Annotated in this window: 51 protein-coding genes, 2 tRNA genes, 1 rRNA gene and 2 pseudogenes; 47 read left to right on the forward strand and 9 right to left on the reverse strand. The window is 39.0% G+C overall.

Translation table 11 applies throughout. The annotated features are described in order from the left end of the window. The first annotated feature begins 81 nt into the window (after positions 1-81). The 7 genes from rrf to tsaD all read left to right on the forward strand — a co-directional run bounded on the left by rrf (position 82) and on the right by tsaD (position 3,626). Positions 82-197 (forward strand): 5S ribosomal RNA (gene rrf, locus J7E81_RS25210). 180 nt (positions 198-377) lie between these two features. After that, positions 378-451, forward strand: a tRNA-Met gene (locus tag J7E81_RS25215). Positions 452-454: 3 nt separating this feature from the next. Further along, positions 455-531 (forward strand) — tRNA-Asp (locus tag J7E81_RS25220). 450 nt (positions 532-981) lie between these two features. Beyond that, on the forward strand, positions 982-1,434 hold the full coding sequence (tsaE, locus tag J7E81_RS25225) for a tRNA (adenosine(37)-N6)-threonylcarbamoyltransferase complex ATPase subunit type 1 TsaE (protein ID WP_215046666.1): 453 nt from the start codon (positions 982-984) through the stop codon (positions 1,432-1,434). Beyond that, positions 1,435-2,142: a tRNA (adenosine(37)-N6)-threonylcarbamoyltransferase complex dimerization subunit type 1 TsaB gene (gene tsaB, locus J7E81_RS25230; protein WP_215046668.1), complete on the forward strand. Its 708-nt coding sequence runs from the start codon at positions 1,435-1,437 to the stop codon at positions 2,140-2,142. A 12-nt stretch (positions 2,143-2,154) separates the two neighbouring features. Next, positions 2,155-2,604 carry a ribosomal protein S18-alanine N-acetyltransferase gene (rimI, locus tag J7E81_RS25235; RefSeq protein WP_215046670.1) on the forward strand — a complete coding sequence of 150 codons (450 nt, stop codon included), beginning with the start codon at positions 2,155-2,157 and terminating at the stop codon, positions 2,602-2,604. Then, positions 2,601-3,626, forward strand: coding sequence for a tRNA (adenosine(37)-N6)-threonylcarbamoyltransferase complex transferase subunit TsaD (gene tsaD / locus J7E81_RS25240; protein WP_215046671.1), 1,026 nt, complete (start codon positions 2,601-2,603; stop codon positions 3,624-3,626). Before rimI ends, tsaD begins: the two co-directional genes overlap by 4 nt. A 343-nt stretch (positions 3,627-3,969) precedes the next feature. Here tsaD and J7E81_RS25245 read toward each other — a convergent pair whose 3' ends face one another. Then, complete coding sequence (locus J7E81_RS25245; RefSeq protein ID WP_215046673.1) at positions 3,970-5,889, reverse strand: ABC-F family ATP-binding cassette domain-containing protein; 1,920 nt, start codon at positions 5,887-5,889, stop codon at positions 3,970-3,972. A gap of 270 nt (positions 5,890-6,159) precedes the next feature. On the opposite strand from J7E81_RS25245, the gene moaC reads away from it, so the two are divergent. The 6 genes from moaC (at position 6,160) to J7E81_RS25275 (ending at position 11,062) form a co-directional block, all read left to right on the forward strand. Continuing rightward, the gene (gene moaC / locus J7E81_RS25250; protein ID WP_215046675.1) at positions 6,160-6,657 is read left to right on the forward strand and encodes a cyclic pyranopterin monophosphate synthase MoaC; all 498 of its coding nucleotides are present in this window, start codon (positions 6,160-6,162) and stop codon (positions 6,655-6,657) included. A 35-nt stretch (positions 6,658-6,692) separates the two neighbouring features. Next, complete coding sequence (locus tag J7E81_RS25255) at positions 6,693-7,346, forward strand: redox-sensing transcriptional repressor Rex (RefSeq protein WP_215046677.1); 654 nt, start codon at positions 6,693-6,695, stop codon at positions 7,344-7,346. 107 nt (positions 7,347-7,453) lie between these two features. Continuing rightward, positions 7,454-8,077: a YhbD family protein gene (locus tag J7E81_RS25260; RefSeq protein ID WP_215046679.1), complete on the forward strand. Its 624-nt coding sequence runs from the start codon at positions 7,454-7,456 to the stop codon at positions 8,075-8,077. Between the two features lie 12 nt (positions 8,078-8,089). After that, positions 8,090-8,812: a polymer-forming cytoskeletal protein gene (locus tag J7E81_RS25265; protein WP_215046681.1), complete on the forward strand. Its 723-nt coding sequence runs from the start codon at positions 8,090-8,092 to the stop codon at positions 8,810-8,812. 16 nt (positions 8,813-8,828) lie between these two features. Then, complete coding sequence (locus tag J7E81_RS25270) at positions 8,829-9,380, forward strand: cytoplasmic protein (RefSeq protein ID WP_215046683.1); 552 nt, start codon at positions 8,829-8,831, stop codon at positions 9,378-9,380. A gap of 170 nt (positions 9,381-9,550) precedes the next feature. Then, positions 9,551-11,062: an MDR family MFS transporter gene (locus tag J7E81_RS25275; protein ID WP_215046685.1), complete on the forward strand. Its 1,512-nt coding sequence runs from the start codon at positions 9,551-9,553 to the stop codon at positions 11,060-11,062. Positions 11,063-11,103: 41 nt separating this feature from the next. Here J7E81_RS25275 and J7E81_RS25280 read toward each other — a convergent pair whose 3' ends face one another. Further along, the gene (locus J7E81_RS25280) at positions 11,104-11,304 is read right to left on the reverse strand and encodes a YdiK family protein (RefSeq protein WP_215046687.1); all 201 of its coding nucleotides are present in this window, start codon (positions 11,302-11,304) and stop codon (positions 11,104-11,106) included. After that, the gene (locus J7E81_RS25285; protein ID WP_215046689.1) at positions 11,301-12,023 is read right to left on the reverse strand and encodes a CPBP family intramembrane glutamic endopeptidase; all 723 of its coding nucleotides are present in this window, start codon (positions 12,021-12,023) and stop codon (positions 11,301-11,303) included. Before J7E81_RS25285 ends, J7E81_RS25280 begins: the two co-directional genes overlap by 4 nt. Positions 12,024-12,398: 375 nt before the next feature. Here J7E81_RS25285 and groES point away from each other — a divergent pair, with 375 nt between their 5' ends. Beyond that, positions 12,399-12,686: a co-chaperone GroES gene (gene groES, locus J7E81_RS25290; protein WP_215046691.1), complete on the forward strand. Its 288-nt coding sequence runs from the start codon at positions 12,399-12,401 to the stop codon at positions 12,684-12,686. A 91-nt stretch (positions 12,687-12,777) separates the two neighbouring features. Then, positions 12,778-14,409: a chaperonin GroEL gene (groL, locus tag J7E81_RS25295; protein ID WP_215046693.1), complete on the forward strand. Its 1,632-nt coding sequence runs from the start codon at positions 12,778-12,780 to the stop codon at positions 14,407-14,409. 196 nt (positions 14,410-14,605) lie between these two features. Here the strand turns inward: groL and J7E81_RS25300 are convergent, their stop codons facing one another. Both J7E81_RS25300 and J7E81_RS25305 read right to left on the reverse strand, forming a co-directional pair. Continuing rightward, complete coding sequence (locus tag J7E81_RS25300; protein WP_215046695.1) at positions 14,606-15,319, reverse strand: GntR family transcriptional regulator; 714 nt, start codon at positions 15,317-15,319, stop codon at positions 14,606-14,608. Between the two features lie 65 nt (positions 15,320-15,384). Further along, positions 15,385-16,584: an enolase C-terminal domain-like protein gene (locus J7E81_RS25305; RefSeq protein WP_215046697.1), complete on the reverse strand. Its 1,200-nt coding sequence runs from the start codon at positions 16,582-16,584 to the stop codon at positions 15,385-15,387. A 305-nt stretch (positions 16,585-16,889) separates the two neighbouring features. On the opposite strand from J7E81_RS25305, the gene J7E81_RS25310 reads away from it, so the two are divergent. The 11 genes and pseudogenes from J7E81_RS25310 (at position 16,890) to J7E81_RS25360 (ending at position 27,145) form a co-directional block, all read left to right on the forward strand. Beyond that, entirely contained in the window at positions 16,890-18,278 is a 1,389-nt protein-coding gene (locus J7E81_RS25310; protein ID WP_215046699.1) for a PTS transporter subunit EIIC, read from the forward strand. 85 nt (positions 18,279-18,363) lie between these two features. Continuing rightward, positions 18,364-19,008: a bifunctional 4-hydroxy-2-oxoglutarate aldolase/2-dehydro-3-deoxy-phosphogluconate aldolase gene (locus J7E81_RS25315; RefSeq protein ID WP_215046701.1), complete on the forward strand. Its 645-nt coding sequence runs from the start codon at positions 18,364-18,366 to the stop codon at positions 19,006-19,008. A 13-nt stretch (positions 19,009-19,021) separates the two neighbouring features. Further along, positions 19,022-19,876: a Cof-type HAD-IIB family hydrolase gene (locus J7E81_RS25320; protein WP_215046703.1), complete on the forward strand. Its 855-nt coding sequence runs from the start codon at positions 19,022-19,024 to the stop codon at positions 19,874-19,876. Between the two features lie 12 nt (positions 19,877-19,888). Continuing rightward, the gene (locus J7E81_RS25325) at positions 19,889-20,161 is read left to right on the forward strand and encodes a PfkB family carbohydrate kinase (protein WP_215046705.1); all 273 of its coding nucleotides are present in this window, start codon (positions 19,889-19,891) and stop codon (positions 20,159-20,161) included. Positions 20,162-20,176: 15 nt separating this feature from the next. After that, a complete protein-coding gene (locus J7E81_RS25330; RefSeq protein ID WP_215046706.1) occupies positions 20,177-20,671 on the forward strand; it encodes a PTS sugar transporter subunit IIA in 495 nt (164 codons plus the stop codon). A 390-nt stretch (positions 20,672-21,061) separates the two neighbouring features. Next, positions 21,062-21,918: pseudogene (locus J7E81_RS25335) on the forward strand (S66 peptidase family protein). Positions 21,919-22,380: 462 nt separating this feature from the next. After that, the gene (locus J7E81_RS25340) at positions 22,381-22,545 is read left to right on the forward strand and encodes a hypothetical protein (protein ID WP_215046708.1); all 165 of its coding nucleotides are present in this window, start codon (positions 22,381-22,383) and stop codon (positions 22,543-22,545) included. Positions 22,546-22,627: 82 nt separating this feature from the next. Next, positions 22,628-23,449, forward strand: coding sequence for a glycosyltransferase family 2 protein (locus tag J7E81_RS25345; RefSeq protein ID WP_215046710.1), 822 nt, complete (start codon positions 22,628-22,630; stop codon positions 23,447-23,449). 150 nt (positions 23,450-23,599) lie between these two features. Continuing rightward, a complete protein-coding gene (locus J7E81_RS25350; protein WP_215046712.1) occupies positions 23,600-24,484 on the forward strand; it encodes a glycosyltransferase family 2 protein in 885 nt (294 codons plus the stop codon). A 27-nt stretch (positions 24,485-24,511) separates the two neighbouring features. Continuing rightward, positions 24,512-25,945: an oligosaccharide flippase family protein gene (locus tag J7E81_RS25355; RefSeq protein WP_215046714.1), complete on the forward strand. Its 1,434-nt coding sequence runs from the start codon at positions 24,512-24,514 to the stop codon at positions 25,943-25,945. A 33-nt stretch (positions 25,946-25,978) separates the two neighbouring features. Continuing rightward, positions 25,979-27,145 carry a nucleotide sugar dehydrogenase gene (locus tag J7E81_RS25360; protein WP_215046716.1) on the forward strand — a complete coding sequence of 389 codons (1,167 nt, stop codon included), beginning with the start codon at positions 25,979-25,981 and terminating at the stop codon, positions 27,143-27,145. A 135-nt stretch (positions 27,146-27,280) separates the two neighbouring features. Here J7E81_RS25360 and J7E81_RS25365 read toward each other — a convergent pair whose 3' ends face one another. Next, positions 27,281-27,877: a hypothetical protein gene (locus J7E81_RS25365; RefSeq protein ID WP_215046718.1), complete on the reverse strand. Its 597-nt coding sequence runs from the start codon at positions 27,875-27,877 to the stop codon at positions 27,281-27,283. 384 nt (positions 27,878-28,261) lie between these two features. On the opposite strand from J7E81_RS25365, the gene J7E81_RS25370 reads away from it, so the two are divergent. The 12 genes and pseudogenes from J7E81_RS25370 to J7E81_RS25425 all read left to right on the forward strand — a co-directional run bounded on the left by J7E81_RS25370 (position 28,262) and on the right by J7E81_RS25425 (position 42,518). Then, positions 28,262-29,209 (forward strand): secC motif containing protein, encoded by a 948-nt coding sequence (locus J7E81_RS25370; protein ID WP_251028878.1) that lies wholly within the window; start codon positions 28,262-28,264, stop codon positions 29,207-29,209. Positions 29,210-29,347: 138 nt separating this feature from the next. Then, on the forward strand, positions 29,348-29,656 hold the full coding sequence (locus tag J7E81_RS25375) for a hypothetical protein (RefSeq protein ID WP_215046720.1): 309 nt from the start codon (positions 29,348-29,350) through the stop codon (positions 29,654-29,656). A gap of 29 nt (positions 29,657-29,685) precedes the next feature. Then, complete coding sequence (locus J7E81_RS25380; RefSeq protein WP_215046722.1) at positions 29,686-30,315, forward strand: fumarylacetoacetate hydrolase family protein; 630 nt, start codon at positions 29,686-29,688, stop codon at positions 30,313-30,315. A gap of 354 nt (positions 30,316-30,669) precedes the next feature. Further along, positions 30,670-32,598, forward strand: a complete 1,929-nt coding sequence (locus tag J7E81_RS25385; protein ID WP_215046724.1) for a BglG family transcription antiterminator — start codon at positions 30,670-30,672, stop codon at positions 32,596-32,598. Between the two features lie 376 nt (positions 32,599-32,974). After that, positions 32,975-33,283: a PTS sugar transporter subunit IIB gene (locus J7E81_RS25390; RefSeq protein WP_215046725.1), complete on the forward strand. Its 309-nt coding sequence runs from the start codon at positions 32,975-32,977 to the stop codon at positions 33,281-33,283. A gap of 19 nt (positions 33,284-33,302) precedes the next feature. After that, a pseudogene (celB, locus tag J7E81_RS25395) lies at positions 33,303-34,638 on the forward strand (PTS cellobiose transporter subunit IIC). A gap of 192 nt (positions 34,639-34,830) precedes the next feature. Further along, positions 34,831-35,166, forward strand: a complete 336-nt coding sequence (locus J7E81_RS25400) for a PTS sugar transporter subunit IIA (protein ID WP_285292052.1) — start codon at positions 34,831-34,833, stop codon at positions 35,164-35,166. Positions 35,167-35,351: 185 nt separating this feature from the next. After that, complete coding sequence (locus tag J7E81_RS25405; RefSeq protein ID WP_215046727.1) at positions 35,352-36,845, forward strand: family 1 glycosylhydrolase; 1,494 nt, start codon at positions 35,352-35,354, stop codon at positions 36,843-36,845. 361 nt (positions 36,846-37,206) lie between these two features. Next, entirely contained in the window at positions 37,207-38,811 is a 1,605-nt protein-coding gene (dcuS, locus tag J7E81_RS25410; RefSeq protein WP_215046729.1) for a DcuS/MalK family sensor histidine kinase, read from the forward strand. Beyond that, positions 38,804-39,511, forward strand: coding sequence for a response regulator (locus J7E81_RS25415; protein ID WP_215046731.1), 708 nt, complete (start codon positions 38,804-38,806; stop codon positions 39,509-39,511). The genes dcuS and J7E81_RS25415 overlap by 8 nt, the downstream gene beginning before the upstream one ends. A gap of 122 nt (positions 39,512-39,633) precedes the next feature. Further along, complete coding sequence (locus J7E81_RS25420) at positions 39,634-40,602, forward strand: 2-keto-3-deoxygluconate permease (RefSeq protein WP_251028879.1); 969 nt, start codon at positions 39,634-39,636, stop codon at positions 40,600-40,602. Positions 40,603-40,805: 203 nt separating this feature from the next. Next, a complete protein-coding gene (locus J7E81_RS25425) occupies positions 40,806-42,518 on the forward strand; it encodes an NAD-dependent malic enzyme (RefSeq protein ID WP_215046733.1) in 1,713 nt (570 codons plus the stop codon). Between the two features lie 122 nt (positions 42,519-42,640). Here J7E81_RS25425 and J7E81_RS25430 read toward each other — a convergent pair whose 3' ends face one another. Further along, positions 42,641-43,519 (reverse strand): YsnF/AvaK domain-containing protein, encoded by an 879-nt coding sequence (locus J7E81_RS25430; RefSeq protein WP_215046735.1) that lies wholly within the window; start codon positions 43,517-43,519, stop codon positions 42,641-42,643. A gap of 243 nt (positions 43,520-43,762) precedes the next feature. Here J7E81_RS25430 and J7E81_RS25435 point away from each other — a divergent pair, with 243 nt between their 5' ends. The 8 genes from J7E81_RS25435 to J7E81_RS25470 all read left to right on the forward strand — a co-directional run bounded on the left by J7E81_RS25435 (position 43,763) and on the right by J7E81_RS25470 (position 52,422). Continuing rightward, positions 43,763-44,470: a hypothetical protein gene (locus tag J7E81_RS25435; protein WP_215046737.1), complete on the forward strand. Its 708-nt coding sequence runs from the start codon at positions 43,763-43,765 to the stop codon at positions 44,468-44,470. Between the two features lie 659 nt (positions 44,471-45,129). Next, positions 45,130-45,966, forward strand: a complete 837-nt coding sequence (locus J7E81_RS25440) for an ABC transporter permease (RefSeq protein ID WP_215046739.1) — start codon at positions 45,130-45,132, stop codon at positions 45,964-45,966. After that, complete coding sequence (locus J7E81_RS25445) at positions 45,959-46,738, forward strand: ABC transporter permease (RefSeq protein WP_215046741.1); 780 nt, start codon at positions 45,959-45,961, stop codon at positions 46,736-46,738. The genes J7E81_RS25440 and J7E81_RS25445 overlap by 8 nt, the downstream gene beginning before the upstream one ends. Positions 46,739-46,780: 42 nt before the next feature. Next, a complete protein-coding gene (locus tag J7E81_RS25450; RefSeq protein ID WP_215046742.1) occupies positions 46,781-47,821 on the forward strand; it encodes an ABC transporter ATP-binding protein in 1,041 nt (346 codons plus the stop codon). A gap of 52 nt (positions 47,822-47,873) precedes the next feature. Further along, complete coding sequence (locus tag J7E81_RS25455) at positions 47,874-48,935, forward strand: ABC transporter substrate-binding protein (RefSeq protein ID WP_215046751.1); 1,062 nt, start codon at positions 47,874-47,876, stop codon at positions 48,933-48,935. A 79-nt stretch (positions 48,936-49,014) separates the two neighbouring features. Next, complete coding sequence (locus J7E81_RS25460) at positions 49,015-50,739, forward strand: adenine deaminase C-terminal domain-containing protein (RefSeq protein ID WP_215046753.1); 1,725 nt, start codon at positions 49,015-49,017, stop codon at positions 50,737-50,739. Then, entirely contained in the window at positions 50,723-52,051 is a 1,329-nt protein-coding gene (locus J7E81_RS25465) for an amidohydrolase (protein WP_215046755.1), read from the forward strand. Before J7E81_RS25460 ends, J7E81_RS25465 begins: the two co-directional genes overlap by 17 nt. 68 nt (positions 52,052-52,119) lie before the next feature. Beyond that, entirely contained in the window at positions 52,120-52,422 is a 303-nt protein-coding gene (locus J7E81_RS25470; protein ID WP_215046757.1) for a DMT family transporter, read from the forward strand. A 130-nt stretch (positions 52,423-52,552) separates the two neighbouring features. Here J7E81_RS25470 and J7E81_RS25475 read toward each other — a convergent pair whose 3' ends face one another. Beyond that, on the reverse strand, positions 52,553-53,464 hold the full coding sequence (locus J7E81_RS25475; RefSeq protein ID WP_215046759.1) for an AraC family transcriptional regulator: 912 nt from the start codon (positions 53,462-53,464) through the stop codon (positions 52,553-52,555). Positions 53,465-53,721: 257 nt separating this feature from the next. Between J7E81_RS25475 and J7E81_RS25480 the strand changes: the two genes are divergently transcribed. Continuing rightward, entirely contained in the window at positions 53,722-55,845 is a 2,124-nt protein-coding gene (locus J7E81_RS25480) for a glycoside hydrolase family 3 protein (RefSeq protein WP_215046761.1), read from the forward strand. 127 nt (positions 55,846-55,972) lie between these two features. Here J7E81_RS25480 and J7E81_RS25485 read toward each other — a convergent pair whose 3' ends face one another. Further along, positions 55,973-57,322, reverse strand: coding sequence for a sigma-54 interaction domain-containing protein (locus tag J7E81_RS25485; protein ID WP_215046795.1), 1,350 nt, complete (start codon positions 57,320-57,322; stop codon positions 55,973-55,975). Between the last annotated feature and the right edge of the window lie 349 nt (positions 57,323-57,671).

A 57,671-nucleotide genomic window follows, 5' to 3' on the forward strand; every position in this document is an offset into this window, starting at 1 on the left:
CCATAGTTATAAGCGAACTCGTTTTTACTTCTTCTATATATTATCTAGTTTTGAGAGAATGAACTTCTTTCAACTAAATAGTCTGGCAATTAAGGCGAGAAGGTCACACCCGTTCCCATACCGAACACGGAAGTTAAGCTTCTCAGCGCCGATGGTAGTTGGGACTTTGTCCCTGTGAGAGTAGGACGTTGCCAGGCTGTTTATCTAATTAAACAAATGTAACATTTTTTATTATCGCGGGGTGGAGCAACGAGCGTTGCTTCAATGAATAATCTGCGAGTTGTAACCATTGAGCTGCTGCTTGAATAAGCTTTCTGAGATGGGGACAGTCAGTAACAAAACATGGAGCATGCTCCAAACTTTATACTTTTTATTATCGCGGGGTGGAGCAGTCTGGTAGCTCGTCGGGCTCATAACCCGAAGGTCGTAGGTTCAAATCCTGCCCCCGCAATTTGGTCTGGTAGTTCAGTTGGTTAGAATGCCTGCCTGTCACGCAGGAGGTCGCGGGTTCGAGTCCCGTCCAGACCGCCATATTTTTTCAAAACTAGTCGAAACATGGTTTTCGTCTTTTTTTTTTGCCTTAAAATACAGGGTAAAAGGTGAAATACCTTTTTGAATATTTTTTAATGAAGACTTTTGAATTTCTAACTCTTTCATCTTACTTAGACCGATCCGTTTATCTTTAACGGACAGTTTTTTAAAAGGTCCGATGAAATTGTCCAATAGACCAGTGCTAATGGACATTTTATTAGGAAATCGGAGGGATTTGTCCAATAGAGCAGTTGTTCTATTTATAACAAAGAACAAAATCCAAGTGAAACCTTGTAACGCTGCTTCATCCCCTGATGAGTACAAATTAAAGCCAAAATTCTTATAAACTACATAGGTATTCACCCTTAGGAAGTATCCTAAGGTTTTTTTTATACCTAAATAAGGGTAAAATGAAACTAAAGTATTGTTAGAGTAAAGTTAGGTGATTGGATGAAGGAATTTGAATTAACGACATCAAGTGACAGTGATACTTCGCAATTTGCGGAAAGACTCGCAACGTATCTGCAGCCAGGCGACGTTATTGCTCTTGAGGGCGACCTTGGTGCTGGAAAAACTACGTTTACTAAAGGCTTAGCCAAGGGATTAGAAGTAAAAAAGACAGTGAATAGTCCTACCTTTACAATCATCAAAGAATATCGAGGACGGCTTCCATTGTATCATATGGATGTATACCGAGTAGCTGATGCATACGAAGACCTAGGCTTTGATGAATACTTTGAAGGGGAAGGAGTTACCGTTGTGGAATGGGCTCATCTTATTGAAGAGCAGCTGCCAGAAGAACGGCTAACCATCTTTTTATACCATCAAGGTCAGGATCAGCGGAAAATTGTCTTACAGCCTAAAGGACAAAGATATGAGCAATTATGTAAGGAGATAGTTTAGATGACCATTTTAGCGATAGATACTTCTAATTATGTTTTAGGAGTAGCGCTGTTAGAGGATAATCAAGTGCTTGGTGAATATATTACCAACTTAAAGAAAAACCACTCTGTTCGAATAATGCCTGCAATCGAAACCTTAATGAAGGATTGCGACAGAGTACCTGCTGATTTAACGAAGATCGTGGTTGCAAAAGGGCCTGGATCTTATACAGGAGTTAGAATAGGCGTAACCGTTGCAAAAACGTTAGCCTGGACCTTAAATATACCCCTAGTTGGGATTTCAAGCCTTGAAATTTTAGCAGCTGGAACAGGGCGATACTTTGATGGGTACGTATCACCAATATTTGATGCCAGAAGGGGGCAGGTATATACAGCTCTCTATCAATATCAAAACAGTAAGTTAACAGCTGTAAGACAGGATCAGCTCGTTATGTTGACTGACTGGGCCGTTGATCTACAAGAAATGGACAAACCTATTTTATTTGTCGGAAATGATTTACCATTGCATCAGGCTAAAATTGAAGAGATTTTAGGCAATAAAGCAATCTTTGCGGGTGTAACAGAGCACAATCCTCGTCCAGCAGAACTGGCGGGATTAGGGCAGGATAAACCAGGTGAAGATTTACATACCTTTGTTCCCAATTATATTCGCTTGGCAGAAGCGGAAGCAAAATGGCTGGAGGCAAAGGGAAAAATTCTAAATGGATAGGGTTAGAGATAAATGGTAGATTCTTATGTTTTTCGTTTTATGAGGGAAGAGGATATTGACCAGGTATTAGAAGTTGAGCATGCCTCCTTTACCACACCATGGAGTCGCGAGGCATTTTTTAATGAAATACACAATAATAAATTTGCCGTTTATATTGTCCTTGAGGAAAATGAAAAAATTGTTGGATATTGCGGAACATGGGTAGTCATTGATGAAGCCCATGTAACCAATATAGCGATTCGTCCGGAATATAGAGGCAAGAAACTGGGCGAAGCTTTATTATCAAAACTAATCTCGACAACCCGAGAAATGGGAGCAAGGAGTATGACACTTGAAGTCCGTGTGACCAATCATGTCGCTCAATCCCTTTACCGAAAATTCGGTTTTCAAAACGGCGGGATTCGAAAAAATTATTATTCCGATAATCAGGAAGATGCATTAATTATGTGGGTGAACTTATGACAAAAGATTTATGGGTATTAGGAATTGAAACTAGCTGTGATGAAACCGCCGTTGCGATTATAAAAAATGGCCGTGAAATCGCAGCGAATGTGGTGGCATCACAAATTGAGAGTCATAAAAGATTTGGCGGGGTTGTACCTGAAATCGCCTCTCGTCACCATGTTGAACAAATAACAATCGTAATAGAAGAAGCATTACGCCAGGCTAAGCTAACGTTTTCGGAAATAGATGCTATCGCGGTTACAGAAGGCCCTGGTTTAGTGGGCGCGTTATTAATTGGCGTAAATGCTGCTAAGGCGCTTGCCTTCGCTCATAACAAGCCACTGGTGCCAGTTCATCATATCGCTGGTCATATTTATGCAAATAGGTTGGTAACTGAACTAAAATTCCCATTGCTGGCTCTTGTCGTTTCAGGCGGGCATACAGAGCTTGTTTATATGAAGGAGCATGGTCACTTTAAAGTGATTGGGGAAACAAGGGACGATGCTGCTGGTGAAGCGTATGATAAGGTGGCAAGAACTTTAAATATGCCTTATCCAGGCGGCCCTCATATTGATCGGCTGGCCCATGAAGGGAAACCGACCATTGATTTGCCAAGAGCATGGCTTGAGGAAGGATCGTACGACTTTAGTTTCAGTGGGTTAAAGTCAGCCGTTATCAACACGGTTCACAATGCAGAGCAGCGCGGCGAGGTAATTGCCCCTGAGGACTTAGCAGCAAGCTTTCAAGAAAGTGTCATTGAAGTGCTTGTGAAAAAGACAGAGAGAGCTGTTGCAGAGTACAAAGTTAACCAGCTAGTAGTTGCAGGTGGTGTTGCTGCGAATAAGGGACTAAGAACCGCCTTGGAACAAACCTTTTCAAAACACCCTGAGGTTGAATTGGTGATTCCCCCTCTTTCATTATGTACGGATAATGCAGCAATGATTGCTGCAGCCGGCAGTGTGATGTTTGAAAAAGGAATCAGGGCTGGCTTGAACCTTAATGCCAATCCTGGACTCGATATTGAATTATATAATGAATAGTCCTTCCGAATCGGAAGGGCTTTTTCAATTTAGAACTTCTCAGTTGAAGCACTCCACCAGGAGGCCATACGCCGCTGACTAGGGCGCTTGCGCTTTTCTTACGAGTTTCTGTCGATATTAAGCACCTGTGGATAAAATATTCTGAAAAATAAAAAACATATTCACAATTTGTGGATAGATATCAACAATCTGTTGATAGTGTGGATAAAATTGGGGATAACTGTGGATAATGTGGAAAACTGCGACGAATGTTTATATTTATGCTATCTAAAATGTGCGTAACCTTGTGGACAACTAAATTTCTTGCTAAAAAAAAACCGGGAAAATACTCCCGGTTTCGTCATTATTCGGCAAGAGCCGCCCATTCATCCATCAACTGCTCAAGTTCTGTTTTTGCTTTTTCAGTAAGTAGATTAATTTCTAATACCCTTTCATGGTCTTGAAAAACCTCTGGGTCACATAACTGTTGTTCAAACGCTTGAATTTGCTCCTCAAGTTCCTCAATTCGCTGTTCCACTTCATCTAAGCGTCTTTTTCGCTGACGTTCAAGTTTTTTACTCTCTTTATCCTGTTGATAACTATTTTTTTCGGGTGAATCCTTTTCAGCCGTTTTCTTAGCAGCGTCCGCTAGTGCCAGTGCGGCTAATTCTTCCTGCTCGAGCTTCTTATCAACATAATAATCATAATCTCCCAAATACTCTAGGCTGCCCTTAGGACTCAACTCCAGCACCTTAGTAGCAATCCGGTTAATGAAATATCGATCATGTGAGACGAAAAGGATCGTACCAGGATAATCAATCAAGGCATTTTCAAGTACTTCTTTGCTGTCGAGGTCGAGGTGGTTCGTTGGCTCATCTAGAATCAGCAAATTGGCTTTTTCTAGCATAAGCTTGGCAAGGGCGAGCCGTGCTTTTTCACCGCCGCTTAAGGTGGAGACAATTTTCAACACATCGTCGCCGGAAAAGAGGAAATTGCCTAAAACTGTCCGGATTTCCTTTTCGCTTTTTAATGGATAATCATCCCATAATTCATTTAACACTCGTTTATTTGAGGTTAATTCTGCTTGCTCCTGATCATAGTAGCCAATGGCAAGATTGGTCCCATAGCGGATGGTCCCCGCTAATTGCGGCAGCTTCTTGACAATGGTCTTTAAGAGAGTGGATTTCCCAATTCCATTCGGTCCGACTAATGCAATACTTTCTCCTTTATAGGCGCGGAACGAAATATCCTCCGAGACCTTTTTACCTTCATAGCCTACAGCCAAGGAATCTACCGCTAACACATCGTTGCCGCTTTGTTTTTCAATTTCAAAAGAGAAAGTGGCTGATTTCTCATCGCCAAGCGGCCGGTCCATTAACTCCATTTTATCTAGCTTTTTACGACGGCTTTGCGCGCGTTTCGTGGTGGAGGCCCTAGCGAGATTGCGTTGAATAAAGTCTTGCAGATTCGCAACCTCTTGTTGCTGTTTTTCATAGAGTTTCATATCGCGCTCATAATTGGCAGCCTTTTGATCAAGATAGGCACTATAGTTCCCGGTAAACCGTTGGATTTGTTTCCGTGATACTTCATAAACTTGGGTGACCACTTTATCTAAAAAATAACGGTCATGGGAAACAATCAAAATGGCACCATCATATCCCTGTAAATATTGCTCCAGCCAGGAAAGGGTTTCGATGTCGAGATGGTTTGTTGGCTCGTCCAATATTAAAATATCAGGTTTTGTTAATAACAGCTTTCCTAAAGCGAGCCGGGTCTTTTGCCCTCCGCTTAAGCTTGTGATCATCAGAGAATTATCATGAAAGTTTAATCCATAAAGGACAGAGCGAATATCCGCCTCATATTGATAGCCGCCTTGTTCTTTAAATTTCACCTGAAGCTGATCATATTCTTTTAAAATACGCTCGTATTTTGCACTGTCTTCAAAAATACTAGGATCGGCCATTTGTTCTTCGAGCTGGCGAAGCGACTTTTCCATCAATCGAAGCGGTTCGAAGACGGTTAACATCTCATCCCAAATCGACAAATTTGATTCTAGTCCGGTATTTTGTGCTAAATATCCGATGGTTACATCCTTAGGTTTAATAATCTCGCCGCCATCATGGGACAGGTGTCCGGCGATAATCTTTAATAACGTTGATTTCCCAGCGCCATTTCGGCCGACAAGAGCAACGCGGTCGCGGGTTTGTAATTCAAGCTTTATATTCGATAAAATAAGGTCAGCACCATAATATTTTTGCAGTTGGTTTACTTGTAGTAAAATCATTTCTATTCACCTCTATTTAAAAAACAAAACGTAGGATTATGCCATTATAGGATACAAGCTATAGTCCATTTCATCTTATAAGTGAAATCTTTCACTTATATAAGAAACAAATCGGTCTCTGCTATATAAATAGTGTACCGTATTAGCGTAAGGTCGGCAATAAAGTGAGGTTTTATGGCACCTTTTTCAAGAAAAAGTGCATATTCGTTCAAACTTTCACACACATTGTGGTAAAAATAGTGTATTATTTTTTCGTAGGGGGATTTTTTTATGTCAGAATTTACGCATTTCAATGACGAAGGCAGAGCGAAAATGGTGGATGTTAGTGACAAACCCGAAACGACACGAACGGCTCTTGCTCATTCGAGTATTACTGTAAGTGAGGAAATCTATCAAAAAATAACGAACCATGAGATGAAAAAAGGCGATGTGTTAGCGGTCGCACAGGTAGCGGCGGTAATGGCTGCCAAAAAAACATGGGACATTATTCCAATGTGTCACCCGATTCCATTAACAGGGGTCAATATATCCTTTTCATGGGAAAAAGGCCGAAATGAGAGCCATCAATTGCATATTGCTGCAGCCGTGAAAACAAAAGGAAATACAGGTGTTGAAATGGAAGCGCTCACAGCTGCCTCAGCTTGCGCTTTAACCGTTTATGATATGTGCAAGGCAGTAGATAAAGGTATGATCATTGGACCGACATACTTAGTTGAGAAAACAGGCGGAAAAAATGGAGACTTTAAAAGAACAGAGCAAGTTAAATAATATTTATTCATTTTGGGAATGGGGTGTGGGAGATTATGAGTAATGAAACGATGAAGATACCACAGGCGACAGCCAAACGGCTGCCCCTCTATTATCGGTTTTTAAAAAATCTGCATACTTCCGGGAAACAAAGAGTTTCGTCTGCGGAACTAAGTGAAGCCGTAAAGGTAGACAGTGCAACGATTCGCCGAGATTTTTCTTACTTTGGAGCCTTAGGGAAGAAAGGATACGGCTACAATGTCAATTATCTGTTAACCTTTTTCCGTAAGACACTTGATCAAGATGAGCTAACAAAGGTTGCGTTAATCGGAGTTGGTAATTTAGGAACCGCCTTTTTGAACTATAATTTCTTAAAAAACAATAATACCAAAATAGAGGTTGCTTTTGATGTTGATCCGGAAAAAATGGGAGGAAAAGTTCGGGAAGTTCCTGTTTATCCCATGGAGGATCTCGAAAAGGTGCTCTTAGAGGAAAAGATATCCGTTGTTATTCTTACGGTGCCAGCCCCTGTTGCCCAAGTGATTACCGACAGGCTGGCAAAGGCAGAAGTCAGAGGGATTTTGAACTTTACACCGGCACGACTAAATGTTCCTGCATCGATTAGGGTACATCACATTGACTTGGCAGTTGAACTGCAGTCGTTAGTCTACTTCTTAAAACATTATCCAACAGAAGAAATAGAAGAATAATAAGGAAAAGGTGTTTCACTTACAAAAATTAGTGAAACACTTTTTTTACATCTTTACTAGCGTAACAGTGTTATGTTACACTGTTTTTAGAAAGGGGTTAACTAAAAATGAGTGACGAGTTAATTTCAAAAAAAGAACTGCTGGAAATGGCTGATATTTCTTATGGGCAGCTTTACCGGTGGAAACGGAAGGATCTGATCCCCGAAGAGTGGTTTATTCGAAAATCCACCTTTACTGGACAGGAAACGTTCTTTCCAAAGGAAAAGGTGTTAGAGCGGATTCATAAAATCCAGACCATGAAGGATAATTTATCTTTGGATGAATTGGCTGATATGTTTTCTCCAAATATTAGTGATTTAAAGTTGGAAAAGGATGATCTTGTAAAACGTAACATTGTTTCACCTCCTGTTATGGATATCTATTTGGAAATGGATAAGGGCGGTCATCAGTTTACTTTTTCAAGAATAATTGAAGTTTATGTATTGGAGAAACTTTTGCAGTCAGGTGAAATCAATTTAGAAGAAGGCAAAATGGTGCTTCAAGTCTTAAAGGATCATACGCAGCTGATCAAACAGAAGAAATGTGAAGTAGTGATGACGAGAAAGCTTGGTGTATCATCCTGCCTGCTGCTTATCAATTCAGAGGGCGTTCATTTTGAACAGGGAACGAAAGTGGTCACTGTTTTATCAATTATGACATGTATGGAAGAAATCAAAGCGAAATTATTATAAGGGAGAATGGCTATGGAAACGAATCGAAGAGGCGACCTGGTCATCAATGGACTTGGTTCATCCAATGGGGGACATTTTTCGCTGGTGACGCTGAATGGAAGTGGGACCATTAATAGTGAGATCGAGTGTGAGGAATTAGAATGTAACGGCTCCGGAACGTTGAAGGGGAATGTAGCAGCCACAAATGTAAAAGTTAACGGCAATGCCCGGTTTCATGGAACGATTGAGGGCGAGAAGCTGAAAGTGGATGGGACAGCTAAAGTTGCCCAAGATCTTTTAGTGAAAAACGTAAAGGTCTCCGGAAAAGTCAATGTTGAAGGCAAAGTAAAAGCAGAACAGATCGCCATTCATGGTATTTTAACCGTGGGTGAAGACTGTGAAGCTGAGAGTTTTAAAGGGAAATATCGCTTTACCATTGGCGGTCTTCTCAATGCAGAGGAAATCGATGTGGAGGTTTATGGGGAATGTAAGGCAAAGGAAATTGGCGGGCAGACCATTACCGTTAAACAACATAAAGGGTCGTTTATCGGTGCTATTTTTAAACCTTTTTTCAAAAACCAGTTAGAAACTGATTTGATTGAGGGCGACAAAATTGAGCTGGAAAATACCGTGGCAAAGGTGGTCCGAGGCCATCAAGTGAAAATAGGTCCGAATTGTCAGATCGGTGTGGTGGAGTATACGGATGAATTTTCTCAAGATAAAAATTCGGTTGTAGGGGATATTCAGAAGGTTTAGGAGGAGGGAGAAGAAAATGGGCAAGGGTCAAAATCTAATTATTAATGGTTCAGGAAGCTACCCAGGCGGCATATATGATAAAGTCAGCATCCGTGGTGAGGGGATGATTGTAACCGACGTCGAATGTTCTGCCTTTCATGTGTATGGTACGAGTGAGGCGAAAGATAATGTGAAAACAGGCTTGGTAAAAATTATGGGTGAGGCCGAAGTGAAAGGAGATGTGGCGGCTAACGATACGCTTGTGATGGGGACGCTGGTGGTCGGCCGGAATGCCAGTCTGAAGAAGATGAAGGTATTTGGTCTGCTGGAAGTGGGCCAAAAGTTAAGCGGAGATGTGGCGACCATAAAAGGAAGTATCTCTGTTAAAGGAGATGTCGAATTTGAAACGTTTGATTCGAGCGGCGGCTTCGACATCAAAGGATTACTAACAGCAGATAAAGTCAAGATTGCGCTGCGATTCGGGCAAAGCACGACAGAGGAAATCGGCGGCGGGAAATTGTCGTCAAAAGAAAGAAAAACTCGATCCTCCCGTTCGGAAGAGAGGAAGGGACTCTTTCGGCCAAAGTAATCGAGGGTGATGATATTTACTTAGAAAATACAACTGCTGAAGTGGTCCGCGGCAATACCGTTAAGATTGGCCCCGGCTGTCAAATCGGCCTTGTGGAATATACAACGGAATTGAAAAGCGATTCATCGTCAGCAATCAACTCTAAGACAAAAGTGTAAAGGGGTAATCGAATGACTGAAAAGGAAAGTAAGTTAGGTCTGGTCGTTGCAGGATTGTTACTAGGGATCCTGATGGCTTCCATGGATAATACGATTGTGGTAACAGCAATGGGAACCATTGTTGGCGACCTCGGCGGGCTGGAAAGCTTTGTCTGGGTGGTTTCAGCTTATATGGTGGCAGAGATGGCCGGGATGCCAATATTCGGGAAATTATCCGATATGTATGGGCGTAAACGATTCTTCATCTTCGGGTTGATCTTATTTATGATTGGTTCTGCATTATGCGGAACAGCGGAAACCATTACACAGCTAAGCATCTACCGGGCGATTCAGGGCATTGGCGGCGGAGCCTTAGTTCCGATTGCCTTTACGATCATGTTTGATTTATTTCCTCCTGAAAGACGCGGGAAAATGGGCGGATTGTTTGGAGCTGTTTTCGGATTATCCAGTATCTTTGGTCCGTTATTGGGAGCCTATATTACGGACCATATCAGCTGGCATTGGATTTTCTATATCAATTTACCACTTGGAATCTTATCCTTGTTGTTTGTTTCGATTGCCTACAAAGAATCACCGATCCACCAGAAACAGAGAATCGATTGGTGGGGGGCTATTACTTTAATTGGGTCCGTTGTTTGTTTAATGTTTGCCCTAGAGCTTGGCGGGCAAAAATTTGATTGGGATTCTAGTATTATTTTGAGCTTATTTGCAGGCTTCACCGTTCTTTTCTTACTCTTTTTATATATTGAAACAAAAGCAAAGGACCCGATCATTTCATTTACGATGTTTAAGAACCGTTTATTTGCCGGAAGTACACTTGTCAGCTTATTTTATGGAGCTGCGTTTATGGCGGCCACTGTGTATATTCCGATCTTTGTACAAGGGGTATACGGCGGAACAGCGACCAATTCAGGCCTCATTTTATTGCCAATGATGCTTGGCTCAGTGGTGACGGCCCAAACAGGTGGATTTTTGACGACCAAGATGAGTTACCGTAACATTATGTTTTTATCTGGCCTCATTTTGATAATCGGATTTTTGCTGTTAAGCAGCATCTCGCCGGATACAACCAGGGCTCTGCTGACGGTTTATATGATTGTCATCGGTTTAGGTGTTGGTTTCTCGTTCTCTGTTTTAAGCATGGCGGCGATTCATCCATTTGGTATGGAGCAGCGGGGTTCAGCTACGTCAACCAGTAACTTTATTCGATCGCTCGGGATGACCATCGGTATTACCATATTTGGAACGATCCAAAGAAGCAATCTAAACGCGGGGCTGAAAGATGCCTTTTCGGGAATGGGGCAGATGAAGGGGCAGCCGTTTGGCGATTCGCGTTCACTCTTATCGGAAGAAGCAAGAAGTCACATTCCTCCACAAATCTTAGACAAAATCACAGATGCCCTATCGAGCTCCATCGTCCACACCTTTACATGGGCACTAGTCCCGGCAGGAATCGCATTCCTCTTTATCTTTATACTCGGCAAAGACCGTCTCAGATTAAACACACAAGCACCATCGAAATAAAAGAAAAGGTGACAGGCACCATGGGTGCCTGTCACCTTTTCTTACTTCTTCACATTATTTTTATACTTTATATGAAAAAGGATCATTTTGACGCCGGAGCCAAAGTCGAACGTGGCTAGTATCACGAGCAGGTAGCCGAAGAATCCCCAGCCGTTTGTTTGGACATGGTCGATGGCAAAGTAAGTAAACAGCGTGCCGAGAAAGAGGTAGATAAAACCGGAAAACAAGGGTGAACGTCTCATAGAAAGCCTCCGATAAAGTTTTGAATCGCTTCCGCCTCTCGTCTTAGCCGTTCAATATCATCTTTATAAACAGATTGAACCAAAACAACCATTGTGTTCATCGATACATGAGCAAAGATCGGAACAATAATACGTTTTGTTCTGACATAGAGAAATGCAAACGTAAAGCCCATTGCCGAGTAAAGTAAAATATGCACAGGCTCCATGTGGGCTAATGCGAAGATAACGGAACTAATTAATGCCGAGATGAAAAAATTATATCGTTTAAATAGTGCACCAAAAATAATTTTGCGAAAAACGATTTCTTCCAGAATAGGACCAATGATGCTGGTTACAAGGATTGCCAGCGGCAGGGTTTCAATGATTTTCAGAATATCCTGTGTATTCTCCGAACCCATTTTAATCCCTAAAAGGCTTTCGATTATAGCTGCAACATACTGGGCAAATAAAGCTAAAAATACCCCAAATACAGCCCACATTGCCGAATATCCAAACGAAGTCCCTTTCTCATCCAAACTACGTGTATTCATTTCCTTCCGTAAAATAAGGAGGATAATGATCAAGGCGATTGAAAAACTGGCAATCAGATAAACAGGAACAGCAAGCTTTTGACTGATATCGAAATGTTTAAAGCCAAAGATTAAGATGGGAAGCCCCACTAGACTTGAAAACTGCATAGCTATATAAACAATAATGACCCACCAATATTCCTTTTTCAAATGACAATCTCCTTTATGTATAGTTATAGGATGCAACGAGTAACTAACGATTATGAATAGGTCCGATATAAGCACTAATATTTATTTTACTCTTAAAACAGTGTTTGTTTCAATTTAGATGTACTGTTTAATAATATTTAAAGGACTCTGGCTGTGGAAACCCTAAATAGTTCATTTCTTTTAAAAAGGAGGTATAGATTGCCTGCTTTTTCACATACTTTATAAGGTTGTAGAAATGAAAATTTCTTTGTAAAAATTTATGCATCCTACTTGCAAAAGATTTTAAGATTCATTATTATAATAATTGTGTTAGCACTCATCAGAGGAGAGTGCTAATAAAGAAAAAACTACATATATTTGAGGAGGTTGTTTGAATTGTTAAGACCTTTAGGTGATCGTATTATTATTGAGCTTGTGGAGTCAGAAGAAAAAACTGCAAGCGGAATCGTATTACCGGATTCAGCGAAAGAAAAGCCTCAGGAAGGAAAAGTTGTTGCCGTTGGTACTGGCCGTGTTCTTGAAAGCGGTGAGCGTGTAGCACTTGATGTGGCTGTAGGTGATCGTATTATCTTCTCAAAATACGCTGGTACTGAAGTGAAATACCAGGGTGTTGAATACTTAATTTTACGTGAAAGCGATATTCTTGCTGTAGTAGGCGAGTAAATAAAAGCATTTAAGCCTGACACATAGATGTCAGTTATGGAACCTTTAAAGAAATAGATTCAGAGTAAAAATACGAGGAGGTTTTTTTACAATGGCTAAAGAAATTATGTTTAGTGAAGATGCACGCCGCGCAATGCTTCGTGGTGTTGATGCTCTAGCAAATGCAGTAAAAGTTACGCTTGGACCTAAAGGACGCAACGTGGTTCTTGAGAAAAAATTCGGTTCTCCACTAATTACTAATGATGGTGTAACAATCGCAAAAGAAATCGAATTAGAAGATGCATTCGAAAACATGGGTGCTAAATTAGTAGCTGAAGTAGCTAGCAAAACAAACGATGTTGCCGGTGACGGAACAACAACTGCAACAGTTCTTGCTCAAGCGATGATTCGTGAAGGGTTAAAGAACGTTACAGCTGGTGCGAACCCAATGGGTATCCGCAAAGGAATTGAAAAAGCAGTTGCTACTGCAGTTGAAGAATTAAAAGCGATCTCTAAACCTATCGAAAACAAAGCATCAATCGCACAAGTTGCGGCGATCTCTGCTGCTGACGAAGAAGTAGGTCAATTGATTGCAGAAGCAATGGAACGCGTTGGTAACGACGGCGTTATCACAATCGAAGAATCTAAAGGCTTCACAACTGAGTTAGATGTTGTTGAAGGTATGCAGTTTGACCGTGGTTATGTTTCTGCCTACATGGTAACAAACACTGACAAAATGGAAGCTGTTTTAGATAACCCATATATCTTAATCACAGACAAAAAGATTTCTAGCATTCAAGAAATCCTTCCAGTTCTTGAGCAAGTAGTACAACAAGGCAAGCCATTATTACTTGTTGCGGAAGATATCGAAGGTGAAGCATTATCTACATTAGTAGTAAACAAACTTCGCGGAACATTCAATGCTGTTGCTGTTAAAGCTCCTGGCTTTGGTGATCGTCGCAAAGCGATGCTTGAAGATATCGCTGCATTAACAGGCGGTGAAGTCATCACTGAAGAGCTTGGCCGTGATCTTAAATCTGCAACAATTTCTTCTTTAGGCCGTGCTGCTAAAGTTGTTGTAACAAAAGAAAATACAACAATTGTTGAAGGTGCTGGTGCCACAGAAGAGATTCAAGCTCGTGTAAACCAAATCCGTACTCAATTAGAAGAAACTACTTCTGAATTTGACCGTGAAAAATTACAAGAGCGTTTAGCTAAATTAGCTGGCGGTGTAGCAGTTATCAAAGTTGGTGCCGCTACTGAAACTGAATTAAAAGAGCGCAAACTTCGTATTGAAGATGCATTGAACTCAACTCGTGCAGCTGTTGAAGAAGGTATCGTATCCGGTGGTGGTGTAGCCCTTCTTAACGTGTACAGCCGTGTTGCTGAGCTTCAAGAAGAAGGCGATATCGCAACAGGTATCAACATTGTTCTACGTGCAATGGAAGAGCCAGTTCGTACAATTGCACACAATGCTGGTCTTGAAGGATCTGTTATCGTTGACCGCTTAAAGCGTGAAGAAGTTGGAACAGGCTTCAACGCAGCTAACGGCGAGTGGGTAAACATGATCGAAGCTGGTATCGTTGATCCAACTAAGGTTACTCGTTCAGCTCTTCAAAATGCTGCATCTGTAGCTGCTATGTTCTTAACTACTGAAGCTGTTGTGGCTGATAAGCCAGAACCTGCTGGTGCTGCTGGAATGCCTGACATGGGCGGCATGGGTGGAATGGGCGGCATGATGTAAGGCTTTTGAGCCTTTCATCTTATAAATAGTTAAAACTATTTTTTGATCCTTTCCGAGAAGTAGTCATGTAAATAATTTATATAAATAGCAAAAACCACTTCCTATTAAAATTAGGGAGTGGTTTTTTGTGTGGTTTTTTCATCCTCCATTTGAATTCCTAAACAAAATTCATTAGGGTAGCCGCTTGCAAAGAGTATTAATTCTTTCTGTACTTATGACTGTAAGGGTTAAACGGTGTAAAATAGGAAACGGAATAATCTAAATTAATAATTTCACTGTATTCAAACACTTTACTGTTTTGCAGAATCCCTCTATTGACAATCTTCATTGCCGCAATACCCTTCTTGCAATTGAGGAGCTCAGCATCTTCTTTACTGACATTTACGGCACTATATGTGGTGATGAAGTGAGATATTTGGTAATCGTTTTGTTGTACATAATCATGTACGGAGCTTGTTACTACCGCTTCATTTAAATCTGGAAAATAGGAATAGGGTAATTTGGTCGTTTCAATTTGTACTTTTTGATAATCGACTATCCTAACCCGTTTGTACTCCCATAACTTTGCATTTTGCCCGTTGATATCAAAGATTTTTTCTAATTCCGCATCAGGTGTAATCTTTTTTAAAAAGATCATCTTTGATTCAATATCTTTAAATTTTTTTTCAGTTAATGAATTATAAATTAATGGACTTTTATATTTAGTATCACTTACAAAAATTCCTGAACCCTGGATGATTTTGATACATCCAATATTGACGAGTTTTTTCAATGCCTCCCGAATGGTATATCGTGAAACATCATATTGCTTCGCAAGGTCCCTTTCAGTAGGAATCTTTTCTCCAGCTTTGTATTTATTTTGATAAATCTTACTTAGGATATCATCTGCAATGAAATCTCTTTTTTTCATCATGCTTACCTCAGGGAAGTTTTTAAAAACCCTCTAAAGCAATATGCTAAAGAGGGTTTGTTTAATTATGGTGTATGAATTGAACCATTTGGAATACGTGCTTGAGTCCATTCATGCATTCTATATCTCACTGGATATTCTTTAGCCATATCTTCATTAAAATCAACGCCAATACCAACTCTCTCAATTGGATATATATAACCATCCACTACTTCAACTGAATGAGGGAACATTTCCTTCGTTGTTTCATCGGGTTCCTGAATCTCTTGAATCGCTGCATTATGAAGATGAATATTTAAATGAGTATTGACAGCAACCCCAATTGGAGTCATGTCAGATGGGCCATGCCACGCAATTCGGACACCAAAATTTTCGCAAAGTGCTGCGAGCTTCAGGGCAGGTGTGATACCGCCAATCTGGGAAACATGGCAGCGAATAAAATCAATCTGCCGATTGACAATCAGATTTTTCCACTCCATTGGGTTATTAAACAGCTCACCAATGGCGATAGGTGTTGTGCATTGTGTTCTCAACTGAGACAGCCATTCGGTTTGATTCGGAGGCAGGATATCCTCGAGGAAGAAAAGTTTATATGGTTCCAGATCTTTGGCCAATTGAAGTGCCTGATTCGGAAACAGTCTTTCATGGACATCGTGCAAGAAATGAATGGAATAGCCATACTTTTCTCTTAAAGCTTTAAACATATACACAACATCTTTCATATAGATGTCCGGATCAAAATATTCACCTTCACTTAGTTGAGTGGTTAAGTGCATATCATGATTTTTGCCGCCATATTTACCTAATTGACAGCGGATATGGCGGAATCCTCGTTCAATTAGCGTATCAACATTATGAAAAAGTTCCTCGAGCGTAAGCCCGTCCGCATGGCCATATGCCGCAATCGCATTTTTGGACTGTCCCCCAAGCAATTGGTAAAGAGGCATGTTAGCTAGCTTTGCCTTGATATCCCATAAAGCCATATCAATACCAGCAATGGCATTATTAATAACCGGGCCATTTCTCCAATAGGAATTAACCATCATTAATTGCCATAAATCCTCTATATGGTTTGCATCACGTTCAATCAAGAGAGGCCTTAAGTATTCATCAATAATGGTTTGAACAGCTAATGGGCGCTGCTGAAAAGTGGCACATCCATATCCGAAAATGCCTTTATTTGTTTCTATTTTGACAACAATAAGATTATGTCGATGTGGATTGGTCACAAATGATTTAATATCTTTAATAATGGTGGGTTCCAACTTTGATTCTCCTTCTCTCTGCATTCAATTGTGTCAAATCAAAGTGATTTATAATTAGATTTAAACACAGTAAAAATGCAACGTCAATTTGGTCAGAAAGGTTAGTGAAATAAAGCAATTTTCCATACCAATTTAGAATAGAATTCCGCAAAAACCATTGATATGAGGAGGGTTCCGTGATTTTTTTGGTTGTTTTAAACCGTTTTCAAAAATTTTTTCACTATGCTATTATGAGCTTGTCAAATCAAAGTGCAATTTAGAAAGTTTAATTGGAACTAGATTCAATTTAAGGGAGATGAAACGAAGTGAAAGAAAAGGAAACGGTCAAAAAAATCATAGAATACGTGGGAGGGAAAGGAAATATAAAGAAAGCTTGGCATTGCATGACAAGGCTTCGCTTCGATTTATATGATCAGTCTTTAATCTCACATGATCAAATAAAGCAATTGAATGGCGTTATCGGAGAGCAATTACAAAGCGATCAATATCAAATCATTATCGGGACAAACGTACAAACATATTACTCTGTTTTGTCAGAGGAATTGGGGATCGATGGAGAAGAAATCGACGAAAAGGCAGATACTAAGAAAAAAGGACCTTTCGGACGATTATTGGATGTTGTATCCGGCGTTTTCGGACCAATCGTTCCAGCCATCGCCGGAGCAGGTATGATTAAAGGTCTAATCGCCGGTTTAATTGCATTAAAAGTTTTATCAGCTGAAACCGATACGGTAAAAATACTAGACTTGATTTCAAGCGGCGTATTTTACTTCCTGCCATTTTTCCTGGCAGCATCTGCAGCAAAAATCTTTAAAGTCAATCAATACCTTGCCATCGCGATTGCAGGCGGCTTTATGTACCCAACCTTAATCAACGCCGCTAAACTGGGCAAGATTCATTCCTTTGACTTTTTTGGTTTGCCAATTCCTGTTTATAATTATGCTAGTGCGGTTATACCGGTTATCTTGTCAGTATGGGCATTAAGCTATATTTATAAGTGGGTTGACCGATTTATGCCAAACCTGTTGAGAACGGTATTTACCCCTACTTTAACATTATTTATTGCAATACCTTTTTCATTATTGGTAACAGGTCCATTGGGCGAATATGTAGGTAAAGGTATAGGTTTTATTATTCAATCCTTATTTGATATTTCTCCAATCTTGGCAGGAGTTGTCATGGGCGGATTCAGACCGATTGAAATTGTATTTGGGGTGCACCATGCTATCACACCGATAGCGCTTCAGAACTTCGCCGATAAAGGGTATGACATGTTAATGCCAATGATGTTTATGACCAATATGTCAATTGCCGGCGCCACTTTTGCAATGGTTTTCAAAACCAACAGCAAAGCGGAAAAATCAGTCATTTTTTCTGCGGCTCTTTCAGCCATCCTAGGTATCACAGAACCAGCATTATTCGGGGTATTGATTAAGAATAAAAAAGCCTTTATTGCATGTTCAATCGGCAGCGCAGTGGCTTCCACTTTCTTTGCTACAATGGGAGTTAGAATTTACGGATATATTCTTTCAAGTATTGTAAGTTTGGTTGCATATGTCGGACCTTATTTCCCATATGCTTTAATCGGAATTGCAATCGCTATCGGCGGTTCATTTGCCCTCACTTATTTGATTGTTAAAAAGAATCGCAATAGCGAAATAGACAACGTTCAAACTCTCAGAAAAATCGGATAAGCTAACAAAGAAAGTGCTTGATTGCCTAACGGTAGTCGAGCCTTTCTTTTTTGATTGAGAAAAAATAAAAAAACAGGTGATCAATTTGAAAAAAGTATCGATTTTAAACAAATTAATAAACAGCGGAGTAATTGCGGTTATTCGGGCAGATTCTAAAACGAAGGCTTTGAGCATAACTGATGCCCTTGTTAAAGGGGGCATTACCGGACTGGAATTGACCTTTACCGTGCCGCAGGCAGAAATGGCAGTTCAAGAGATAAAGAATAAGTATGTAGACCATCAGGATATTGTTATAGGTGCAGGGACCGTATTGGATGCAGTTACGGCAAGAATTGCGATCATGGCAGGCGCTGACTATATTGTAAGTCCATACTTTGACGACGAAACAGCTAAATTGTGTAATTTATACCAGATTCCCTATTTACCGGGATGCATGACACTGACCGAAATCTCAACGGCTTTAAAAGCTGGTGTTGATATCATCAAACTATTCCCAGGAAGTGCTTTGGGACCAGAATTTGTGAGTGCTGTTAAAGCGCCGATGCCACAGGTGAATATCATGCCTACTGGCGGAGTAAATTTAGAAAACATGGAAAAATGGTTTGCTAAGGGATGTTCTGCTGTCGGCATTGGCGGCAATCTAATCGCACCGGACAAAAGCGGCGATTTTGACAAAATTACCACTTTAGCAAAGCAATATATAGAGAAACTTAACGCAATCAGAAAGTAATGGGGTGTATGCTATGAAGCTTATTGCAATCGATTTAGATGGTACATTATTGTCTTTGGAAAATTACATTACAAATGAGAATCTTCAGGCGCTAGAAAAGGCACAAAACGAGGGGCACATTATTATGATCTGCTCGGGCCGAGCCCCTGAGGATATCGAACAAATTTTAAAAAAATGTGACTTTTCCTGTCCCATTGCCGGAAGCAATGGAACCCTTGTACAAGCCGAAGGAAAGCTTTTAGCCAATGTTTCCATGAATATGGAAAATGTCTCACAAATAGCAGACAAATTAGATGAGGATAGGATTCCTTATCGCATCTACACAAACAAGGGAATCTTTGTACCTTCCGATTGGTCAGAACGAGTGGCTCTGACTCTCGAAGGAAAAAGAATGGAAGGGATGTCAGAAAACCTTTATAAACGGATCACTGAACAGCCGCAGAAATCGGATCTCCTCAATTATATTGATAATTATCAAGAATTAATGGACATGAAGGACTTATCGGTTCAAAAATTCTTTGTGCCCATCTTTGATGGAGAGAAAAAAACTGAGTTAACCATCCATCTCAATGGAATTTCAGGGATAATTACCACTTCTTCAGGTCCCTGGAACATTGAAATCATGGATCAAAACGGTAATAAAGGTAATGGACTCAAAAAGGTTGCGGAATACTATGGTATTCCAACGGAAGATACCGTTGCCATTGGTGACAACTTTAATGATGTTCCTATGCTTGAAGCAGCCGGATTATCGATCGCCATGGGGAATGCTGATCCTACAGTAAAAGAGCTCTGCGATGCTGTTACACTGTCGAATGCTGAAAATGGAGTGGCTTATGCATTTGAACATTTTATACTTAACCAGTAAGGAGACAAACAGATGAGTAAAGTTTTGCTTTGGGAGAGATTATGCTTCGTTTACAGTTCAAAAAAACATACCATCGCGCCAATCATTGACCGTGTCGGTGGTGGTGATGCATTTTCAGCAGGAATTTTACATGGAATTCTTTCAAAACGCGATTTTGATTATACCGTTTCTTTTGCAACAGCTGCGGCAGCCTTAAAGCATACCATTTATGGAGACTGCAACCAATTCTCCATCGAAGAAGTAGAAGAATTTATGAATCGTCAAGATCAAAGAATCATTAGGTGATAAAGGGGAATTATCATGTTTAAAAATCTATTTAAGAATAATAAGAGTTTAGTAGAAGAAGTATTTTCACCTATGGACGGCGAAATTGTTTCATTATCAGAGGTGCCGGATCCTGCCTTTGCACAGAAACTAATTGGGGATGGGGTTGCCATTGTACCAAAGAGCGGAAAACTGGTTTCACCTGTAAACGGTCAAGTGATTCAGGTTTTTCCTACTAAACACGCAATTGGAATTAAGACAAAAAACGGGATAGAAATACTTATCCATATTGGATTGGAAACCGTTGAATTAAACGGGGAAGGTTTTGAAGTACTGGTTGGCAACGGTTCAACTATTAAAATTGGCGAACCACTGGTGAATGTAGATTTAGAGTATTTAAAAAGCAAAAACAAAGAAATTATTACTCCTATCATTATTACAAATATGGACAAAGTTTTGGAAATTACCCCAATTCATAACGGGCGGGAAACGACCTGGGGGGATGGATTGTTTACTTGTAAAATTAAATAAATAATATGCAACCAAATGGCTCAGGACTTAACTGAGCTATTTTTTTAAAGTTCAAATGTTTTCGGAAAAGAAGGGATAGAGTGGTCTTAGGCCCACGGAAAGCTATGCGAGAAGTCAAACGACGAGATTCTACATGTTACACGTGAAACATGTCGTTTTTTGGAAATTCCCGAATTTCAATTTTCTAGCACCTTTTCTCTAACGAGGTTGCAATAAATACAAACCTGCGATTCTCATTCTAGGGTCTAATTTAACTTATATGTCTCTTCTAAAGGTAACACAATCGCCATTACTACATTTTTTATCCTCCTGACATAGTTCTGGAGTTGTAACCAATGATGCCCAAAATACATATGTAATAGAAGGAACTAACTCTTAGGAGGAACGGATATGGTAACACGTCCACCTGTATTACAACGTGGGGATACCGTTGGGATTGTAACTCTAGCTAGTCCTTATCCAGCTGAATATATAAACCAAGCTGTAACTAATCTTAAGAACAGTGGCCTTAATGTGGTACTTGGGAAACATGTTTATGCCCAAACTGGAATAGTGGCTGGAACGGATGAACAAAGGGCATCTGATTTAATGGATATGTTCGTTGATAAAAGGGTGAAGATGATTTTGTCTACTCGTGGTGGAACAGGTTCTTTAGGAGTTTTACCATATTTGGACTATAACATCATAGCAAGCAACCCAAAGATTGTTTCAGGATATAGTGACATTTCAATTGTTTTAAATGTGTTATATCAGTTCACTGGTTTAATCACATTCATTGGTCTATTGCTGGAGGATTTTGTCCCAACTACACCCGAATATAACTTTACTTCCTTCTATACTGCTGTTTCTACCTTTCAATCACCCAGACAAATACTTAATCCCCCTAATATTCCGATAAAAAGTTTAGTCCCTGGTAATGTTACAGGCAGGATTGCGGGTGGGAATTTGACTTCCATTGTAGATAGTCTAGGAACTCCATATGAGATTGATACAAAAGGAAAAATTCTTCTATTAGAAGAACAAAGTGAACCTTCGACTAAGATTTATAGGTATCTGAATCATCTTAAAATTGCTGGGACGATGTAATCAATGATTTATAAATCCCTTTAGGAAAGCCATTAATAACAAATTTAACTACATCACATGGAATATATAAAGCAACAATTCCTATCGGTGCAAGTGTAAATCTTGATTCTAAAAATGGTAAAATAACGGTGCTTGAACCTGCTGTAAGCTGGGTGGGATAATGAATAAGGGGTTTAAAAGCTTGTTATATCAACATCTAAAATGGTAATATGCTTTCCTTTTCCTTAATATTATCCTCGTTTTCAAAAAAACACTGAATCCATAAAAAAAGAAAAGGTCTTTCATCAGTTTGCCTTTTCTTCCATATTGGAGGTCATATAATACATAGATATTTATTGTCCACTAATATATGTAAGTCCAAGCCGCTCGTGTATTTCCTTAATACGGATTCCAACCTTATCAAGCTTGCTTTATAAGAAAGGACAAACCTAGGGGTAACATCTCTAGGTTTTTTGTGTTTTGCCGGTAATGCCAACCAACCAGTTTTATTATTTCCACTTTATCTGGACAGAGGTTACTTTACAAAAATTATAGATAAATTTTCAGAAAATTTACAATCCCGCAAAGGAAGGTCAACATTTTTATCTTATATTGTTAATTGGATGAAAGAGGAGGGTACAAAGGTGATTCGTCAAAAGATTTATTTCATGGTAGATGGCTTGGTTTTTGAAGTCGATGAAGCAGAAATTTCCTTGGAGCAATTGAGAGGATCAGATACAGACGAACCGATGGAATTTAGAAAATTAAAAAGGAATGACCATGATTCTTTTAAAGTTGAGCGTGATTAATATTCTCTCTGAAACTTGATAGTGTCCGCGTAAAGAAGGGTTTCTTTATTGAAAAGCCTTAAAATGAGAGGGATGTGATCAGTTGAGTATTACTGTTGTTATACCTACTTATAACCGAGCAGACAAGATAAAAAAATCCATTGAAAGTGTCTTGGAACAAACATATCCTGTCGATGAAATCATCATTGTTGATGACTTTTCAACGGATCAAACAGAACAGGTAGTTCGGTCGTTTAATAGTGAAAAAATAAAATATGTAGTCAACTCATTTAAAAAAGGAGCAAATGGTGCAAGAAATACGGGGATTATGTTGGCTAAGGGTGAATATATCGCCTTTCAGGATAGTGATGATAGATGGTTACCTGAAAAAATAGCAAAACAATATCAATACATGATTGAAAATCCAAGTGTTGATCTGTGTTTCTGCAGCATGAATCTTATAGGAAGTAAACATGGAATTGTGCCCAAGCGGCAAGTGAAGCCGAAAGAAATAGCCACTCAGCTTGAGAAAGGAAATTTTATTAGTACCCAAACCATTTTTACAAAAAATAATGTGGCAAAAAGCATTCTATTTGACGAAGACCTGAAACGATTTCAAGATTGGGATTTTGTTTTGAGAGTGGCGAGAGACTATAACATTCACCATTTAAATGAAAATCTTGTAGAGGTAGAAGTCCAAGAAGATAGTATTAGTAAAACGATAAAAGAGGTAGAAGCACTTAAGGAATTTTTCACTAAACATCCTTATTTGACCAAAACACACCTGGTTAATAAAGCCCGTTATTACAAAATCCTCGTTCATGATTATATAGGTCAGGAACGAGCCACTAAGGCAATCATTAGTTTATTGACATATAACTTTTATAGGTTTTTTAATAAGGTGATTAATCGGAGACTGGTGTAGTTGGTGAAAGAATAGTGGTTAAGCTGCAAAAGGATTTGCAGCACTCAGTTTGTACAGATGATTAAAAGGTAAAAGAGAATATAAAAAACAACATCAACTGAGGACAACAAAGCCATAATCGGTTCTTTGAAATGTTAGGAAGGATGTAAAATGAAAAAAGTCGATATATTGTTGCCGATTTACAATTCAGTCTCTGAAACTCGCAACTGCATTGAAAGCATTTTGGAGAATACACCCCAAGATACATTTAATTTATATTTATTGGATGATAAAAGTACGGATGTTCAGATCGAATACATGACAAAGTACTATTCGGAAAAATACCCGAAAAATATCATTGCGATTCGAAATAACGAGAATCTCGGTTTTCCAGGGAACGTTAATAATGGGTTTGCGATCACGAAAAATGATGTGATCATCCTGAATAGTGATACATTGGTTACTGGAAATTGGCTAGAAATCCTAGCTGACGTGGCCTGCAGCGATGAATCAATCGCCGCGATTAATCCAATGAGTAACTACGGCGTTTTAGCAGGACTTCCCACTCCCAATAGTACCGTAAATGAACTATTTTCGTTTAAAGAGCTTGCAACGGCGTTCCAAAAAAGTAAAGAATCTGGATATATCGAAACACCGCTGTTAATCGGTTTTTGCATGTACATGAAAAGAACGGCATTAAAAACGGTTGGGGTGTTTGATGCTGAGGCGTTTAAACGCGGATATGGAGAAGAAACGGACTGGTGCATGAGGGCCAGACAAAAAGGGTATAAACTGGCGGTGGCAAAGGCTGCCTATGTTCACCACATTGGCGGAAGTTCATTTGGAACGGAAAAAGAGCAGCTGCAAAAAAGGTCGAGGGAAATTCTACTGCAGCGTTATCCGCAAATTGATGCGGAAATAGAACAGTTTGTAAAAGAAACTCACTTTAAAGCGATGAGAAAAAACATGATGAGTAATTTGCCGTTTTTTCAAAAGAAAGCCGGGGGCTGGCTAAAAATAAAAATGATTAAACATTTTGTTTCGAACAGTATCTAGTCAACTAAGAAGGAGTTAATTAATGTAGTGGGTAAACTTGTCTCGAATTATTTTTTCACCGTCCTGTATCAGTTGTTATTAATGTTAACCCCATTTATTACGACTCCATATATAGCAAGAATTTTGAAGGCTGAAGGAGTAGGGACGGATGCCTATGTATTATCGGTAGTACAGATTTTCATTGTTTTTATTGTGTTAAGTTTGCCGATGTACGGAAGCAGGCAAATCGCAATAAAAAAAAATCAGGAAGAAGCTTCAGTTGAATTTTGGTCTATATTTACCTTCCAACTCATTGTCTCTATATTAAACCTAATTGTTTACTTGATTTTTATTCAGACTGTTTCGTCTCATAAAGAATTGTACTATATTCATATTTCAACTCTATTATCCTATAGCTTGGATATATCCTGGTATTTTATCGGCAAAGAGCAGATTAAAATGATTGCAATTCGAAATATGATGATTAAAATAGCAGGCATTTTTTTGATTTTTACTTTCGTGAAGCATTCACAGGACCTGCCATTATATGTGGCCATTAATGGTGGTACGTTGTTAATCGGGCAATTAATTATGTGGAGGCCCTTATTTAAGGAAATTAAATTGGTGAAGCTGTCGATAAAGGATTTGAAAGAACATATTCGCCCGATTTTTATATTGTTTATTCCGCAATTAATGATCCAAGTCTATGCCTTGATTAACAGGATTGTTCTGGGAAATGTTTCTGGTGAGATACAGGTGGGGTATTACAATCAGGCATCTAAAGTGGCGAGAATAGCAATTGGCTTAATCAGTTCACTAGGAACCGTCTTACTGCCAAGAATGGCTTCAGAGTTTTCCAAGGGAAACAAAGAACAATTGAAAAAGTACACGGACTATACACTGCAGTTTGTATTGATGATTACATTACCGATGACATTGGGCCTAATGGCCATTTCGCCTAATTTTGTAAAATGGTTTTTAGGAGCAGAATTCAAAAGTGTTTCAAACACGTTGATTCTGATGTGTCCTGATATCATTTTTGTGGGATTGGCTAATGTATTTGGTATTCAAATATTGGTTGCAACTCAACAGCAAAATAAATACACCATTTCGGTCACAGTTGGTGCTTTTTTGAGTTTACTAATTAATTTGCTATTGGTCCATTCACTTGGAAGCATCGGGACAACGATTGCGTTATTGGTCGCCGAGGGAGTTGGAGCAGTCTTACAAATGTATTATGCAAGGAACTATTTTCACTTTAAAAACTTTTTACTGTTATTTAGTAAGTATCTGATTCTCAGTGTGTTTGTTTTCATACTGGCAGTCTATTTAGGGAAGGTTTTATCGGTTCCGCCAATGCTGTTAACGGTGATCCAGTTGATCGCAGGTGCATTCATTTATTTGGCTGGATTACTGATTATAAGGGATCCCCTTCTGATTAAAACGGTTAAGGGTTTTTACAACCATTATAGAAATGATTGACAAGACATTAGACGTAGCGGAGATGTATTGAAAATGAAAATTACCATTGCAGGAACCGGCTATGTAGGATTATCCAATGCGATACTTTTAGCCCAACACAATGAGGTCATAGCTCTTGATATTATTCAAGAGAAAGTAGATATGATAAATAATAAAAGATCTCCTATTATTGATCATGAGATTGAAGAATTCTTAGCAACAAAAGAACTTAATTTAACCGGAACAACAGATAATTATAAAGCTTTTAAAGATGCAGAATATGTGATTATATCAACGCCGACAAACTATGACCCTGAGAAGAATTATTTTAACACAAGAACGGTTGAAGCAGTGATTGCCAATGTTCTTTCCCTCAACCCAGATGCTGTCATGGTGATTAAATCTACCGTTCCGGTAGGTTACACGGATAAAGTAAAAGAGAAGTTTGAAACCGACAATATTATTTTTTCACCGGAGTTTTTAAGGGAAGGAAAAGCCCTTTACGATAACTTGTATCCCTCCAGAATTGTGGTTGGTGAACAATCAGAAAGAGCGAAAATATTTGCTGATTTAGTAGCGGAAGGTGCCATAAAAGAGGATATTCCTGTTTTGTTTACCAATTCAACTGAAGCGGAAGCGATTAAATTATTTGCTAACACTTACCTGGCAATGAGGGTTGCTTTTTTCAATGAACTGGATTCCTATGCAGAGGTCAGAGGATTAGATACCAAACAGATTATCGATGGTGTTGGCCTCGACCCGCGGATAGGGAACCATTACAATAATCCTTCCTTTGGATATGGCGGCTATTGCCTGCCGAAAGATACAAAGCAGTTATTAGCCAATTATGCTGATGTACCGAATAACATCATGACGGCTATTGTGGATGCCAATAGAACAAGGAAAGATCATATTGCCGACATGATTATCAAGAGAAATCCGCAAATAGTGGGTATTTATAGGTTAACGATGAAAATGGACTCGGACAACTTCAGACAATCAGCTATTCAAGGGGTTATAAAGCGTATTAAGGCAAAGGGCATTGAAGTAGTTGTATACGAACCAGCTTTACATGAAGAGAAATTCTATCATTCTAGGGTAATTAATGAACCGGCAGAGTTTAAAAGAGTAAGTGACGTTATTGTTGCTAATCGATTATCGGATGAATTACTTGATGTCGCGGATAAAGTGTATACAAGGGATTTATTTAGTAGAGATTAAAATTTCAACAGTCTCTATAAACTATGGGGAAGGCCTTTCATTAGTTTGCTAAACTGTTGGAAGGCCTCTTTTCATATGGGCTTAATTTCATTTCTTGAATCACATGCAGACGCCCTCCATATATGATGGAAGGCTCTAATTTGATTCACTCTTTTCAAGTAGAATCTTACTCATTACTCTTTTAGTTATTTGTCTTATCCCTGCAATGCTAACGCTCATCCAAATCCAACTATATACAATACTGAAACCTTCTACCGCGAGGATCGTTTTAGCGTTAATATCACTTGAAAAGGAAGGACCCAATACCGGAAAGTGAAAAATAGAGAGCAGCAAAAGGATTCCTGCGGACAATGCCAGTCCTCCCGTCAAGGTAACGGAAACTTTTCGTTTGGACCATTTAAATCCCAGCCCTAATGCAACCCCTAATAGCCCGGTTGTAAACAGAAAAACCAAAACCTCCGAGGGCTGCATGATCAGCAGTAAAAGGGCGGTTACTACATAGGTAAGCAGGCCAAACTGAACAGAGATAACAGTGGACAGCACTATCGGCCCAGTAGCCATCATGCTAAACGCATAACCGAAACCGCCAATTAACCCAGCAGACTGTAAAATGGCCGCAATAGCTCCTAAAAGACTCCCCAGCAGCATCTTCGTATTCCTTGGATAATCGACAACGGACACTTCATGAGCCTTCAGAAAAAAACGGACTCCCCTTTTTAACACTTTCAGCATACTCCCCTCCCGCATAAATGATCTTCGCTAACCTTCGGGTGGTGCCTGACACCTTTCGGTTGTATAGGATGGAGATTGGTGCCATCTCTAACATGTATTCTTGCAGCAGTAATTGATGCATGGTTTTTTTTCGACAATAAATTTTTCTGGAAAAAGGGTAAAAGCTTGGTTTAAAAGGGTTTGCCGCACTTTTAATCAAACGTTTAGTTAGTATAGCAACATGTCTTCATTTATCAGAATATGTCTTGCCCAGATGCATGTGTTTAATTTAAACAAATGCGTGATACAATGGAAAAAATAAATATCAAATGAAGAAGATGGCTAGTAAAAGTTGCGGATCTCCAAGACATCCGGAAAAAGCTGCAAATCAAAAATATAAGTTCCTTGAAAAAAGAAGAATTAATTCAATATTTGGCAGACGAAATCCCTTCTCTTATTAGAAATATTATCAGTCAGTTCGATGAGCGACGATTATTTTTAATAAAAGATATCATTGCCAATAATGGGGTAATTAGCGCAAAGAATATAGAAATCGAGGAAATGGAGTATTTCTATAAAACTGGTTTTATGTTTACTGGTTTTCAGAATGGCAGTCCAATCGTCATGATTCCTTTAGAATTATTGTCTTCCCTAGGGGAAATTGTACGTAACGAAACGATACTATCAGATGTTAAGCGGAATACGGAATGGATAAAGATAACCCGAGGTTTACTCTATTATTATGGAACTGTGCCTCATGACGAGTTAGTGAATTTAGTTGAGAAATATACGCCTATTCACCCAGATTACCTCGCCTTCAATTATGTTATTTTTGATGCGATGGAATACTACCAAGAAACATACATTGACAGGTATGGATATTCTTACTGGGAAGTGCTAGACCCTTTAATTATTTTAGAGAAGCAGGCATCTAGAAAGAATATTGACTACTATCCATTCTCGAAGAAGCAGCTCCTTGAAGCAGGTGAAACGGACTATGTGGAGCGTCCAAAAGGTTTTCCTCAACTTTTATCGCAACTTACGCAGGAGTATCGGATGTCAAAAAAAGAGGCTATGGAACTTGTAGAGGATTGTATTATACATGTGAAATTAGGCAATCAACCTAGGCAGCTTCTTCAATATTTACAGACGCAACTGACATTCGAAAACTTAGAAGCTGTGCCAAGACTGATGGATGCGGTTGTTCTTCTTATGAATAATACGAGAGAATGGTATTTAAAGGGTTATACATCAGAGGAGTTATTCGCCCAAGAGAAGAAGGCTTTACTGCCTATGCCCAATAAAAAAGGAGAGGTAATTAGTCTCCACCCGTCAAAAGGTTGGCAGAAATGATCCTTGTCCATGTGGCAGCGGGAAGAAATTTAAGAAATTTTGTGGGGACTGAAATCTGGACGGACAAAAGGATAGTATACATGAAGTTAATATTGTAGAATATCTTCCACAATTATCGTAAAAAAGGAGGATATACTGATGGTAGCAAAAAGGAACACACAAGCTTGGGAAGAGGCTAAAAAACGGTGCCGTTTAAATGAGACTGATATACAAATGGCTAAGGAGTTGGGGATGACACCAAAGAGTTTAATTAAAAATATCCCTGCACCTAATCAGCAATGGAAAGCACCTGTAAAAGTATGGATTCGTGATCTATATGAAGAGAAATTCAATAGGGTCTTAACAGTTAAACCTGTTCTCAGTGAAGAATTAAAAAGAAACGTCAAAAAGCAAGACACAACAATTGGTTCTGATCACTGGGATGATGAGGATAACTTACCATTTTGATGTAATCTAAATAGGAAGGGGTTTTCTATATGGAAAACATTCGAAATATCTATTGTGTAGGCAGGAACTATGTATCACATGCAAAGGAATTGAATAATGATATTCCAACCTCGCCTTTTTTGTTCTCAAAGCCGACGCACGCTTTGGTGGAGACATGCGGACAAGAGATTAATCTGCCGGGTGACCGTGGGTCTATTCATTATGAAGTAGAGATGGTTGTACATATCGCAAAGTCCTATGAAAAGGGAATGAAAGTTGACGAACTTGTGGATCGTATGGCGCTGGGGATTGATTTTACACTAAGGGATGTGCAAAGCGAGTTGAAGAAAAAGGGATACCCTTGGCTTCTTGCAAAAGGCTTTCCAAACTCTGCTGTAATAACCCCCTTTATTGAGTTCCCGGGTATAGAAAAATGTAAGCAATTCAATTTTGCTCTTTGGAAGAATGGTGAGCAAGTACAGCGAGGGAATATTCAAAATATGATTTTCGACTTACAAACCATTATTGATTTTAGCGCATTACATTTTGGTCTTGGGAAAGGAGATATCATTTTTACAGGAACACCTGAGGGAGTTGGACCGGCTGTAGAAGGTGATCAATTTTCTCTCAAATGGGGAGAAAATGCAATTGGAGAGTTTTCCGTATCATTAAAAAAATAGACAAGTAAGCTAAAATAGTCAAAGCCATATGATACAAGTTTAAGAATCCGTTCATTAAGTGAACGGTTTTTATTTTTCATCGAATCTTTTTTCAGTGTGGCAAGGTGAAATCAACCCGTTACGTCAATTCAGGGAACTGTGCATGGGTTGTTTTTTTTAAGACCACGAGTTCATTCCTCATTTCTCTGCATGTATTAATATTTAGCATCTCATACATTTTAAGGTATATTAAAATTATTATTAGATAAATCGATGATCAGGAAGTGTTTTGGAGTCAATGGCAAGGGAAGAGAACAAACTAAAAAATAACAACTTATTTTATTCATTCAACTCATTAAGAAAGGTGAGTAGATAATGGTCTCGAAACGGCAAAAGGACATCGTGTTGTCTTTAATGAAGGCAAAAGAACCTGTTACATCAGAATGGATGGCAAAGGAACTTGGTGTGAGTGACAGAACCATTCGCACAGAGATCAAGGAACTTCAATCACAATACACTGCGTTAGGAATCATGATTGAATCGGTTCGAGGAAAAGGATATCTATTAGATATAAAGGACTATGAAGTGTTTGAAAAGGAGTTTAATCCTCATGCCAATGATGCAGTAGATGATCATCAATCTGATTTCTCTGAACAGGAAAATCGGGTTTTGTATATATTAAAACGATTTCTATTAGAAAAGGAACCAATAAAATTGGAAGGTCTTGAGGAAGAGCTATTTGTTTCCAAGCCTAAGCTTCAAAATGACTTGAAAATTATCCGTGAAATATTGGAAAGCTATAATTTGAGGTTAGTTTCTAGACCCCATTATGGTACACAGGTCGAAGGCGATGAATATATGAAACGGCTATGTTTTTCAAATTATATTTTAAGCCGTAATAGCAACCTAAACATTGACAGTAGTTCTTTTCAACTTTTGGATGAAAAACTGTTTGAACAGATAAAGGAAACGATCATAAAAAAAGTAAATGAATACAAAATTGAGATATCCGACATTGCACTTGAAAATTTGGCAACCCATATCTCAATTGGATGCAAGAGAATTGAAGAAGGGTTTGTCATTGAAAACCTTGGACACGATTTAACAGGCAAATACCCCTTTGAACGAATAGTTGCGAACGAAATTGTGAAAGAAGTAGAGGGGTTTACCGGCTTAAAATTTCCAAAAGCGGAGATTGATTATATAATTGTTCATTTGTTGGGGACAAAATTGATTCATAAGAATACGTTGAATGAATTTAGTAAATTTGATGAGTTAAGCACCATTATTCATTGCATGCTGGAAAGACTGAGAACCGAATTAAATTGGGACTTTTATGACGACTCAGAATTCATTCAAGCGCTGACCTTGCACATTCGTCCGGCAATGAACCGTCTGCGTTATAACATGAACATTCGTAATCCGTTATTAGACGAAATTAAAAGGAAATATCCCAGCGCCTTTGAGGGTGCTGCCATTGCAAGCAGATGCATTGACGAATATTTGGGGATTGAGGTAGGAGAACACGAAATTGCTTATATTGCCTTACATATCGGCGTTGCATTAGAAAGAAAGAAGACAAGACAGAAAAAGGCAAAACGGGTGATTGTGGTCTGTGCTTCTGGTGTTGGAAGTGCAAGGCTATTGTTTTATCGCTTGCAAAATGAATTTAAAGATGAATTGGATATTGTGGCTACAACCAATTATTATCAATTAAAAGAATACGACCTATCCTCGATTGATTTTATTATAAGTACGATTCCAATAAAAGTAGATATAGGTGTTCCGATACAAGTGGTCAATACCTTTTTAGGAGAAAGTGATATTGAAAAAATCCGAAATGGTTTATCACCTGTAAAAGAGTATGAGGAAGAGAGCTACTTAGATGAATCCAGAGTTTTTATTCATAAAGACTTCGTGGATAAAGAAAGTGTCATCCGGTTTATGTGTCAGGAATTATACAAACAAAAACTCGTCTCCCAAAATTATATAAATTCAGTGTTGGAAAGAGAATCAGTCGCCCCAACCAGCTTTGGGAATCTTGTGGCCATCCCTCATCCACTTACACCTGAAACAGAGGAAACGATATGGACAGTGTGCACATTAAAGAAGCCCATCGAATGGGCAGATAGGCATATGGTTCAATTTATCTGCTTGTTAAATATAAGAAAAGTACCTAACGGTGATGATCTGGATAGAATGTATAAAAGGCTCCTTGCTCTACTAGAAAACAGTACAAAGGTCCAAAAAATTTTAAAGAGTGAATCAGCTAAGGAAATTATAAAGATTTTAAATGAATCTTAAGATGATGCAACCCCGAAGCAATCGTTTTGTATATTAATCCATATCAGTTATTTATGTTGTGTAACGTAAATTAATTAAGAAGTTATCTTATTGGTGCAGGAAGTGTTAGCTAGTAGAAGAAGAAATTTATTTAGGGCAAAGAATGAGGGGATCCCAAAAGGGGTACCCCTTTTTGGTTATGGGATTACTAATAAAGAATTCATCCATTTTTCCGTTGAGTAACGGAAAAATCCTTTCTGTAAAATTAACCGTTTTCAACATAAACTATAAACAAGTGATAAAACACTATTAAAACAGTTGCCAAATAAACTGCTTTGATGAATTGGCCAATTGTTTCTCAAAATAACTTTTATGGACAAATAGGAGGAATATATCGATGAATATTTTATTATGTTGTGCAGCAGGAATGAGTACAAGTTTGCTAGTAACAAAGATGGAAAAAGCAGCCCAAGAACAAGGTGTTGAAGGGAAAATCTGGGCCGTCCCAGCTAATGCAGTCAATCAACATATCGACAACGCGGATGTTCTTCTTTTAGGGCCGCAAGTTAGATATCTGCTTTCAAATATGAAAAAGATGGGTGAAGAAAAGGGGATTCCAGTGGATGCGATCAACCCAATCCACTACGGTACGTGTAATGGCCCAGAAGTTCTAAAAACAGCTATTAATCTAATAAATAATAAATAATAAAAGGGAGAAAAAGAAAATGAGTAATTTCAACAGCTTTTTAGAAGAGAAAGTCATGCCTGTTGCAGGAAAGATTGGTGCACAAAGACACTTACTAGCTCTTCGTGATGGTCTCATTGCGACTATGCCATTCATTGTTATTGGTTCATTATTCTTGATCCTAGCTAACTTGCCGATTCCAGGTTATGCTGATTGGATGACGTCTATTTTTGGGCCAACATGGGCTGCCAAATTAAGTTATCCAGTCGATGCAACCTTCAATATTATGTCAATTATCGCAGCATTCGCGGTGGCTTACCGATTAGCAGAAGGTTATAAGCTTGACGCGATGAGTGCGGGTGCTATTTCAGTTGCTGCTTTCCTATTAACAACACCATTTAGTTTCGTATTTACTCCGGCTGATGCTGATACAGGAGTGATGGTAACTGGAGCGATTTCAAAAGCTTTCTTGAGCAGTAAAGGTTTGTTCGTTGCATTACTTTTTGCCATTATATCAACAGAAATTTATCGTTGGGTTGTCAAAAAAGATATTGTTATAAAAATGCCAGCTGGTGTACCGCCAAGTGTTGGTAAATCATTTGCAGCTTTAATTCCAGGATTTTTTGTTCTTTTTATAGTTTGGGTAATTCGTTTACTTGTTGAATTGACTCCTTATGAAAGTATAAACGGCTTAGTTACAACCCTTTTAGGTGACCCGTTAAAAATGGTAGGTCTTACTCTAGGAGGATCCATTGTTGCTGAATTATTCGTAACGATATTATGGGCTACTGGATTACACGGTACAAACATCGTTAAAAGTGTAATGGAACCAATTTGGTTTGGTGCGATGGGTGACAATATGACAGCATATCAAGCTGGTAAGCCTCTGCCACACATTGTTACACAACAATTCTGGGATAACTTCGTCCATATCGGGGGTACGGGTGTAACCATTGGTTTGGTTCTGATCAATGGTAATGTTTGCTAAGTCCCAACAAATGAAAAGTCTTGGTCGTTTGGCGCTTGCTCCTAGTATCTTTAACATTAACGAGCCATTAATCTTTGGTATGCCAATTGTGTTAAACCCAATCATGATCATTCCATTCGTATTTACTTCTATTGTTACGGTAATTGTAACATTCCTTGGAATGGATATGGGATTGGTTGCAAAACCTGTAGGTATTGCAGTACCTTGGACAATGCCGCCGATTATCTCAGGATATCTTGCTTCTGGCGGACATATTTCAGGTGCGGTTATGAATTTAATTAACATTGTTATTTCATTCTTAATTTATCTTCCATTCTTTAGAATATATGATAAAGCGAAGAAGAGAGAAGAAGATGCGATGAACGGAAATGGTAAGAAAATCGCGTAAGGATTGACTGGGCATTAGTTAGGCTAGTGCCTCTCTTTTTACCTTGAAGTCCATTCGCCTTCTGATAGAATGAGATGTTAGAAATACAAAGCTATTTACCGACCGTAAAACTTCTAAATTTTAATAATGACCCAAATTAGCAGGAGAGAGGCATGTCCTTTTCCTAGTAAATCATATGAAAGGCTGTTAATCATGAATGAAATCATCATGAATAAAGAAGAACTCTACAATCTTGCATTTCAATTAATCCTTCATGCAGGGAATGCAAGAAGCTTGGCTATGGAAGCCATGCAAGAAGCTAAAAAAGGTAATTTTGATGAAGCAGAGGCAAAATTAACTGAGGCAGATTCTGCCTTCAATGAAGCACATCATGTTCAAACGGATTTAATCCAAAAGGAAGCTAACGGATCGGAATTTGAACTTCCTCTTATTATGATCCACGCACAAGACCATTTGATGACCTCAATGACCCTTAAAGATTTGGCCAGAGAAATCATCGATTTGCATAAACTTCTCAAAAAGGCTTAAAACAAAATCCTCTTCCATTAGGACAAGAAGAGATAAACATTAGGGCAAATCAAAACATTTCAATGAGTTTGTTTGAGTAGAATTTGTAATTGAAAAATGTCTGTCCATTCTTTAAATAGCCCAATTTATTTTGGGTTTTTTTTATGAAAAATGATTTGGACCATTTTGAAAGGAAATGAACTTTTATGAAAAAAACATTCCCAGAAAATTTTTTATGGGGCGGAGCTACAGCCGCAAACCAATATGAAGGTGGCTACAATGAAAGCGGAAGAGGGCTTGCAACAAGCGACTTCATAACAAATGGTTCTGCAGACCGTCCTAGAAAAATTACCATCAAGTTAAACGATGGCACAAAAACGATGGTAAATCGACGACCTACCGGGGACCCGAAAGTTGATACGATACCGGAAGGCGCATCAGGCTATATTGATGAAAAGGTTTATTATCCTAGCCATAAAGCGGTTGATTTTTACCACCATTACAAAGAAGATATTGCTCTTTTTGGAGAAATGGGTTTTAAGTGTTTCCGGCTATCCCTTAGTTGGTCCCGAATATTCCCAAAAGGTGGAATCGAGGGGGAACAACCAAATGAGGAAGGGTTAAAATTTTACGAGGATGTCTTTAAAGAGTGTAAAAAATATAATATCGAACCATTAGTAACTCTTTATCATTTTGAAACTCCTGCTTATTTGGCTGAACATTTTAATGGTTGGGGCGGACGTGAGACGATTGATTGTTTTTTAAGAATGTGTAATGAAGTCTTTACACGATATAAAGATTTAGTAAAGTATTGGATTACCATTAACGAAATTAATGTATTAAATGGTTACGCCTTTATGGGAACCAGGGAGGCTACCGCCCAGGTACGTTATCAAGCAAAGCATCATATGTTTGTTGCGAGTGCCCTCGCCAATAAACTTTGTCACGAAATCATTCCGGATGCAAAGATAGGCTGTATGGTTGCATTAAGTTGCATTTACCCGAAAGATTGTAAGCCGGAAAACGTTTTTGGAGCTTTGGATTATCGAAGAGGAGCTTTAATTTATTCTGATATCATGATGCGGGGATATTATCCATCTTACGCTGATCGTTTTTTTGAAGAGATGGGGGTATCGATAAAGAAAGAATCAGGGGATGAAGAAATAATTAAGGCGTATCCTTCAGACTTTTTATCATTTAGTTATTACCGAAGCAGTGTATACCATACTGAAATCGTTCAGAATACCGATACCGGCGGACAAATGGGAGATATTAATCCATACGTAGAAAAAACGGAGTGGGGTTGGGCGATTGATCCTATTGGGTTAAGATACACCTTATCTGAACTTTATGACCGCTATCAAAAACCTCTCTTTATTGTTGAAAACGGAATGGGAACGATTGATAAACCGGATGAAAATCAATATGTGGAAGATGATTATCGGATCCAGTATTTCCGAGATCATATTGAAGAAATGAAAAAGGCGGTTACTTTAGACGGTGTTGACTTAATGGGCTATACACCATGGGGCTGCATTGATTTAGTTTCTGCAGGAACTGGCGAGATGAAAAAACGATATGGTTTTATTCATGTAGATATGGACGACGAAGGAAATGGAACATTAAAAAGAACAAAGAAAAAATCATTTGAATGGTACAAGAAAGTGATTGCAACTAACGGAGAAGACCTTAGTTTTTAGATTAACTAATTAAATTAGCGCACTTTTCTGTTATATAAAACCTGCACCATAAAAACTTACTAATTGTTCCGTTCTTTAAAAGATGATAAACAAAAGATTTAATGGAGAAGGTCTTTCCATCAGTTTGCAAAACTGATTGGAGGCCTTTTTTTCATATTGGTGGTCAATAGGCTCAGATTAACCTTATTTGTTAAAGCAGTTTCAAACTACTTACCCAAACACTTTTTTAAATTACAAAAAAGTCATCTGCTGTTGACAAATACTATAATAAACTTGGGCTTTTTATGAGCTTAGCGGTCTTTTGTCATTTTATGCATAAGTTTTAAACATACTATTACTATGATCATACCTGGAGGGGAATATGAAGAAAGGCAAATTTAGTTTACAAGCGATTATTATTCTATTTGTATGCAGTGTCGTCGCTTTATCACTTGGAATAACTGATATCATCATAAGCAAAAGAATTACCTCTAGTGTGGAAGAGACAGAGAAAGAAAAAGCCCTTAATGTTGCAAGGATGACTTCCTTAAGTCCGTCGGTGATTGATGCATTAGATGGGGCACCAAATCATACGGAAGTACAGGATTTTGCCAGCAAAATTAAAGATAAAACGAATGTTAACTTTGTGGTTGTGATGGATATGAAAGGAATCCGTCTTTCCCACCCGGACCCCAGTGAAGTGGGGAAACACTTTAGGGGAGGAGATGAAGGCCCTGTTCTTACAGGAAAGGAGTACGTTTCCATCTCGAAGGGGACTCTCGGCCGATCCATGCGGGCATTTACTCCAATAAAGAATTCACAAGGAAAACAAGTCGGTGCGGTTGCGGTAGGAATTTCTTTAGAAAATGTTACAAAGGCAGTACATAAGGGACGGATGGGGATCTTTATTGGGACGTTAATCGGAATCCTAATCGGTGTAATCGGTGCAGTCGGCCTGGCAAAATACATTAAAAAAATCCTTTTAGGACTCGAGCCATTCGCTATTGCTAAACTGCTTGAAGAACGTAGTTCCATGCTTCAGTCTGTGCGTGAGGGAATCATAGCGATCGACCAAGAAGGAAAAATCACCCTGGTAAACAGGGCAGCCAAAAAGCTTTTTAAAAGAGCCGGTCTTGAAGAGAACCCCATGGGCAGGAACATTGAAGCTTATTTGCCAGAGACGCGGTTAACTCGCATTATAAAATCGGGGGAAACCGAATTGGATCAAGAACAAAATCTGAATGGGGTAACGATTTTAGTAAACAGGGTTCCGGTGATCGTGGAAAATGAGCCGGTGGGAGCACTCGCTACCTTCCGTGACAAAACCGAAGTCAAATTATTGGCCGAACAGCTTACCGGGGTGCGTAACTATGCAGATGCTCTCCGTGCCCAGGCACATGAATTTATGAACAAACTTCATGTCATCCTTGGCCTGGTTCGAACGGAACAATATGATACACTTTCTAATTATGTGAGTGAAACGGTTAACCATCGGGAAACAGAAATGGGCTTTGTAACGAAGAAAATTCAAGACCCTGTTCTTGCTGGATTTATGATTGGTAAACTAAGCTTTGCTAGAGAATCAGGTGCTTCTTTATCATTTGATTGTTCAAGTAAACTTCCCAAGCCTGCAAACCCAGAAATTACCCATGAGCTAATCACCATCATTGGAAACCTCTTCGATAACGCAATGGAGGCGATTGCGGACAGTCCAAACAAAAATGTCGATCTAAAACTTGATTATGCCGAGGATATTTTAACAATCGAGGTTAAAGACACAGGGATGGGGATGACGACCTCACTTCAAAACAGAATACTGGATAAAGGGTTCTCGACGAAAGGAGAAAACCGCGGGTACGGGTTATATCTTTTGGCACAGGCAATTGAAAGGCTGGAAGGGGACATGATTATTTCGTCTAAGCCTGGAAAAGGAACCAATTTTGCTGTGTATATACCCTATAAAGCAGAGGATGAATCGAATGATTAATGTAATGATTGTCGAAGATGACCCGATGGTCGCAGAAATCAATAAACAATATCTTGCTAAAATTGATGGGTTCCGATTAGCTGGAACCGTCAATTCAGTGGCGGAAGCGATCCGATTTTTGGGGAAGAATGATATTCAGCTCATTCTTCTGGATATTTTTATGCCGGGAAAGCAGGGACTAGAGCTGTTAGCGTATCTTCGGGAAAATGACCTTGAAATTGATGTCATCATCATTTCAGCTGCTTCCGATCTTGAACGAGTTAAGAAGGCATTAAGGTATGGTGTTATCGACTATTTAATTAAGCCATTCGAGTTTGAACGGTTTAACTCGGCACTTGCTGCCTACCTTGAGCAAACCCGGTTCATTGGTAAACAGGATTCGGTTAGTCAGCAGGAGCTCGATCACTTACTTTTGCACAGAGACGAAACGGTTGTAGTAGAAGAACTGCCAAAGGGGTTAACGAAGGATACTTTAAAACAGGTGTGGGATGCCGTTCATGGATTAAAGGACGGGCCCTTTTCTACTGATGAAGTAGCAAATGTTATAGGAATATCAAGGGTTTCAGCAAGAAAATATCTTAATTTCTTAAAGGACTTAGGAATTCTTGAAGTTAAGGTTATCTATGGAACGGTCGGAAGGCCTGTATACCAACATGAATATAACAAATTTAAAGAGCATTTAATAAAAAACTTTCTGTAAGCAGTCTCTGTAACTGCTTACTTTTTTTATTTACAAAAAGAATTATTAAACTTACATAATCTATGAAAACGGTTTATTCAGGAATATGATAGACATGTAGCAAGACAAAGGAGGATAAAAAAATGCAAATTCCAATTAAGAAAACGCTTGATAAGATTCCAGGTGGTCTGATGGTTGTTCCACTTTTTTTAGGGGTATTAACAAATACATTTTTTCCGCAAGTTTTACAAATTGGTAGTTTTACAACAGCATTATTCAGTAAAGAAGCTTCATCAACCATTTTGGCTTGTTTTATGTTTTTAATAGGTTCGCAAATTAATTTTAAATTAGCACCGAAGGCATTGAAAAAAGGGGCAATATTATTAACAGGAAAATTTATCGTAGGTGCTGGTATTGGTTTAACTGTAGCAGCGATTTTTGGACCTGCCGGTATACTAGGATTAACACCATTAGCCATCCTTGCAGCGTTGTTAAATGCGAATGGCGGGTTATATGCATCTCTTGCTTCATCGTATGGTGATGAAACGGATGTAGGTGCCTATGCGTTATTTTCTTTAAAAGATGGTCCATTTTTCACCTTAGTAGCTTTAGGTGCATCAGGCCTTGCCACCATTCCTTTTCAAACACTTCTGGGAGTATTAATTCCGATTGTAATCGGAATGATTTTAGGTAATATTGATCCTGATATGAGAAAGTTCCTTGGAAGCAGTAAATTATTATTAATCCCATTCTTCTCCTTCCCATTAGGTGCAGGAATGAATCTTTCAACGATTGTAAAAGCTGGGGGTCCTGGGATATTACTAGGATTAATCGCTGCCTTCACTGGAATTGGCGCTTACTTCCTATTGAAGTTATTTAAAGAAAACCCAATCGTTGGTCTAGCAACAGGGTCAACGGCAGGAAATGCGGTAGCTACACCAGCTGTTGTGGCGGCAGCAGATCCGACCTTACTTGCAATAGCACCTACAGCTACTGCACAAGTGGCAGCAGCATGTGTCATCTCCGCCATCGTCTGTCCGATTATTGTGAGCTATGTATTTAAAAGGTCCCAAAAGAAAAAAGCGAATCAATCGATTACAAGGGCAGCCTGATAAAAAGTAACGTTAAATTCATAGTAAAAACTTAAACAAAGTAGTCAGTCGGTTTTTACTGTCTGCTTTGTTTAATTACAAAAAGGATACATTAAATTAAAAAACCTATTGTGATAAAGAAAATGCTATTAACATGGAAGATAGAAATCTATGTTGCTATAATTATCCGAAGAGTATTTTTAATACAGAAAGAAGGAAACACCATGAATGTCCCTGAGAATGTGATTATTACAACATTAAAAGGAAAAGAAGTTCTCTCTAATCCTTTTTTAAATAAAGGAACGGCTTTTACGAAAGAGGAAAGGGAAGACCTTGGACTTGACGGTCTGCTGCCTCCTCGTGTGCTTACCCTTGATGAACAAGCAAATAGGACTTATGAGCAATATCAAATGCGAACTACGAATCTATTTAAAAACGGTCTGCTTAATGATTTATATAACCGCAATGTTGTTTTGTTTTACCGTCTTTTAAAAGACCACTTAGCAGAAATGCTCCCAATCATCTATACTCCTACTGTCGGTGAGGCGATTCAGACTTACTCTCATACCTATCACCGTCCGGGTGGATTATATCTTTCCATTGACGATCCTGAGGGTATTGAAAAGGCCTTTAATAATCTTGGACAGCCCAATGGCATTGATTTAATCGTCGTTACCGACTCTGAAAGCATTTTAGGTATTGGAGACCAAGGGGTAGGCGGTATTAATATAGCGATCGGTAAACTTGCTGTATACACAGCGGCTGCAGGTATTGATCCAAGCCGGGTTCTGCCAATCGTGTTGGATGTTGGTACGAATAATCAGGCTTTGGTGGCCGATCCTCTTTATATTGGCAACAAATTTGCCCGTGTCCGTGGTGAGCGTTATGACCAGTTCATTGATTTATTTGTTCAGACTGCAAGAAAGTTCTTTCCAGAGGTTCTTATTCATTGGGAGGACCTTGGTAATGTAAATGCGCGTAAAATCTTGGATAAGTACGGTGACAAAATTCTTACCTTCAACGATGACATCCAAGGAACAGGGGCCGTTACCCTTGCTGCTGTGATGTCTGGGATGAAAATAACAGGGGCTGATCTGAAGGACCAGCGTATTGTTGTCTTCGGACCAGGGGCTGGCGGCCTCGGTATAGCCGACCAAATTTCAGATGCAATGGTTCTTGAAGGGCTGAGCAGAGAAGAAGCCTATGACCGTTTCTGGGCTATTGACTATCGGGGGATGCTAACGGATGAAACACCAGGGGTCTTTAACTTCCAGAAGCCTTATGTAAGAAAGGCAGAAGAAGTAAAGGACTGGGATATGAATGAGGATGGAATCATTTCATTAATGGAAGTCGTTCAGAAGGTGAAGCCGACCATCCTGATCGGAACTTCCGGACAAGCCGGTGCTTTCACGGAGGAAATTGTGAAAGAAATGGCCAAGCATGTTGAGCGCCCTATCATCTTGCCTTTGTCCAACCCGACTGCATTGACGGAAGCGGTGCCGGAAAACCTAATGAAATGGACAGATGGCAAGGCTCTAATTGCCACTGGCAGCCCGTTTCCCAACGTGGAATACCAAGGTGTTTCCTATGAAATTGGGCAGTCTAATAACGCATTTATATTCCCAGGACTGGGTCTTGGTGCGATTGTTGCCAAAGCTGAAGTGATTTCAAAAGGAATGTTTGCAGCTGCTGCTTATGCAGTTGCGAGAATGTGTGACATCAGCACAACTGGGGCATCACTGCTGCCATCGATTGAAAAACTTCATAAGGTCTCAAAATACGTAGCCATTGAAGTAGTCAATGCGGCAATTCATGAAGGTATTGCAAGAGCAGATATCCAAGATGTGGAGACTGCTATTGAAGAGGCGATGTGGATGCCGGAGTATAAGGAAATAAAGAGTGTAGGGATTTGGACAAACATTCATTCCTATGCATGATTAAATAGTAAAATAAAAAATGCTCATTCCTATGCTTACTAGGCAATAGGATGAGCATTTTTTTATAAAAACAAACGGCGTATCCTAATAGTAAATTTTTAAAACGCCTTATTATTTAAAAATTAGAAGCTATCGGGATTCAGACGCTTGTTGTCGGTAGTAGACTCATTGACGGAAGCGTCGCCGTCTTTATTCACTTTTGCTTCTTCACGCTTAACATTTTCCGTTACTTGTTGGGTTTCCGTAACTTCCTTTTTATTAATCACCAGTTCTTCGGTCACGACAGGCTTCTTCGTGACTTCGACTTTCTCCTCGACAATTGGAACACGGATGGTTTCATCATCGCCTATAGGCGTGGTTGTATCTGCTTCCGTTCCATCCACTGCCCGTCTTTCGATGCTAACCTCTTCATGTTGTACAGGAACATTTACCGTTTGCTGTTCTTCAACGACATCCTTTTTTACCTCTACTTCACCTGTCTGAACACGTTGTTTATTAACATCCAGCTGTTCCTCGCGAAGCTTTATGGAGTGCGGTGAATCTGTGTCAAGAGTATCATCAAGATCCATTTGTCCACTAGCAAGGGTTCCTCCGGAGACATCATCGGCAACACCAACATTGCCTGTTCCTCTTTCACCAAGGAGCAGAATCATTCCAGAATTGAGATCATCTTGGTATTTTAGTGCATCTGCTTGATTAATGCCCTGGGCGACCAAATGGTCATAATAGGTAGTTCCGCTGCCATCATTTTGATACATTCGATCCTCAAATGGGGTAAACAGGCTTGCGAAGAACCCACGGTCCTCTTCTGTATCGGTCTCCCTGGCTGCGGCTATCTCTTGAGAAGCAACGCCTGTTTCCTCTTCGATAGAGGAAGGGACATTTGTTGTATTAGCAATAATTGACAAGTCTTTTACAGAATATCCTTGGTTCTGAAATTCCTCTATGGCCTGAACCACTTCATCACTGGAATTATAAACTCCTAATACTGTTTTACTCATAGTTATTGCCTCCATTTCTCATTTGTTAGCTTATAGGCTTACAAACTATACTTACCCGGCAAAGCATCATCGGAAACAAACTTTTCCTGATAATTAAGAAGTTAAGATTTAAATAGAGGGGAGTTTTTCAGTTAACCACTTCACAGAAGGGGTTGATTGGCCTATTTTTTTTGTATCGCTGGTCGATATAGCTCTTGTAAATAAAGCCAAAAACCCTCATATTAGAAGGAAAGGAGGCACGATATGCGACGTGATATACAACCGAATGAACGAGCTTTCTCGTCTAAGGAAGTAGCCGAAGATGTGGGGATTGCAACACCCACTGTTCGTAAGTATGGCCAAATCTTAGAGCGGAATGGATATGAGTTTTTAAAAGATGGCGATCGGCGTATTTTTGTTCAAACTGACATCGAAGCGCTTATAGCGCTGCGCGATACAGAGAAACCCTTGGACGATACAGCAAAAGACCTTGCGTATCAACAAAAAGAGAGGTTAGAAAGCTCAAATGAGCAGGAGATTGCCATATCCGATACATATGAAAGGCTGCCCCAAGATCCCAACCAGTTAAAAGAAATTTTAATGTTTGTAGTCAATGAACTGGCAGCCTCGCGAGAAATGAATGTCCAACTGAAAAACGATATGGCGGAGCTTAAAGTAACGGTTTCCCGGCTCCAGCAAGATCATCATGCAATCAGTTCCAGTATTGGAAATTCAGCGCAAAAAACTCATACTAAAATTGAAAAATTAACTGAACAGCAAAAAACATATCATGAAACTATGCTGCATCAAGAAAGAGAAATAACTGAATTTCTACAAAAGGAATTACAAAATTTGCGCGATGAACAGCAAAAAGAATGGCTTTCACAAAATGAATTTAATAAACGTTTAGAGGAAACGATACAAAATCCTAAAGGGAAATGGGAATGGTTTTTCTCGTTATTTCGAAAGTAGGGGGAGGATGTCTGCTTTAAGTCCATATATCGCCGATATGGAGGAAAAACTTAATCTTGCAGCTACTTGAAAGAGAAAATAACTGACATATAAAAGGATCTCCTCCTAAAACCACGGTTTTCCTGACTCCTTCATTTTTCGACAAGCTCAAATTCTATTTAAGCAAATTCCCGGGAAATATCTACATCTTCCGAGTCGATATCGACAAATATTCATCGTGATTTGTCGGCAGGATCCATTTTTACTTTTGTCATTTATTCAAACAGGTGAACCACATCCATTAATGGAGTGGTTTTTTTGTTGTTCATCTTTTAATGGGACTCGAATTATAGATTGATTCCTTTATTAAGATGGAATCATTTTATTTCTCTGAAAAGAGTCAGAAAAAACCTCTATAAGGTATTTTTTACAGATACAAATTACTTCGCCATACTAACATTCGTGTTAACCACATTTCATGGCCATTTTAAACTAATAAAATATATGATTTCATCATTTTACGAACATTAAATTATAGTTTAACTATAATATTCGTATTTTGTATTGCCAAACCGATTTTTACTACGTATAATCTTAAATGTAAGAGAAAGAACCGAACCCTTGAATGATGTTCATCGTCATTCGATACTATTTTTTTGACTTGGAAAGTGAGGCCAGATATGACGCAGCGTAGAATCCCTTATCTCATCTTGGCTCCAGGATTGATTCTCTTGATTTTATTCTTGGTGTTACCCCTTATCTCCATTATCTTTCCGACGTTCTTTAACGGAGGAATTACCTTTTCGAATTATACTGCGTTCTTTTTGGATGAGTATAACTTTGGTATCTTATGGCGGACGATCAAGGTTTCACTGATGGCCACACTTATTTGTGTAGTCGTTGGAGTCCCGACTGCCTACTATATTTCGCAAAGTCCCAAAAAGTGGCGCGGACTGTTAATGTCGATTACATTGTTTCCGTTATTAACGAATTCAGTTGTGAGGAGTTTCGCTTGGATTACCATTTTGGGGCAAGACGGGATTGTTAATCATGCATTACTAACGATTGGCCTAATTTCAAAACCGCTTACCTTACTTTATACAGAATTCGCCATTATCATTGGCTCAGTTTATCTCTTCCTTCCTTTAATGGTAATAACATTAGTGGGGATTTTAGAGAACATTGATTCTGAAATTATGGAAGCTGCAGAAACGCTAGGGGCCAATCGCTTGATTGCGTTTGTGAAAGTTATATTGCCCTTAAGTGTGCCTGGGATTATTGTTGGCAGCATTTTGGTGTTCACAGGGAGCATGACAGCCTATACAACCCCGCAATTATTAGGCGGAAACAGAAACATCATGCTTGCCACCTTCTTATATCAAAATGCAACGGCATTAGGAAACTGGCAAGGTGCAAGTGTCATTGCCCTGATTATGATTGTGGCCACCTTAATCGTAATGAAGTTATTCAACTTGATTGCGGGCCGCTTGGATAAAAGAGGTGAAGTGAATGCGTAAAAATATCGGATTAAAAATCTCTGCCATTCTGGTGTTTGCCTTTCTTTTAATTCCTTTACTTATTATCATCGTGACTTCTTTCGGAACAAATCCTACCATTCAATTTCCGATTAAAGGATTTACTTTTGAATGGTATAGCAAGGTATTTACAAATGAATCCTTTATGGACAGCTTTTCACTTAGTCTAGAAGTAGCTTTTATTGCGACTCTCTTGGCATTAGTCATTGGTGTTCCAGCCGCCTATTCCTTGGCGCGTCACACGGTGTTCGGACGAAATTGGATTAAGAGCTTTTTCCTTTCCCCGACCATCGTACCTGGGGTGGTCGTGGGCTATGCTATGTATCAATTTATCGTGATTAAGTTTCAATTCCCGATCATCCAAGGGCTGCTATTAGGTCATTTCCTAATTTGTCTTCCTTATGTCATTCGTGTTGTAGGTTCAACGATTGAACAGCTGGATTTTTCAATAGAGGAAGTTTCATGGACATTAGGCTGCACAAAGCTCCAATCGTTTATCAAAGTGGTGCTTCCAAACATTACTTCGGGAATTTTTGCTTCCTTCATGCTGGCATTTATTAATTCCTTTAACAATATACCCGTATCGCAGTTTTTATCAGGACCTGGTGTAACGATGCTGCCAACGAGCTTAATGAATTATATAGAATACAACTACGACCCATCTGTTTCAGCTTTATCGGTCATTTTAATGCTTGGTACGATTATTCTGATGTTTATTATTGAGAAGACATTAGGTTTAGCAAGTATTTCATAGGAGCTGATAAGATGTTTACATCGAAGGAGGTAGAACCGCACAATGTCCTATGTTGAATTAAACGATATTCGTGTCAGTTATGACAATAAAACCAATATCTTAAAAGATTTAAATTTATCAATCGAAAAGGGAGAATTGGTTTCCTTGTTAGGACCATCAGGCTGTGGAAAAACCACCACTTTGCGTGTCATTGCCGGACTAATTGAGCCAAATGATGGTGAGTTCCTTGTTGACAATCAAAATTTAACAAAGGTGCCTGTTCATAAACGTGAATTTGGAATGGTATTCCAAAGCTATGCACTGTTTCCCCATCTAACGATTAAAGAAAATGTTGCTTTCGGTTTGAAATTACGTAAGGAAAAAAAGGCCGCTATTGACAAACGAGTAGAAGATATCTTAGCGATTACTGGCTTAGAGGAGCTTGGGGACCGCTATCCTAAACAGCTTTCAGGCGGACAGCGCCAGCGTGTGGCTCTAGCACGCGCCTTAGTCATCGAACCGAAATTATTATTATTAGATGAACCATTGAGTAACCTGGATGCCAAATTGCGCTTGGCGATGAGGATCGAAATTAAACGGATTCAAAGCCAATTGGGGATTACATCCGTGTTTGTCACTCATGATCAAGAAGAATGCTTCTCCATTTCAGACAGGGTTGCCGTGATGAATAAAGGTGTAATTGAGCAATTCGATACACCTGAGGAAATTTATAAAAATCCTAAAACAGAATTTGTTGCCCGCTTTATCGGCTTTGAGAACTTTTTTGAGTTAGCACTGACTGAAGATTGGAAGTATAGAGCGGTGGATGGAACGATTTTCGAAAGTACCGGTAAATTTGGCCAAGGAAAACGGACAGGAACGATTCGTCCGGATGATATTGAGATTACAGCAAGCAATGAATCTGATACGAATAATAGGGTGAGTGGAAAGATAAAAGTCCGAACCTTTCTAGGAAAGTCATACCAATATGAAGTGGAAACCCCGATTGGAACATTATTAGCAAATAAAGCAGATGATGTGATTTACCAAGTGGGGGACATGGTAACGTTAGTTATTCCAGCTCACAAATTAATTATAGTTTAATAGAAAATCATCCTAAATAAGGACAAGCCAACTAAGAAAAGGGGATCGAAAAATGAAAAAGAAATTAGGATTAGTAAGTCTAACATTAGTAACTGCAAGTGTATTGGCTGCATGCGGAGGCGGCGGTGAAAAAACGGCAAGTAAGGAAAAACCAAAAACTTTGGTCATCTCCACATTTGGTTTGGAAGAAGATAAAATGCAAGAGGATGTCTTCAAGCCTTTTGAAAAAAAATACAATGTAAATATTGTGTTAGAAACAGGTACAAGCTCTGAGCGGTTAACAAAATTAAAAAGCAATCCAAACTCAACTGTTGATGTTATTGAATTATCCCAATCAAATGCGGCGGATGGTGTATCAGCAGGTTTATTTGAAAAAGTGGACACATCAAAAGTTCCTAACATGGAAAACTTAATCGATAGCGCAAAGGAATTATCAGCAGATGGTTCTGGCCCGGCATACACGTTGAATAGTATCGGGATTGTCTACAACAAAAAGACAGCTGGCAAAGATATTAAGGAATGGGATGATCTATGGGACAATTCATTAAAAGGGAAAGTCTCCATTCCTGATATTACGACCACATTTGGACCAGCGATGCTTTATGTAGCAAACAATCACAAGAATGCAGACGCAAAAACGATTAGTGGAAAAACAGCTTTTGAAGGAATCACTGATTTAGCTCCAAACGTGGTAAAAACATATAGCAAATCTTCCGATTTAGCGAATATGTTCCAATCAGGAGAAATAGCTGCTGCGGTTGTCGGCGACTTTGCTGTTCCGATTATTACCGAGTCTAACCCAGATGTTGCCTATGTAGTTCCAACATCCGGAACATATGCAAACTTTAATACAATAAACATTAACAAAAACTCTAAAAATAAAGACCTAGCTTATAAATATATTAACTGGAGATTAAGCCAAGAGGTTCAAGAAAAAACGGCAGTATCTTTAAATGAAGCGCCAACCAATAAAAAAGTAGTATTAAACGAGGAAACAGCTAAAAATAAAACGTATGGCGATGTTGCGAAACGCACAAATAAGGTGGATTCAAACCTTGTCAATAAAAACCTTGCGTCTTGGATTAATCAATGGAATCGGATTTTGAATAAATAAAAAGGTGTTAAGGGGAAGGCTGAGGATTAATTCTTGGCCTTTTTTCTCTTTATACGTACTCGGAGGGTGGAGAAGTGTGATGAAAGTCGATTTAGCAATCATAAATGCACAGGTTTATAACACGTTTACCAAAAGGTTTGAAAAGAAAAATGTGTGTATTATCAAAGATAAATTTTATTATATTACGGCTGAAGAAATGGATCAATTTCAGGTAAGCGAGGTAGTAGATGCAAAGAATCGTTATCTAGTACCGGGATTAATCGATATTCATATGCATATTGAAAGTTCAATGACTTCTCCATCTATTTTTTCAGAGGCCGTGTTAACCCATGGGGTAACAACCGTTGTCGCTGACGCACATGAGATTGCAAACGTGTTTGGTATGGAAGGATTGGAGGTGTTCTTTTCTCAGCCAAGTGTTATCGATACTTTCTTTGCGATTCCATCCTCGGTCCCTTCAACCACGCCGGAATTAGAAACGACAGGCGGCTTTATTGGTGTGGAAGAAGTGAAGCAGCTCCTGAAGCATCCGAAAGTCATTGCTCTAGGCGAAGCGATGAACTTTAATGGGATTGTTAATGAACCGGATTCATTGATTCGGCAAATTTTACGCGAAGTTCAAAGTGATCGGCCGTTCATGCCTTTAGAAGGACATATTCCGCGTGTTTTAGGATTAGAATTAGCCAAATTTTTATATGCGGGCTTAACAGCTGATCATACACATCAATCGCCGGAATCGATTTATGAGAAAATCACGAATGGGATGTTTTTAGAATTTCAAAAAAAGTCGATAACCCCTGAAAATATCCGAGTCATTGTTGAAAATCAGTTCTATGAATATATCGCCCTCATAACCGATGATGTGATGGCGGACGATTTGTTGGAAGGACATTTGGATGCCAACGTGCGATTGGCCCTTTCTTGCGGAATGCCAGTAGAACAGGCTATCTATTGCGCTACCTATACACCTGCCAGACGAATGGGATTTCAGGATCGGGGTGCGATTGTCCCTGGATTTAAGGCAGACTTTTTATTAATCGATCATATCGAAAGCTTTACGATTGAGGCAGTTTATAAGGATGGAAAATTGGTGCACAAACGGGGAACAGATATCCAGTATCCAACTAATAAACCTGCTTTTCCAGAGCATTTTTATCAGTCCGTCCATTGCCGTGAATTAACATTGGAGGATTTACGTTTCAAGGTCAAAGCATCGGAAAAGGCAATCGCCAACGTGATTCAAATCTCAGAAACGGGTACCTTTACCGAACATGTAAAGCGTGAGGTTAACGTCGTAGATGGATTTTTGGATTGGGAGAATAGCGGGTTAGCCTTGATTGTTGTGATGGAGCGTTATGGGAAAACAGGTAACATCGGCTACGGATTTGTGGATAAAGCGTTATATGAAAAAGGAGCTGTCGCCACTACTTGGGCCCATGATCATCATAACTTAATGGTGATGGGAACAAGTTCTGTGGATATCTTAGCCGCACAAAAGCAATTATTGGACATGCAAGGGGGTTATGTCGTCTCCCAAGCTGGGATGGTCCGAGCGGTGTGCCCTTTGCCGGTTGGCGGCATTATCAGTGATGCACCGATACAAGAACTAGGGTCGCAATTGAAAGAAGTCCGTCAAGCGATGATTAAGTTAGGCTACCGTAACAGCAATGAAATTATGTCTTTCTCAACTTTATCCTTGCCGGTATCACCTATTATCAAAATTACTGACAAAGGGATGATGAATGTTCGCTCTCAAATGATGATCCCATTGGTGGAGGGTGAGAAATTTGAGAATACTTATTAAAAATGCCTGGATTTTAACGATGAATGAGCAGATGGAGCAGTTTCCAGATGGCTATTTAATGGTAGACGGAGAGAAAGTAATCGAAGCGGGAGCAATGGATTTACTGCCAAAGGATATGAAGTATGACAAAGTCATCAATGCTAGAGGGGCTATTTTATTGCCTGGTATGGTCAATACGCACACACATATTGGGATGATTCCGTTTCGTTCATTAGGGGATGACTACCCTGACCGGCTGCGCCGCTTCTTATTTCCATTAGAAAATGAATGTATGAATGAAAGGCTTGCCTATACTAGTGGGAAATATGCGATTGCGGAAATGCAGCTTGCCGGTGTGACGACATTTTTTGATATGTATTATTTTGAACAGCAACTGGCCGAAGCAGCGGAGGAAATGAATAGCCGCGGCCTGTTAGCTGAAACTGTTATCGATTCCGTAACGGTAGATGTAGAGGAGCCAATGGGCGGTTTACACTATGCTGAAAGGTTTTTGCCTAAATGGCAAGAAAATAAGAGAATTAAAGGATCTATTGCACCGCATGCGCCCTATTCGAATACAATCGAAGTCCTGAAGCAGGCAGATCTTTTATCCAAGAAGTACAATGTGCCATGGATGATGCATATAAGTGAGATGGATTTTGAAATAAACAAATACCGCGAAGAACGTAATCAAACACCAATTGAATTTTTAGAGGAGATTGGTGTATTGAGTGCAAGGCTCGTAGCAGCACATTGTATTCATTTGTCAGATAACGATATTCAGCTGTTAAAGAAATATGATGTGAAGGTAGCTCATTGTATTGGTGCGAATACGAAATCCGCTAAAGGTGTGGCACGCGTTCGGGATTTATTGTCTGCCGGTGTAAAAGTTGGGCTGGGAACAGATGGCCCAAGCAGCGGCAATACCCTGGATTTATTCGGCCAAATGCGCTTGTTTGCCAATTTTCATAAAACCGTTTTACAGGACCGCAGCGCCTTTCCAGCACAAGAAATTGTAGAGCTAGCCACCATTGGAGGAGCGAAGGTTTTAGGAATGGAGCAGCAAATTGGCTCGATTGAAGCAGGGAAACAGGCTGACTTTATCTTAGTTGAAACAGATTCCATTAATATGTTTCCTATTTTCGATCCATATTCGGCGTTAGTGTACTCTGCTAATGCTGGCAATGTAAGAGATGTATTTATTGCTGGAAAGCAAGTGGTTGAAGAAAAGAAATTAGTTGATTTTGACGAAGCACAATTAAGAAGAGAGCTTGCTGAAGCCATGGAGCAATGCGGATTTAAAACAAAAGCATTAAAAGCAATGGAGAAATAAATCAATGAGTAACTGATAATGTAAATCTCAGTACACAGAAAAGGACTATTCCATATGGAAAGTCCTTTTTGTTTAGTACAGGATTATATAAAATTTTTTGGAAAAACAATATAGATTGCCTGAAATCTACTAAAAATACTTTGTCAGGTTTCCTATTTTTAAAAGAAAGTTTGAATTCTATTACATTGCTAGGAATCGCTTTGGTACTTTCAGGAGTGTGGCTAGTTAATCATACGGGTTCCACCCGAATTTCTAATGGGAAATCTGAAAAGGGTAGAGACAGGAAAGAATACAAAAAAACAAGGAAAGTAAAAATTCAAAAAAAAATAAAGATGATAGATATAAAAACCGATATCGAGGACCCAAACTGAGAACTAATATTGAGAATTACTTTTTTTCTAAGGAAAAGACTACTTCCTAAAAACAGGGAGGTAGTCTGTATTTTTGTTGAAATTTGCTTTTTAAGGACTTCTTTCCTACTATGCTGTATAAAATTCAGTGTTACTTTATATATTCTTTTTGTAAATTTTTTGGAGAAAGATTGTACTCTTTTTTAAAGAGCCTGTAAAAACTAGAATAGTCAGGAAAACCGCATTTTATGGCAATCGTCTCAATAGAGAACTCATTTTGTTTAATCAAAGTGACAGAGTAGGACAGACGCTTTAATGATACATAACGGTAAAAGGGCAGGTTCATGTTTTTCTTGAAATAATGAGAAAAATAGTATTTATTCAAATGGAAATGATTCGAAACCCTTTCTAAACTTAAATCCGGCTCCGTTAAGTGCAGCTCTATGTATTCTAGAATAGATACAAACCTCTGGTCTACTTGATCTTTAATGCTCAGGTTTGCCAAACTGCCTTCAGGATTAAAGATTATTTGCAGTGCTTGAAATAATAGGTAATGCAGCGTAAAAGAGAAATTCTCTTCATCATTCTTAATTCTATTAATGATTTCATGAAATAAAGAAATCATTTCTTGGAAGTATTTTGAATGGAGGTGGAGTACATAGGAGCCGTACGTCTTTTGATAAACTATGTTCTCTTTCAACGATGGTGAACTTGAGGAAAAGTCCTCCATAATATGTCTGCTGATGTGAAGAATAATGCGTTCATATTGTTTAATATCTTTAACATTAGCCTCATGAACAGCATAGGGGGGAATGGCCACCACATCTCCTCTCTTTAAAAAATAGTTCTTTCCCTCACAGAAGAACTCACATTCCCCGCCAAGAAAAACAAGGAACTCATAAACATCATGGCTGTGCAGGCGAAATAAAGTTTCTTCTAATTGGGAAAAGTTCACTGCTGATTCATTATATTTCTTAAGATGATCTTCGGAATGATATTTTTTGTTAAAGTAATAGATCTCAAAATCTTTACCCTTTACGGGAATAAAAACAGATTGCTTCATGACAACCTCCTTCATATAGCAACATTTACAATAATTCTAGCAATATGTGCTATATATTTTAAGCTTTTTATTGATATTCTATAACTGCAAGCGGTAACATTCATTTTTTGAAAGCAATTTTCTTAAATAAACTGCTTACTAAATAAATGGATATACCCAAAATTGAGCACCCTATCGTAGAAATAGTAAAGTTAGCCAAAATCAAAAGATACAAATAGAGCAGCTTATTAGGGTGAACAAGATTAGGAGGCACTAAAGTGGAATCTAACCATAAACAACCAAATTTAGAGGTCAGAGTCAAGAATATCATTGAAGTTGATGGATTAAAATTTAAAGATTTGAATAATAGCGGGAAACTAGAACCATATAAGGACTGGCGCTTGAGCCCGAAAGAACGTGCCGAGAACCTAGTCTCCTTGATGAATATCGATGAAAAGGTCGGGATGATGCTGATTAATACGCGTCAAATGGGTCTTACTCAAAAAGATAAGAGTAAGACAAGCCATGATGGCGTGCTAGATGAAGGCATTGTTGAAAAGGGCGAAACCATTTTTGCTTTGGAAAAGGTTTATGGCACAACGCATACGATTGAAAACATGCATTTGCGCCACTTCATCCTCCGGGATAACTGGAGTCCTGCTCAAATGGCAGAGTGGGTCAATACAATGAATGAATTATGTGAAGGAACACGTCTTGGGATCCCTTGCCTAATCGCATCTAATTCAAGAAATGAAAACACAGAATTCATCTTTGGGATGAATGATGCAGCCGGAATTTTCTCGACTTGGCCTGGAACATTAGGACTTGCAGCAGCAGCTAAAGGGGATATCAAAAATGGCGGTGATGCCTCTCTTATCAGCCAATTTGCTGAAATCGCACATGATGAGTGGGATGCAGTCGGAATTAGAAAAGGTTATATGTATATGGCCGATACGGCGACAGATCCTAGATGGCAGCGGACATATGGTACATTAGGGGAAGACCCGGAATTTATTTCTGATGCAATCGGCCGGATCATCGACGGATTCCAAGGCGAGACTGTCGGAAAACATAGTATTGCGATGACCACCAAACACTTCCCTGGCGGTGGTGCAAGGGAGAATGGATTCGATCCGCATTATGCAGAAGGAAAGTGGAACTTATACCCAACTCCAGGCAGCTTAGAAAAATATCACCTGCCACCGTTCCAAGCGGCAGTCGACCATGGCACTTCATCGATTATGCCATATTATTCGATTCCAAGTATCAAGAAAAGTGTGGTTCAAGAATTTGAAGGGAATGACATTCCATTCGAAGAAGTGGGCTTTACATTTAATCATTATTTTATTAATCATATTCTTAGAGAAAGACTCGGATTTAAAGGCTATGTAAATAGCGACAGCGGCGTCACAAGCAAAATGTGCTGGGGTGTTGAAGACAAGAGTGAGGCTGAGCGTTTCGCTAAGGCTGTCAACGCAGGTACAGACCTTGTCGCGGATACCAATGACATTACGAACCTTAAAAAGGCAATTGAAAATGGCTGGATTAGTGAAAAACGTATTAATGAGGCCAATGTTAGACTTCTTACCGAGATGTTTGCTTTAGGATTATTTGATGATCGGACTTATGTTTCACCAGAGAAAGCTACTTCAGTGGTAAAAAATCCAGCTAACTGGAAAGCAGCATATGAAGCTCATAAAAAATCAGTAACCGTTCTTAAAAATTCTAACCAGACACTGCCTTTAACAGCTGAAAAGCTTGGTAATAAGAAGGTTTATGTAGAAGTGTTCCATAAAGAACCTGAGCGGGCAACTGCCTATACAGAAAAAGCAAGACAGGAATGTCAAGAGCTTGGTCAATTTACTTTGACAGATAATCAAGAAGAAGCTGACATTGCTATTCTGTTCTTAAATCCAAAATCAGGTGCTTATTTCAATGCAACCCCTGGATTGTTAGAACTTGAAATCTGTGAAGATAAAACAGAAACAGCTTTGGATGGTTCTACCTATCAAGAAACCACATTAAGTGGAATGGACCATCTTAAGGAAGTGGCAGATAGTGTTCATGTCCGCGGTGGAAAAGTCATTATGAGTGTGAATGTCATTCTGCCTTGGATTCTTGGAAATGTTGAACCTTTGGCTGATGTTCTAATCGCTGGTTATGATACCTACTATAAGGCACAATATGAGGTAATGGCAGGCAATTTCCGTCCAGTAGGTGTTTTACCTTTAACATTGCCAGCTAGTGAAGCAGTTATTGCAGTTGATGAAAATGGTGACTGTGTGTCAAGAAACGACGTTCCTGGTTATGACAAGGACCAGTATATGCCAGAAGGAATGACATATGCGTATCAAGATAGTGATGGTAATGTTTATAAACTTGGTCATGGATTAACTTATTAATATTCTCTAATACTTGATTAACAAAGGGCTGCCTTATCGGGCAGCCCTTATTTTTTAAATACTATAAAAAACTTGGCCCAAACTTTGAGCAGCGCCTCATTGACTTGTCAATCTCATTAGCTTTCCTCTAACTATCACAGTATTGGCTAATCAATTTCACTGCCCTCGTTTGGCTAATATTTAAGTCATTTGCCACTTTTCTTGAGCTTTTATGTTTTTTATAGGACTGATTAACAAGTGTCTTCTTCACATGCTCGATTGCTTCATCAAGATTAGATGGGAGAAGATGCTGTGTTTGAGGCTTAATCTTACTTAAGATTAAATCAGGTAAATCACTTTTCTGTATGATTGAATCACTGGTGACCACCAGTCTCTCCATAAGATTTTCAAGCTGGCGGATGTTTCCCGGCCAGGAATACCAATAAAATAAATCCAAGCATTGTTGAGAGATAATTTTATTCATTTCATATGTTTTATTAAATTTATATAAGAAATTATAGGTTAACGGAATAATATCCTCTCTCCGCTCCCGAAGCGGCGGCAGATGGATATCGATAATGTTGAGTCGATAAAATAAGTCCTCACGAAATTGATTTTTGCGTACCATTTCAATTAAATCCCGATTGGTTGCTGCGATAATCCTTACATCCACTTTCTTCATCTTATGGCCACCGATTGCAAGAAACTGCTTTTCTTGAATGACTTGTAGAAGTTTTGCCTGAAGCGATAAGGGCATTTCACCAATTTCATCAAGAAATAATGTGCCTTGATCTGCTATTTCAAGCAGGCCTTTTTTACCGTTCTTGCTTGCCCCAGTAAATGCCCCCTCTGTATATCCAAACAGTTCTGATTCGAGCAAGTCTTCTGGTAATGCAGCACAGTTTATTGTTAAAAAGGTTTTGCTGGCCCGTTTACTGATGTTATGGATGTAATGAGCTAATACTCCTTTTCCAGTACCTGATTCTCCCTGGATTAAGATCGTTGAATCAACCTTTGCAATTTTTTCGCATACCTTTAAAATGTTTTTCATCTTTTCACAATTTGTGATGGGAGTGGTGCTATTAAGGGTGTCAGAAGGTAGATTTTCTTCTTTCTCGGTTTGGATACTTTTATAGTTTTGCAGTTCCTGTGAGGTAGTCACCACAAATTCTATGTCATCTTTTTCATTTAAAATGGGAACCGCTGTCGTTAACAACTCTGCGCCTAAATAAGTGGTCATCTTATTAGTAACTGTTTTTTTCTCCTTGAACACTAATGGAACAATAGAGGGTTTCCAATATCCTTTTTCATAGAGTTCTGCGTTTTTTTTTCCTACCACATCTTCCGGCTTTAAACCGTAATGTCTTTCACATACGCCATTAACATAAATAACACGTTGCTCAGAATCCAGCACAAATATCTCATCTGAAGAAAAGTCGAGAATTTTTTTTAATGTCTCAACTGTGATTTCAAAAGGGCTTTGCTTTTCAGATACCATTTTCATTCTCTCTCCTTGCAGAATGAGTTGTTTTCGGTTCGTTGAGTTGAAATCAACTCATTTTTTCACCGAATTTCTAAAAAATTTTAAAACAAATGGATGTTTTTCTTACTTATTCAATGTTTATAGATATTGGCATGATACTTGCAATATATAAAAGTGAATGTCGCTAGACATGGATGAGGGAACTCACCTGAGTTAATTAAACAAGATATTCATAATCTTGTAAACGTTTAATTTTTACTATTGTCACAGTGCATTTGGGGATTTCAAAGGTGAATCAATCATGACTCATCTTGTTAGTAAGGGGGAGATGCAACATTCAATAAAATGTTAATAAGTTACTAAA

It is taken from the genome of Bacillus sp. ISL-18, assembly GCF_018613415.1.
Lineage (GTDB): Bacteria > Bacillota > Bacilli > Bacillales > Cytobacillaceae > Neobacillus.

Coding starts and splice junctions, on each gene's coding strand:
- tsaE (WP_215046666.1), top strand. CDS start 982: ATGAAGGAATTTGAATTAACGACATCAAGTGACAGTGATACTTCGCAA.
- tsaB (WP_215046668.1), top strand. CDS start 1,435: ATGACCATTTTAGCGATAGATACTTCTAATTATGTTTTAGGAGTAGCG.
- rimI (WP_215046670.1), top strand. CDS start 2,155: ATGGTAGATTCTTATGTTTTTCGTTTTATGAGGGAAGAGGATATTGAC.
- tsaD (WP_215046671.1), top strand. CDS start 2,601: ATGACAAAAGATTTATGGGTATTAGGAATTGAAACTAGCTGTGATGAA.
- J7E81_RS25245 (WP_215046673.1), bottom strand. CDS start 5,889: ATGATTTTACTACAAGTAAACCAACTGCAAAAATATTATGGTGCTGAC.
- moaC (WP_215046675.1), top strand. CDS start 6,160: ATGTCAGAATTTACGCATTTCAATGACGAAGGCAGAGCGAAAATGGTG.
- J7E81_RS25255 (WP_215046677.1), top strand. CDS start 6,693: ATGAGTAATGAAACGATGAAGATACCACAGGCGACAGCCAAACGGCTG.
- J7E81_RS25260 (WP_215046679.1), top strand. CDS start 7,454: ATGAGTGACGAGTTAATTTCAAAAAAAGAACTGCTGGAAATGGCTGAT.
- J7E81_RS25265 (WP_215046681.1), top strand. CDS start 8,090: ATGGAAACGAATCGAAGAGGCGACCTGGTCATCAATGGACTTGGTTCA.
- J7E81_RS25270 (WP_215046683.1), top strand. CDS start 8,829: ATGGGCAAGGGTCAAAATCTAATTATTAATGGTTCAGGAAGCTACCCA.
- J7E81_RS25275 (WP_215046685.1), top strand. CDS start 9,551: ATGACTGAAAAGGAAAGTAAGTTAGGTCTGGTCGTTGCAGGATTGTTA.
- J7E81_RS25280 (WP_215046687.1), bottom strand. CDS start 11,304: ATGAGACGTTCACCCTTGTTTTCCGGTTTTATCTACCTCTTTCTCGGC.
- groL (WP_215046693.1), top strand. CDS start 12,778: ATGGCTAAAGAAATTATGTTTAGTGAAGATGCACGCCGCGCAATGCTT.
- J7E81_RS25300 (WP_215046695.1), bottom strand. CDS start 15,319: ATGAAAAAAAGAGATTTCATTGCAGATGATATCCTAAGTAAGATTTAT.
- J7E81_RS25320 (WP_215046703.1), top strand. CDS start 19,022: ATGAAGCTTATTGCAATCGATTTAGATGGTACATTATTGTCTTTGGAA.
- J7E81_RS25325 (WP_215046705.1), top strand. CDS start 19,889: ATGAGTAAAGTTTTGCTTTGGGAGAGATTATGCTTCGTTTACAGTTCA.
- J7E81_RS25330 (WP_215046706.1), top strand. CDS start 20,177: ATGTTTAAAAATCTATTTAAGAATAATAAGAGTTTAGTAGAAGAAGTA.
- J7E81_RS25350 (WP_215046712.1), top strand. CDS start 23,600: ATGAAAAAAGTCGATATATTGTTGCCGATTTACAATTCAGTCTCTGAA.
- J7E81_RS25360 (WP_215046716.1), top strand. CDS start 25,979: ATGAAAATTACCATTGCAGGAACCGGCTATGTAGGATTATCCAATGCG.
- J7E81_RS25365 (WP_215046718.1), bottom strand. CDS start 27,877: ATGCTGAAAGTGTTAAAAAGGGGAGTCCGTTTTTTTCTGAAGGCTCAT.
- J7E81_RS25375 (WP_215046720.1), top strand. CDS start 29,348: ATGGTAGCAAAAAGGAACACACAAGCTTGGGAAGAGGCTAAAAAACGG.
- J7E81_RS25380 (WP_215046722.1), top strand. CDS start 29,686: ATGGAAAACATTCGAAATATCTATTGTGTAGGCAGGAACTATGTATCA.
- J7E81_RS25385 (WP_215046724.1), top strand. CDS start 30,670: ATGGTCTCGAAACGGCAAAAGGACATCGTGTTGTCTTTAATGAAGGCA.
- J7E81_RS25390 (WP_215046725.1), top strand. CDS start 32,975: ATGAATATTTTATTATGTTGTGCAGCAGGAATGAGTACAAGTTTGCTA.
- J7E81_RS25400 (WP_285292052.1), top strand. CDS start 34,831: ATGAATGAAATCATCATGAATAAAGAAGAACTCTACAATCTTGCATTT.
- J7E81_RS25405 (WP_215046727.1), top strand. CDS start 35,352: ATGAAAAAAACATTCCCAGAAAATTTTTTATGGGGCGGAGCTACAGCC.
- dcuS (WP_215046729.1), top strand. CDS start 37,207: ATGAAGAAAGGCAAATTTAGTTTACAAGCGATTATTATTCTATTTGTA.
- J7E81_RS25415 (WP_215046731.1), top strand. CDS start 38,804: ATGATTAATGTAATGATTGTCGAAGATGACCCGATGGTCGCAGAAATC.
- J7E81_RS25420 (WP_251028879.1), top strand. CDS start 39,634: ATGCAAATTCCAATTAAGAAAACGCTTGATAAGATTCCAGGTGGTCTG.
- J7E81_RS25425 (WP_215046733.1), top strand. CDS start 40,806: ATGAATGTCCCTGAGAATGTGATTATTACAACATTAAAAGGAAAAGAA.
- J7E81_RS25430 (WP_215046735.1), bottom strand. CDS start 43,519: ATGAGTAAAACAGTATTAGGAGTTTATAATTCCAGTGATGAAGTGGTT.
- J7E81_RS25435 (WP_215046737.1), top strand. CDS start 43,763: ATGCGACGTGATATACAACCGAATGAACGAGCTTTCTCGTCTAAGGAA.
- J7E81_RS25440 (WP_215046739.1), top strand. CDS start 45,130: ATGACGCAGCGTAGAATCCCTTATCTCATCTTGGCTCCAGGATTGATT.
- J7E81_RS25445 (WP_215046741.1), top strand. CDS start 45,959: ATGCGTAAAAATATCGGATTAAAAATCTCTGCCATTCTGGTGTTTGCC.
- J7E81_RS25450 (WP_215046742.1), top strand. CDS start 46,781: ATGTCCTATGTTGAATTAAACGATATTCGTGTCAGTTATGACAATAAA.
- J7E81_RS25455 (WP_215046751.1), top strand. CDS start 47,874: ATGAAAAAGAAATTAGGATTAGTAAGTCTAACATTAGTAACTGCAAGT.
- J7E81_RS25460 (WP_215046753.1), top strand. CDS start 49,015: ATGAAAGTCGATTTAGCAATCATAAATGCACAGGTTTATAACACGTTT.
- J7E81_RS25475 (WP_215046759.1), bottom strand. CDS start 53,464: ATGAAGCAATCTGTTTTTATTCCCGTAAAGGGTAAAGATTTTGAGATC.
- J7E81_RS25485 (WP_215046795.1), bottom strand. CDS start 57,322: ATGGTATCTGAAAAGCAAAGCCCTTTTGAAATCACAGTTGAGACATTA.